The sequence below is a fragment of the Spirillospora albida genome, from assembly GCF_000718255.1.
Classification (GTDB): domain Bacteria; phylum Actinomycetota; class Actinomycetes; order Streptosporangiales; family Streptosporangiaceae; genus Spirillospora; species Spirillospora albida.
The window spans coordinates 451,224-507,174 of record NZ_JOFJ01000001.1 but is presented as its reverse complement, the minus strand read 5'-3'; the positions used below and the strand labels follow the sequence as shown (position 1 = coordinate 507,174).

55 protein-coding genes, 1 tRNA gene and 1 pseudogene (2 of these 57 only partly in view) are annotated in these 55,951 nt (G+C 72.4%); 38 read left to right on the top strand and 19 right to left on the bottom strand.

What is annotated here, in order from left to right; translation table 11 throughout:
* Window positions 1-913 carry the 5' portion of a hypothetical protein gene (locus IE99_RS0102445; RefSeq protein WP_051711811.1) on the bottom strand. It extends 50 nt beyond the left edge of the window, so only the first 913 of its 963 coding nucleotides appear in the window; its start codon is at window positions 911-913; its stop codon lies off the left edge, out of view.
* Window positions 914-1,139: 226 nt separating this feature from the next.
* On the opposite strand from IE99_RS0102445, the gene IE99_RS28735 reads away from it, so the two are divergent.
* Both IE99_RS28735 and hemW read left to right on the top strand, forming a co-directional pair.
* On the top strand, window positions 1,140-1,613 hold the full coding sequence (locus tag IE99_RS28735; RefSeq protein WP_051711809.1) for a hypothetical protein: 474 nt from the start codon (window positions 1,140-1,142) through the stop codon (window positions 1,611-1,613).
* A 3-nt stretch (window positions 1,614-1,616) separates the two neighbouring features.
* Window positions 1,617-2,825, top strand: a complete 1,209-nt coding sequence (gene hemW, locus IE99_RS0102435) for a radical SAM family heme chaperone HemW (RefSeq protein WP_030145218.1) — start codon at window positions 1,617-1,619, stop codon at window positions 2,823-2,825.
* Between the two features lie 12 nt (window positions 2,826-2,837).
* On the opposite strand, the gene IE99_RS33345 is transcribed toward hemW, so the two are convergent.
* Entirely contained in the window at window positions 2,838-3,395 is a 558-nt protein-coding gene (locus IE99_RS33345; protein ID WP_037558463.1) for a DUF4870 domain-containing protein, read from the bottom strand.
* Between the two features lie 31 nt (window positions 3,396-3,426).
* Window positions 3,427-4,248, bottom strand: a complete 822-nt coding sequence (locus IE99_RS0102425; RefSeq protein ID WP_030145216.1) for a DUF3097 domain-containing protein — start codon at window positions 4,246-4,248, stop codon at window positions 3,427-3,429.
* 159 nt (window positions 4,249-4,407) lie between these two features.
* On the opposite strand from IE99_RS0102425, the gene hrcA reads away from it, so the two are divergent.
* The 3 genes from hrcA to IE99_RS0102410 are packed head-to-tail and all read left to right on the top strand — an operon-like array spanning window position 4,408 to window position 7,313.
* Window positions 4,408-5,421 (top strand): heat-inducible transcriptional repressor HrcA, encoded by a 1,014-nt coding sequence (hrcA, locus tag IE99_RS0102420; RefSeq protein ID WP_030145215.1) that lies wholly within the window; start codon window positions 4,408-4,410, stop codon window positions 5,419-5,421.
* On the top strand, window positions 5,421-6,560 hold the full coding sequence (dnaJ, locus tag IE99_RS0102415; protein WP_030145214.1) for a molecular chaperone DnaJ: 1,140 nt from the start codon (window positions 5,421-5,423) through the stop codon (window positions 6,558-6,560). The genes hrcA and dnaJ overlap by 1 nt, the downstream gene beginning before the upstream one ends.
* 21 nt (window positions 6,561-6,581) lie before the next feature.
* Window positions 6,582-7,313 carry a 16S rRNA (uracil(1498)-N(3))-methyltransferase gene (locus IE99_RS0102410; protein ID WP_030145213.1) on the top strand — a complete coding sequence of 244 codons (732 nt, stop codon included), beginning with the start codon at window positions 6,582-6,584 and terminating at the stop codon, window positions 7,311-7,313.
* Between the two features lie 63 nt (window positions 7,314-7,376).
* Here the strand turns inward: IE99_RS0102410 and IE99_RS29995 are convergent, their stop codons facing one another.
* Window positions 7,377-8,081 carry a hypothetical protein gene (locus IE99_RS29995; protein WP_051711807.1) on the bottom strand — a complete coding sequence of 235 codons (705 nt, stop codon included), beginning with the start codon at window positions 8,079-8,081 and terminating at the stop codon, window positions 7,377-7,379.
* Entirely contained in the window at window positions 8,078-8,638 is a 561-nt protein-coding gene (locus tag IE99_RS0102400; RefSeq protein WP_030145212.1) for a SigE family RNA polymerase sigma factor, read from the bottom strand. Before IE99_RS0102400 ends, IE99_RS29995 begins: the two co-directional genes overlap by 4 nt.
* Before the next feature lie 342 nt (window positions 8,639-8,980).
* Here IE99_RS0102400 and IE99_RS0102395 point away from each other — a divergent pair, with 342 nt between their 5' ends.
* From IE99_RS0102395 to IE99_RS0102380, 5 genes and pseudogenes are all read left to right on the top strand, one after another.
* A complete protein-coding gene (locus tag IE99_RS0102395) occupies window positions 8,981-9,325 on the top strand; it encodes a histidine triad nucleotide-binding protein (protein ID WP_030145211.1) in 345 nt (114 codons plus the stop codon).
* Window positions 9,326-9,480: 155 nt separating this feature from the next.
* Window positions 9,481-10,197: pseudogene (locus tag IE99_RS32900) on the top strand (PhoH family protein); the annotation flags it as partial.
* Entirely contained in the window at window positions 10,186-11,616 is a 1,431-nt protein-coding gene (locus IE99_RS33605; RefSeq protein WP_425423788.1) for a PhoH family protein, read from the top strand. The pseudogene IE99_RS32900 and the gene IE99_RS33605, both read left to right, overlap by 12 nt.
* A complete protein-coding gene (gene ybeY / locus IE99_RS0102385; protein ID WP_030145209.1) occupies window positions 11,617-12,096 on the top strand; it encodes an rRNA maturation RNase YbeY in 480 nt (159 codons plus the stop codon).
* A 16-nt stretch (window positions 12,097-12,112) separates the two neighbouring features.
* Window positions 12,113-13,387, top strand: a complete 1,275-nt coding sequence (locus IE99_RS0102380) for a hemolysin family protein (protein ID WP_030145208.1) — start codon at window positions 12,113-12,115, stop codon at window positions 13,385-13,387.
* On the opposite strand, the gene IE99_RS0102375 is transcribed toward IE99_RS0102380, so the two are convergent.
* Entirely contained in the window at window positions 13,384-13,722 is a 339-nt protein-coding gene (locus IE99_RS0102375; RefSeq protein ID WP_030145207.1) for a hypothetical protein, read from the bottom strand. The two genes, IE99_RS0102380 and IE99_RS0102375, sit on opposite strands and share 4 nt — an antisense overlap.
* A 122-nt stretch (window positions 13,723-13,844) precedes the next feature.
* Here IE99_RS0102375 and era point away from each other — a divergent pair, with 122 nt between their 5' ends.
* Window positions 13,845-14,750 (top strand): GTPase Era, encoded by a 906-nt coding sequence (era, locus tag IE99_RS0102370; protein WP_030145206.1) that lies wholly within the window; start codon window positions 13,845-13,847, stop codon window positions 14,748-14,750.
* Here the strand turns inward: era and IE99_RS0102365 are convergent.
* Complete coding sequence (locus IE99_RS0102365; RefSeq protein WP_030145205.1) at window positions 14,741-15,328, bottom strand: hypothetical protein; 588 nt, start codon at window positions 15,326-15,328, stop codon at window positions 14,741-14,743. The two genes, era and IE99_RS0102365, sit on opposite strands and share 10 nt — an antisense overlap.
* Window positions 15,329-15,637: 309 nt before the next feature.
* Here IE99_RS0102365 and leuA point away from each other — a divergent pair, with 309 nt between their 5' ends.
* Window positions 15,638-17,347 (top strand): 2-isopropylmalate synthase, encoded by a 1,710-nt coding sequence (gene leuA, locus IE99_RS0102360; protein WP_030145204.1) that lies wholly within the window; start codon window positions 15,638-15,640, stop codon window positions 17,345-17,347.
* 56 nt (window positions 17,348-17,403) lie between these two features.
* Here the strand turns inward: leuA and IE99_RS0102355 are convergent, their stop codons facing one another.
* Complete coding sequence (locus IE99_RS0102355) at window positions 17,404-17,658, bottom strand: protealysin inhibitor emfourin (protein ID WP_030145203.1); 255 nt, start codon at window positions 17,656-17,658, stop codon at window positions 17,404-17,406.
* Window positions 17,655-18,683 (bottom strand): M4 family metallopeptidase, encoded by a 1,029-nt coding sequence (locus tag IE99_RS0102350; RefSeq protein WP_030145202.1) that lies wholly within the window; start codon window positions 18,681-18,683, stop codon window positions 17,655-17,657. The genes IE99_RS0102355 and IE99_RS0102350 overlap by 4 nt, the downstream gene beginning before the upstream one ends.
* A gap of 184 nt (window positions 18,684-18,867) precedes the next feature.
* Here IE99_RS0102350 and recO point away from each other — a divergent pair, with 184 nt between their 5' ends.
* The gene (gene recO / locus IE99_RS0102340) at window positions 18,868-19,665 is read left to right on the top strand and encodes a DNA repair protein RecO (protein WP_030145201.1); all 798 of its coding nucleotides are present in this window, start codon (window positions 18,868-18,870) and stop codon (window positions 19,663-19,665) included.
* Window positions 19,662-20,462 carry an isoprenyl transferase gene (locus IE99_RS0102335; RefSeq protein ID WP_030145200.1) on the top strand — a complete coding sequence of 267 codons (801 nt, stop codon included), beginning with the start codon at window positions 19,662-19,664 and terminating at the stop codon, window positions 20,460-20,462. The genes recO and IE99_RS0102335 overlap by 4 nt, the downstream gene beginning before the upstream one ends.
* Before the next feature lie 128 nt (window positions 20,463-20,590).
* On the opposite strand, the gene IE99_RS0102330 is transcribed toward IE99_RS0102335, so the two are convergent.
* From IE99_RS0102330 to IE99_RS0102310, 5 genes are read right to left on the bottom strand one after another with little or no spacing between them, the layout of a single operon-like run.
* The gene (locus IE99_RS0102330) at window positions 20,591-20,977 is read right to left on the bottom strand and encodes a Fur family transcriptional regulator (RefSeq protein ID WP_030145199.1); all 387 of its coding nucleotides are present in this window, start codon (window positions 20,975-20,977) and stop codon (window positions 20,591-20,593) included.
* On the bottom strand, window positions 20,974-21,861 hold the full coding sequence (locus IE99_RS0102325) for a metal ABC transporter permease (RefSeq protein ID WP_030145198.1): 888 nt from the start codon (window positions 21,859-21,861) through the stop codon (window positions 20,974-20,976). The genes IE99_RS0102330 and IE99_RS0102325 overlap by 4 nt, the downstream gene beginning before the upstream one ends.
* On the bottom strand, window positions 21,858-22,574 hold the full coding sequence (locus tag IE99_RS0102320) for a metal ABC transporter ATP-binding protein (RefSeq protein WP_425423782.1): 717 nt from the start codon (window positions 22,572-22,574) through the stop codon (window positions 21,858-21,860). The genes IE99_RS0102325 and IE99_RS0102320 overlap by 4 nt, the downstream gene beginning before the upstream one ends.
* Complete coding sequence (locus tag IE99_RS0102315; RefSeq protein WP_245623020.1) at window positions 22,571-23,521, bottom strand: metal ABC transporter substrate-binding protein; 951 nt, start codon at window positions 23,519-23,521, stop codon at window positions 22,571-22,573. The genes IE99_RS0102320 and IE99_RS0102315 overlap by 4 nt, the downstream gene beginning before the upstream one ends.
* A gap of 32 nt (window positions 23,522-23,553) precedes the next feature.
* Window positions 23,554-23,865 (bottom strand): DUF6703 family protein, encoded by a 312-nt coding sequence (locus IE99_RS0102310; RefSeq protein WP_157609974.1) that lies wholly within the window; start codon window positions 23,863-23,865, stop codon window positions 23,554-23,556.
* 29 nt (window positions 23,866-23,894) lie between these two features.
* Between IE99_RS0102310 and IE99_RS0102305 the strand changes: the two genes are divergently transcribed.
* Together IE99_RS0102305 and IE99_RS0102300 are read left to right on the top strand one after the other, a co-directional pair.
* Window positions 23,895-24,179, top strand: a complete 285-nt coding sequence (locus IE99_RS0102305) for an antibiotic biosynthesis monooxygenase family protein (protein WP_030145194.1) — start codon at window positions 23,895-23,897, stop codon at window positions 24,177-24,179.
* Window positions 24,180-24,544: 365 nt separating this feature from the next.
* Window positions 24,545-25,933, top strand: coding sequence for a glycine--tRNA ligase (locus tag IE99_RS0102300; protein WP_030145193.1), 1,389 nt, complete (start codon window positions 24,545-24,547; stop codon window positions 25,931-25,933).
* Between the two features lie 99 nt (window positions 25,934-26,032).
* Here IE99_RS0102300 and IE99_RS0102295 read toward each other — a convergent pair whose 3' ends face one another.
* On the bottom strand, window positions 26,033-26,710 hold the full coding sequence (locus tag IE99_RS0102295; protein WP_030145192.1) for a hypothetical protein: 678 nt from the start codon (window positions 26,708-26,710) through the stop codon (window positions 26,033-26,035).
* Between the two features lie 195 nt (window positions 26,711-26,905).
* Between IE99_RS0102295 and IE99_RS0102290 the strand changes: the two genes are divergently transcribed.
* Entirely contained in the window at window positions 26,906-27,376 is a 471-nt protein-coding gene (locus IE99_RS0102290) for a hypothetical protein (protein WP_030145191.1), read from the top strand.
* Between the two features lie 64 nt (window positions 27,377-27,440).
* Window positions 27,441-29,711 carry a protein translocase subunit SecD gene (secD, locus tag IE99_RS0102285; RefSeq protein ID WP_030145190.1) on the top strand — a complete coding sequence of 757 codons (2,271 nt, stop codon included), beginning with the start codon at window positions 27,441-27,443 and terminating at the stop codon, window positions 29,709-29,711.
* 157 nt (window positions 29,712-29,868) lie between these two features.
* Here secD and IE99_RS0102275 read toward each other — a convergent pair whose 3' ends face one another.
* A complete protein-coding gene (locus tag IE99_RS0102275) occupies window positions 29,869-31,755 on the bottom strand; it encodes a glycoside hydrolase family 15 protein (RefSeq protein WP_030145189.1) in 1,887 nt (628 codons plus the stop codon).
* Window positions 31,756-32,062: 307 nt separating this feature from the next.
* Between IE99_RS0102275 and ppdK the strand changes: the two genes are divergently transcribed.
* From ppdK to IE99_RS0102230, 9 genes are all read left to right on the top strand, one after another.
* Window positions 32,063-34,750 carry a pyruvate, phosphate dikinase gene (ppdK, locus tag IE99_RS0102270; protein ID WP_030145188.1) on the top strand — a complete coding sequence of 896 codons (2,688 nt, stop codon included), beginning with the start codon at window positions 32,063-32,065 and terminating at the stop codon, window positions 34,748-34,750.
* A 126-nt stretch (window positions 34,751-34,876) separates the two neighbouring features.
* A complete protein-coding gene (locus IE99_RS0102265) occupies window positions 34,877-35,641 on the top strand; it encodes a YdcF family protein (RefSeq protein WP_030145187.1) in 765 nt (254 codons plus the stop codon).
* Window positions 35,642-35,693: 52 nt separating this feature from the next.
* Entirely contained in the window at window positions 35,694-36,956 is a 1,263-nt protein-coding gene (locus IE99_RS0102260; protein WP_037558455.1) for a deoxyguanosinetriphosphate triphosphohydrolase, read from the top strand.
* A 78-nt stretch (window positions 36,957-37,034) separates the two neighbouring features.
* Complete coding sequence (locus IE99_RS0102255; protein ID WP_030145185.1) at window positions 37,035-38,261, top strand: NAD(P)/FAD-dependent oxidoreductase; 1,227 nt, start codon at window positions 37,035-37,037, stop codon at window positions 38,259-38,261.
* 733 nt (window positions 38,262-38,994) lie between these two features.
* Entirely contained in the window at window positions 38,995-39,219 is a 225-nt protein-coding gene (locus tag IE99_RS32885) for a hypothetical protein (RefSeq protein WP_245623019.1), read from the top strand.
* Window positions 39,220-39,275: 56 nt separating this feature from the next.
* Window positions 39,276-39,743 carry a GtrA family protein gene (locus tag IE99_RS0102245; RefSeq protein ID WP_051711800.1) on the top strand — a complete coding sequence of 156 codons (468 nt, stop codon included), beginning with the start codon at window positions 39,276-39,278 and terminating at the stop codon, window positions 39,741-39,743.
* 375 nt (window positions 39,744-40,118) lie between these two features.
* A complete protein-coding gene (gene dnaG, locus IE99_RS0102240; protein ID WP_030145184.1) occupies window positions 40,119-42,074 on the top strand; it encodes a DNA primase in 1,956 nt (651 codons plus the stop codon).
* 71 nt (window positions 42,075-42,145) lie between these two features.
* A complete protein-coding gene (gene rpoD / locus IE99_RS0102235; protein ID WP_030145183.1) occupies window positions 42,146-43,291 on the top strand; it encodes an RNA polymerase sigma factor RpoD in 1,146 nt (381 codons plus the stop codon).
* Window positions 43,292-43,415: 124 nt separating this feature from the next.
* On the top strand, window positions 43,416-43,892 hold the full coding sequence (locus IE99_RS0102230) for a YbjQ family protein (protein WP_030145182.1): 477 nt from the start codon (window positions 43,416-43,418) through the stop codon (window positions 43,890-43,892).
* Window positions 43,893-43,897: 5 nt separating this feature from the next.
* On the opposite strand, the gene IE99_RS0102225 is transcribed toward IE99_RS0102230, so the two are convergent.
* A complete protein-coding gene (locus IE99_RS0102225) occupies window positions 43,898-45,154 on the bottom strand; it encodes a hypothetical protein (protein WP_030145181.1) in 1,257 nt (418 codons plus the stop codon).
* A 214-nt stretch (window positions 45,155-45,368) separates the two neighbouring features.
* Between IE99_RS0102225 and IE99_RS0102220 the strand changes: the two genes are divergently transcribed.
* The 10 genes from IE99_RS0102220 to IE99_RS0102175 all read left to right on the top strand — a co-directional run bounded on the left by IE99_RS0102220 (window position 45,369) and on the right by IE99_RS0102175 (window position 54,739).
* Window positions 45,369-45,944, top strand: a complete 576-nt coding sequence (locus IE99_RS0102220; protein ID WP_030145180.1) for a TerD family protein — start codon at window positions 45,369-45,371, stop codon at window positions 45,942-45,944.
* A gap of 46 nt (window positions 45,945-45,990) precedes the next feature.
* A complete protein-coding gene (locus IE99_RS0102215; protein ID WP_030145179.1) occupies window positions 45,991-46,569 on the top strand; it encodes a TerD family protein in 579 nt (192 codons plus the stop codon).
* A 73-nt stretch (window positions 46,570-46,642) separates the two neighbouring features.
* Complete coding sequence (locus tag IE99_RS0102210) at window positions 46,643-47,749, top strand: DUF475 domain-containing protein (RefSeq protein WP_030145178.1); 1,107 nt, start codon at window positions 46,643-46,645, stop codon at window positions 47,747-47,749.
* Between the two features lie 29 nt (window positions 47,750-47,778).
* Window positions 47,779-48,357, top strand: a complete 579-nt coding sequence (locus IE99_RS0102205; RefSeq protein ID WP_030145177.1) for a TerD family protein — start codon at window positions 47,779-47,781, stop codon at window positions 48,355-48,357.
* A 39-nt stretch (window positions 48,358-48,396) separates the two neighbouring features.
* Window positions 48,397-49,554, top strand: coding sequence for an HpcH/HpaI aldolase/citrate lyase family protein (locus tag IE99_RS0102200; protein ID WP_030145176.1), 1,158 nt, complete (start codon window positions 48,397-48,399; stop codon window positions 49,552-49,554).
* The gene (locus IE99_RS32325) at window positions 49,551-50,885 is read left to right on the top strand and encodes a phosphoribosyltransferase family protein (RefSeq protein WP_211258700.1); all 1,335 of its coding nucleotides are present in this window, start codon (window positions 49,551-49,553) and stop codon (window positions 50,883-50,885) included. The genes IE99_RS0102200 and IE99_RS32325 overlap by 4 nt, the downstream gene beginning before the upstream one ends.
* Window positions 50,882-51,988, top strand: coding sequence for a cysteine protease StiP family protein (locus IE99_RS32320; protein ID WP_030145174.1), 1,107 nt, complete (start codon window positions 50,882-50,884; stop codon window positions 51,986-51,988). Before IE99_RS32325 ends, IE99_RS32320 begins: the two co-directional genes overlap by 4 nt.
* Entirely contained in the window at window positions 51,985-52,779 is a 795-nt protein-coding gene (locus IE99_RS0102185; RefSeq protein WP_030145173.1) for an HAD family hydrolase, read from the top strand. The genes IE99_RS32320 and IE99_RS0102185 overlap by 4 nt, the downstream gene beginning before the upstream one ends.
* 137 nt (window positions 52,780-52,916) lie before the next feature.
* Window positions 52,917-54,236 (top strand): MGH1-like glycoside hydrolase domain-containing protein, encoded by a 1,320-nt coding sequence (locus IE99_RS0102180; protein WP_030145172.1) that lies wholly within the window; start codon window positions 52,917-52,919, stop codon window positions 54,234-54,236.
* Between the two features lie 32 nt (window positions 54,237-54,268).
* The gene (locus IE99_RS0102175; RefSeq protein ID WP_030145171.1) at window positions 54,269-54,739 is read left to right on the top strand and encodes a hypothetical protein; all 471 of its coding nucleotides are present in this window, start codon (window positions 54,269-54,271) and stop codon (window positions 54,737-54,739) included.
* Here IE99_RS0102175 and IE99_RS0102170 read toward each other — a convergent pair.
* Window positions 54,736-55,047: a YtxH domain-containing protein gene (locus tag IE99_RS0102170; protein ID WP_051711798.1), complete on the bottom strand. Its 312-nt coding sequence runs from the start codon at window positions 55,045-55,047 to the stop codon at window positions 54,736-54,738. The genes IE99_RS0102175 and IE99_RS0102170 overlap by 4 nt on opposite strands.
* A 154-nt stretch (window positions 55,048-55,201) precedes the next feature.
* On the opposite strand from IE99_RS0102170, the gene IE99_RS0102165 reads away from it, so the two are divergent.
* Window positions 55,202-55,277, top strand: a tRNA-Asn gene (locus tag IE99_RS0102165).
* 384 nt (window positions 55,278-55,661) lie between these two features.
* Here the strand turns inward: IE99_RS0102165 and IE99_RS0102160 are convergent.
* Window positions 55,662-55,951, bottom strand: the end of a protein-coding gene (locus IE99_RS0102160; protein ID WP_157609972.1) for a S8 family peptidase. Its footprint extends 1,345 nt past the window's final position; only the last 290 of its 1,635 coding nucleotides appear in the window; the start codon falls outside the window, past its right edge; the stop codon is at window positions 55,662-55,664.

Below are 55,951 nucleotides of genomic sequence, written 5' to 3'. Positions count from 1 at the left end.
CGCGGCGGGGCTCGGTCTGCGGGAGGTGCAGACAGGCCGCGGTGAAGAGGCCGTGGGCCGAGGGAGGGTGCGGGGCCGTCCGGAGGGCGAGCCGGGGGTCCGGTTCGTGCAGCGTCAGGCCGAGCGCGGGCAGGTGGGTGGTCCGGCCGCGCCGGACCACGTCGTGGCCCAGGCCGCGGAGGAGGGCGACCACGCCGGGAGCGGGCTGGTCCAGCAGGTCGATGCCGTCGAGGCGGAAGCGGAGCTCGGGGTTGCCGCTCCAGCCGGGGGCGCGGGTGCCGCAGATCTCGGCGAGGCGTTCGACGCCGTCCGCGCCTCGGCCGGTGGAGAGCGCGAGCCGGCCGCGGCCCACGCGGATGCTGCGGTGGTCGGCCCAGCCGCAGAGGAGGGACGCCGCGGGCGGTGCGGTGCGGCATCGGTCGGCGACGGCGGTGAGGGCGTCCCAGGCGTCGGACGCGAGGGTGGAGAAGAAGAGGTCGGCGTCCGGGAGGCGGGCGCCGCGGCCCGGCTCCAGGGTGACCACGTACGGGGGGATGCGGCCGGGGAACCGGGCCGGGTCGGGCTCGCGGAGGGTGACGAGGCCCTCCCACGAGACGGGGTCGTCGATGGCGAACCAGGTGATGGACGCCTCGGCGCCGAGTTCGCGGAAGGTGGCGTCGGTGAGGCGCTCGCCGACGAGTTCGCGGAGGCCTTCGGCGGTCGTGGTGAGGCGGCGGCGCCACCAGGCGGGTTCGGGGTCGGCAGAGGAGCCGGCGCCGCCGCCGGTCTGCCAGCGGGTGCCGGTTCCCCCGAGTTCCGTGCGCCGTTCGGTGCCGCCGTCGTCCACGATCACGCAGTGCCAGCCGGCAGGTTCGCCGCGCAGCAGTACCCGCGCCGGCGTGCGCCCCCGGTCCGCCGCCCCCTCGTTCCGCATTCCGACGACCCTATCCGGCCAAAGGGCCGCAGATCCTCTGTTCCGGCCGTCTCCGCGCGTCCACCCGACCGATTCATCCCATGGTGGGCGTCTGGTGACAGGGTTTCGCCGCGACACGGCGATCGCTGCTCGACCCCGGCGGATATGCGGGTACGGTCGGGGAGAGTGACCGGGACGGCGCGGCGCCGCCCCGGCGGGCGTTGCAGGCCGTCGCGGAGGTTCGAGCGTGACCCACTCGGAGCAGATCCTGCGTTCGCCGGAGGAGCGGGAGACGGTGAACGGCGCCGTCCGGGCGCTGCGCTCGGCGGCTCCGGACGGCTGGGAGCGGCTCGACTTCGAGTTCCGCGCGACGGTCGGGATCGACAGCGCCTCCTTCGAGGTGGAGGACGCCGACGGGGAGCGCCGCTCGGCGCTGCCGCCGGGGCAGGCGATCGGCAAGATGGACGAGCTGCGCCGGGTCATGTACCGCCGGGGGAAGGGCGCCTGGTTCACCGCCCGGCTGGAGGTCGAGCGTTCCGGCCGGTTCAGCGCCGCGTTCGACTACGACGGCGAGCCCGAGTTCACGCCGCCGCTGAGCGGGTCCGCGTTCGCGCTGGACCTCGACCGTTTCCCCCGGACGGACGAGAACATCCCCGCCTGGCTGCGCGCCAGGCTGGCGGCCGAGATGGACGGAGCAGCCCCGGGCGGCGGGCAGACTTGAGGGGTGCCCGCGACCCTGCCCGATGGTGATCCCGTACCGGCCGACGGCGCGCTGCCCGGCAGTGCCCTGGAGGGGCTGGGGGAGCGTCCGTTCGCGTTCTACGTGCACGTACCGTTCTGCGTGACGCGGTGCGGGTACTGCGACTTCAACACCTACACGGCCGCCGAGCTGGGGCCGGGCGCGAGCCGCGAGTCCTACGCCGACACCGCGATCGCGGAGGTCCGGATGGCGCGGCGCGTCCTCGGCGACGCCGATCTGCCGGCCCGGACGGTCTTCGTGGGCGGCGGCACGCCGACGCTGCTGGCGCCGGACGATCTGGGCCGCGTGCTCGCCGCGATCGACGCCGAGTTCGGCCTCGCCCCCGGTGCCGAGGTCACCACGGAGGCCAACCCCGAGTCCGTGGACGACGCGTATCTGGCGAAGCTCCGCGAGGCCGGTTTCACCCGTGTCTCGTACGGGATGCAGAGTGCGCGCGAGCACGTCCTCGCCGTCCTGGACCGCACCCACACGCCCGGACGCGTCCCCCAGGTCGTGGACTGGACGCGCAAGGCCGGCTTCGAGCACATCAATCTGGACCTCATCTACGGGACGCCGGGCGAGACGGACGACGACTGGAGGGCGTCCCTGGAGGCGGCCCTCGCGTGCGAGCCCGACCACGTGTCGGCGTACGCGCTGATCGTCGAGGAGGGCACCCGGCTGGCCGCCCGCGTGCGGCGGGGCGAGCTGACCGCGCCCGACGACGACGCGATGGCCGACCGCTACCTGATGGCCGACGAGCTGCTCGGCGCGCACGGCCTGAGCTGGTACGAGATCTCCAACTGGGCCACCGGGCCGGACGCCGCCTGCCGCCACAACGTCCTGTACTGGACGGGCGCGGACTGGTGGGGCGTCGGGCCCGGCGCGCACAGCCACGTCGGCGGGACGCGCTGGTGGAACGTCAAGCATCCCGCCGCCCACGCCGCCCGCCTCGCCGAGGGCGTCACCCCCGCGCACGCCCGGGAGGTCCTGGACGCGGAGGACCGCCGGGTCGAGCGCATCATGCTGGAGCTGCGGCTCGCCGAGGGCTGCCCGGTCGAGCCGCTGGACGACGCGTCCGTCCGGCGGGCGATCGGTGACGGGCTGCTGGAGCCCGGCCCGTACGAGCGGGGACGCGCCGTCCTGACCTTGCGGGGCAGGCTGCTCGCGGACGCCGTCGTCCGCGAGCTCGCCTGACCCCGAGCCGGCTCAGCTCACCATCGGCCACGCCATGAAGGACGGGTAGCGGTACCACTCGCCGCGGTTGGCCGCGACGCCCGCCATGATCAGGAACACCAGCTGCGCGACGATCATCGCGAAGAAGGTGACGAACCCGATCAGCACGAACATCAGCACGAAGCTGATGATCATGTAGACGAACTGGGTGATGGCGAGGTTGAGGCCCTGGGCGCCGTGGTGCCGCAGGAACGGCGACTCGTCCTTCTTCATCAGGTAGACCAGCAGCGGGGCGAGGAAGCCGAGCAGGAGCTGGCCGAGATGGGCGGCCATGCCCCAGGTCCGCTCGTCCGACGTCACCTGCCCGGGGACGCCGTACGGCTGCATCTGGCCGCCGTAGCCCGGCTGCTGGCCGTATCCGGCCTTCCCGTAGTCCTGCTGGCCGTAGCCCTGCTGCCCGTAGTCCGGCTGCCCGTACCCGGGGGCCTGCCCGTAGCCCGGCGCCTGGCCGTAGCCGGGCTGCTGTCCGTAGCCGGGCTGCTGGCCGGGTTGCTGTCCGTAGCCCGGCTGCTCGGGCTGCCCGTAGGTCATCGCGTGCTCCTTCTCGTACCGGCGAACCGGGTCAGGTGGCGGGGGCCGTCACGAAATCGATCAGTTCTTCGACGCGCCCGAGCAGATCCGGTTCCAGATCGGTGAAGGAACGCACCGATCCGAGGATCCGCCTCCATGCCGCGCCCACGTCGTTCCCCCAGCCCAGTTCGGCGAGAACCCCCTCTTTCCAGGGTACGCCGCGCGGGACGCTCGGCCAGGTGGAAATCCCCACAGTGGAGGGTTTCACGGCCTCCCACACGTCGATGAACGGATGTCCCGTGACGAGGACGTGCGGGGACGACACCCGGGCGGCGATCCGGCTCTCCTTGGACCCCTCCACGAGATGGTCCACGAGGACGCCCAGCCGGCGCCCCTCGTCCGGGGCGAACTCCTCCACGATGGCGGGCAGGTCGTCGACGCCCTCCAGGTACTCGACGACGACGCCCTCGACCCGCAGGTCGTGCCCCCAGATCTTCTCGACGAGCTCCGCGTCGTGGACGCCCTCGACGTAGATGCGGCTCTCCTTCGCGACCTGCGCGCGCAGCCCCCGCACGGCGATCGAGCCGGACGCCGACCGGGCCGGCTCCCGCGGGGCCGCCGCGGGACGGACGAGTGTGACCGGTGTGCCGTCGATGAGGAACCCCGCCTTGGCCAGCGGGAACACGCGGCGCTTGCCGAACCGGTCCTCCAGCGTCACGCCGAACCTGTCGCAGCCGACGACCGCGCCGCAAAAGCCGCTGTCCGGATCCTCCGCGACGAGCCCGGGCTCGGCCGGCACCTCCGGGATCCGGCCCTTGCGGGGCCTCCTCCAGTCTCCGGCCAGCACGTCGTTTCCGTAGTCCCTACTGCGCACGGGTCCGCACATTAACGGCCGGACCGCCCGCGAGGGCACGGTCCCGGACACGTCGGCGTGGCGCCCCGCTCCAGAACACGGCCGCCGGGTCGTACACTTGGCACTCAGGAGCACTGAGTGCCAGGCCGGGGCCCGGCGGCGACGCGAGGAGGTGATCACGTGCTCGATGACCGGAAGCTCGCGGTCCTGCGCGCCATCGTCGAGGACTACGTCTCCACCAACGAGCCGGTGGGCTCCAAAGCGCTCACCGACCGGCACAACCTCGGGGTCTCCCCGGCGACGATCCGCAACGACATGGCGGTGCTGGAGGAGCAGGGCTACATCGCCCAGCCGCACACCAGCGCCGGACGCGTCCCCACCGACAAGGGCTACCGGCTGTTCGTCGACCGGCTGTCGACGATCAAGCCGCTGTCGGTCGCGGAGCGCCGCGCGATCGAGACGTTCCTGACCGGCGCGTTCGACCTCGACGACGTGGTGTCCCGGACGGTGCGGCTGCTCGCGCAGCTGACCCGCCAGGTCGCGGTCGTCCAGTACCCGTCGCTGAGCCGCTCGTCGGTGCGGCACGTGGAGCTCGTGCCCGTCGCCGAGGGCCGGCTGCTGCTCGTCCTGATCACCGACACCGGGCGGGTCGAGCAGCGCGTCATCGAGACGCACGCGCGGGTGTCGGAGGAGTCGATCGGCCATCTGCGGGCGCTGCTCAACACGTGCCTGGACGGGCTCGGCCTCGGCGACGTCCCCGCCGCCGTGGCCGACCTGCCCGACAAGGTCGCCCCGGCCGACCGGCCGGTCGCGGCAGCGGTGCTGTCGGTGCTGCTGGAGACGCTCGTCGAGAAGCACGAGGAGAAGATCGTCTTCGCCGGTGCGGCCAACCTCGCCGCCGTCGACTTCTCCCAGTCGCTCCGCGACGTCCTCGTGGCGCTGGAGGAGCAGGTCGTCCTGATGCGGTTGCTCGGCGAGACCGGCGACTCCTCTACTGTTACGGTTCGGATCGGCACGGAGAACCCCGACGAGGGCCTCCGATCGACCTCCGTCGTCGTCGCCGACTACGGCGTCGGCGACCTGACGTTGGCCCGGCTGGGTGTGCTCGGGCCGACACGCATGGATTACCCCAGCACGATGGGAGCGGTACGGGCAGTGGCACGGTACGTGGGACAGATCCTGGCGGGGTCGTAGTGGCGAACGATTACTACGGGACCCTCGGCGTCCGGCGCGACGCCAGTCCGGACGAGGTCAAGAAGGCCTACCGCCGGCTCGCCCGGGAACTCCACCCGGACGTCAACCCGGATCCGGAGACCCAGGAGAAGTTCAAGGAGATCACCCAGGCCTACGAGGTGCTCTCCGACCCGAAGAAGCGGGAGATGTACGACCTCGGCGCCGACCCGTTCGCGCCGGGCGGCGGCGCGGGCGCGGGCGGCTTCGGCGGCGCCGGGTTCCCGTTCAGCGACATCATGGACGCCTTCTTCGGCACGGCCACCTCCCGCGGGCCCCGCACCCGCACCCGCGCGCGGCGCGGCCGCAACGCGACGCTCCGGGTCGAGCTCGACCTGTCCGAGACCGCGTTCGGGACGACCCGCGAGCTGTCCATCGACACCGCCGTCGCCTGCACCGTCTGCGAGGCGACCGGCTGCGCGCCCGGCACCCACCCCGACACGTGCGAGACGTGCCACGGCCGCGGCGAGGTGCAGCAGGTGCAGCGCTCGTTCCTCGGCCAGGTCATGACGGCCCGGCCGTGCCCCGCGTGCGGCGGGTTCGGATCCGTCATCCGCAACCCGTGCGCGGAGTGCTCCGGCGACGGCCGCGTCCGCACCCGGCGCACCGTCAAGGTGAAGATCCCGGCGGGCGTGGAGAACGGCATCCACATCCAGCTCGCGGGCGAGGGCGAGGTCGGCCCCGGCGGAGGCCCGCCCGGCGACCTGTTCCTGGAGATCGTCGAAAAGCCGCATGCGATCTTCGAACGCGAAGGCGACGACCTGCACTGCACGGTCGAGATCCCGATGACCGCGGCGGCGCTCGGCACCGGCGTCGTCGTCGAGACGCTGGACGCCGCCGAGAACATCGACATCAAGCCGGGCACGCAGTCCGGTCAGGTCATCACCCTGTACGGGCGGGGCGTCCGGCATCTGAACGAGAGCGGCCGCGGCGACCTGATGATCCACGTGAACGTGGAGACGCCGAACAAGCTCGACCCGGAGCAGGAGGAGCTGCTGCGCCGCCTCGCGAAGCTGCGCGGCGAGGAGCGGCCGCCGGGCAAGTTCGCACCCGGGCAGCGCGGCATGTTCTCCCGCATACGCGACGTCTTCAACCAGCACTGAGCGAAGGCCGGCACCGAGCAGATGAGCGCGCCGGTCTTCCTGGCCGACACCGCGGACCTGGAGCGGGACCGCGTCGTCCTCGGCGGCCCCGAGGGCCGGCACGCGGCGGCCGTCCGGCGGATCCGGCCCGGTGAGCGCGTCGACCTCACCGACGGCGCGGGTCTGCTGGCCGAGTGCGTCGTGGCCGCCGCCGACAAGGCGTCCCTCACGCTGGACGTGACGGTCCGGCACCGCCGGCCGCCGCCGGCGCCCCGCATCGTGGTCGTGCAGGCGCTGCCGAAGGGCGACCGGGGCGAGCTCGCGGTCGAGACCATGACCGAGGTCGGCGTCGACGTGATCGTCCCGTGGTCGGCGGCCCGCTGCGTCACCCAGTGGCGCCCGGAGCGCCGCGACAAGTCCCTCGGACGCTGGCGGAGCACCGCCCGCGAGGCGGGCAAGCAGGCCCGCCGCAGCCGTTTCCCCGATGTCGCCGACCTGGCGTCGACCGCCGACGTCGCCGCCCGCGTCGCCGACGCGTCCCTGGCGCTCGTGCTGCACGAGGAGGCGGAGGCGCCGCTCAGCGCCGTCCGCCCGCCCGCCGACGGCGACATCGTGCTGATCGTCGGCCCCGAAGGCGGCATCGCCCCCGAGGAGCTGGACCGCTTCGCCGAAGCGGGCGCGCGGCCGACCCGCCTGGGCCCGACCGTCCTGCGCACCTCGACCGCCGGTGTGGCCGCCGCCGCGGTCCTGCTGGCCGCCACCGGCCGCTGGTGACCCGCGCCTGACACGTCGGGCGCCGCCGTGCCCGTGCCGGGCGCGGCGGTGCCGGAATCCGGGTCAGGGGGTCGCGGCCGCGCCCTGCTGCTCGCCGTTCGCCGCGCCGCCGTCCTGCGGGGCGTCCGACGAGGGCGGGGTCGAGGGCTGCGTCGGCGGGGGCGACGTCGGGGTCTCGCTGACCGAGGGGGACGGCGACGGGGACGTCGGTTCGGACGGGGTCGGGCAGGGCGTCGCGCCCGTCGTCGCCGGGGACTCCGGGGTGGCGGCCGCGCTCGGCGTCCCGCCCGCGGCAGGAGTGCAGGGGACCCCGCCCGGGGACGTCGCCGCCGCGGGGTGCTGGGGCGTCCTCGGCGACGGGGACGCTCCGCCTCCCGCCGAGCCGGCGCCCGGGTCATGCGCGGAGGGCCCCGGCGGGCTGACGGCGTCGCCGTCGGCGGAGCCTCCGTCGCCCTGGCCGGACGGGCCGCCGCTGCCGACCGAATGCTGGATGAGGTCGATCGTCTGCGGGCCCGCCGTCACGCCGACACCGGCGATCGCGACCGCCGCGGCCATCGCGAGGATGGGCCGCGTCCAGCCGACCATGATCCGGTCGAGGCCGAGCACGGCGCCGAACCGGTCGAGGCCGAACCGGCGCCGGCCGCCGCCGGCGGCGATCCGCGCGCGGATGCGGTCGAGTCCGTCGTCCGCGGGGATGACCGAGTCCGCCTCCGCGTGCAGGGCGCGGCGCAGGATCTCGCCGAGCTCGTCGTGGGGGTCGGTGGTCATGAGAACTGCTCCAGGACGTTGCGCAGCGCGGTCATACCCCGCGCCGTGTGGCTCTTCACGGCGCCGCGGGAGATCCCCATCGACGTGGCGATCTCCGCCTCGGACAGGTCGGCGTAGTAGCGCAGGACGAGCGCCTCCCGCTGCCGGGTGGGCAGCCCGTGCAGGGCGTCGACGACCGCGGAGCGCTCCAGCTCCCCGATCGCCCCGGCCTCCGCGCTCGGCGCGTCGGGCAGCCCCTTGGGGGCGTACTTCTCGACGACGGCGCGGTGCCGCAGCACCGACCGCGACCGGTTCACGACCGACTGGCGCAGGTACGACAGGGCCTTGTCGGGATCGCGGAGCCGCCGCCAGCCGCCGTGCATCGCGACGAACGCGTCCTGCACGACCTCCTCGGCGGTGCCGGAGTCCCGGACGAGCATGGCGGCGAGCCGCACGAGCGCGCGGTAGTTGGCCGCGTAGAGCGCGGTCACCGCCTGGTCGGCGTCCCAGGCGACGGTGACGGCACCGGTTCCGGCGCCGGCCGCCGCCGCGCCCCTGGCCACGAGGGTCTCGGTCACGTCAGTGGGACGCCCGCCCTCGTCGTCCGGTTTACGAAAGGCCATCTTCTGTCTTGTCCCGGTCACGTGTCCGCCGCCTTCGCCGTCCCCCGCCCGTCCATTCGGATGCCCGTCGCCCGAATGGCGCGGCCGGACGCGCTCCGCCGAAACGGGGCGTGCCGGAACGCCTTACGGCCCGGAGGGTGCGCCTGGGTTGACACCCTATCCAGTGGGCCGTGGGGAATGGGGCCCAACAAGGGGAGGCGCGGTCCGCGGGACCCCCGCTCCCCGGCCGGAGCGTCGCCGATCACGGCGGGGGCCCGGCCGCTAGGATTCCGGACGGCCGTCCGGGAGGGGAGAACGATGACCGACTGCCTGTTCTGCAAGATCGTGGCCGGGGACGTGCCCGCCACGATCGTCCGGGAGAGCGACCGCGCGGTGGCGTTCCGCGACATCAATCCGCAGGCGCCGACGCACGTGCTGGTCATTCCGAGGGACCACCACCCGACCGCCGCGGAGCTCGCCGCCGCCGATCCGGAGCTGCTCGCCGCGGTCCTCGTGGAGGCCCACCGGGTCGCCGAGGACGAGGGCATCGCCGGAACCGGCTACCGGATCGTGTTCAACACCGGCGAGCAGGCCGGCCAGACCGTGTTCCACGTGCACGCCCACGTGCTGGGGGGCCGTGGCCTGAACTGGCCGCCCGGCTGACGCCGCGCCGGACGGACGCGTTCCGCCGGGTACATATATCGGCCGCCGGAAATACAAAGGCGTTCCGTCATGGGGCGTCGGTACCATGGAAGCGGAAGGCACGGACACCCCGGAGCAGACAGAAGGCAGGTCGGAGAGGCCGCAAGGCCCAGCTGATGGTCGAATCAACGCAACGGACGCGCGGCGCCGACGCGGGCGCGCGCTCCCAGATCAAGATCGTGGTGCCGGACGACCACTCGATGGTGAGCCTTCTGGGTTCCCGTGACGAGCTGCTCCACGCCGTCGAACGCGCGATCGGCAGCGGCATCGACATCCATGTCCGCGGCAACGAGATCACCGTGACCGGCTCCGAGGACGAGACCGGCCTCGTCTCCCGGCTGTTCACCGAGATGCTCGAGCTGATGAAGAGCGGTGCGCAGCTCACCCCCGACGCCGTCGAGCGCAGCGTCGCGATGCTGCGCGGCGAGGGCGACGCCCGTCCCGCCGAGGTCCTGACGCTGGACGTGCTGTCCAGCCGCGGCCGGACGATCCGGCCGAAGACCCTGAACCAGCGCCGCTACGTCGACGCGATCGACAAGCACACGATCGTGTTCGGGATCGGCCCGGCCGGCACCGGCAAGACGTACCTGGCGATGGCGAAGGCCGTCCGCGCGCTGCAGGACAAGAAGGTCAACCGCATCATCCTGACCCGTCCCGCGGTCGAGGCGGGCGAGCGGCTGGGCTTCCTCCCCGGCACCCTCTACGAGAAGATCGACCCGTACCTGCGCCCCCTGTACGACGCGCTGCACGACATGGTCGACCCCGACTCGATCCCCCGCCTGATGGCCGCCGGCACCATCGAGGTCGCCCCCCTGGCGTACATGCGCGGCAGGGCGCAACCGGTCACCACAAAGGTGTTGACTCCGGGCGGATTCCGTCCCATCGGTGAGCTGGCGGTGGGTGATCTCGTCGTCGGCTCGAACGGCGAACCGACGCTTGTCCTGGGTGTCTACCCCCAGGGTGAGAAGGAGATCTTCCGCCTGACGGCACAGGACGGGGCATCGACCCTGTGCACGGCCGACCACCTCTGGTCGGTGCGCACGCGGGCGGACCGCCGCAGGAACAAGCCCCACCGGGTGCTCGAGACGCGAGAAATGATAGGCAACCTCCGCGCGGCACATGCGCGCAGGTATGAGCTGCCTCTCCTCGCCGAACCGGTGTGCTTTCCCGCCCGGGATGTTCCGATGGACGGGTATGCGCTCGGACTTTTGCTGGGCGATGGGTGTCTTACGGGTTCGACGACGCCCAGTTTCTCCACAAATGACCCTGAGTTGGCGGAAGCTCTCGGGGAGTCTCTGGCGGGCATCCGCGTCCGGCACCTGAAGGGGCCGGACTACACGCTGAACCGGATCGCCGAGCCCGGGCAGGTCATCACCACTCAGAATCCGGTCACGGGGGTCTTGCGTGAACTAGGTCTGTTCGGCGCCAGATCGGAGACCAAGTTCGTTCCGGAGGAGTACCTCTACAACTCCGCAGACGTGCGGCTCGCAGTGCTCCAAGGGTTGTTGGACTCCGATGGCGGGCCTGTGGTCCAGGATTCCCGCACATGTCGCATCCAGTACGTCACGACGTCCCCTCGCCTCCGCGACGACATGCTCTTCCTCGTGCGATCGTTGGGTGGTGTCGGATACTGCCGTGTACGGTCGGCCCAGGGCCGGGTGCCGGGACGAGCCAGGGGACGCGCCGTGCGTCATCGGCATGACGCGTTCTGCATCGACCTCCGTCTGCCGCCGAACCTCGCACCGTTCAGGCTCCAGCGAAAGGTGGAGAAGTACAATGCGGCTGGTGGACGCCCAATGCGATTCATCGACTCCATCGAGCCTGAGGGCACGGCGGAAGCGGTCTGCATCCAGGTGGCTGCGGCCGACTCCCTGTACGTCACCGAGGACTTCCTCCTGACCCACAACACGCTGAACGACTCGTTCATCATCCTGGACGAGGCGCAGAACACGTCGGCCGAGCAGATGAAGATGTTCCTGACGCGGCTCGGGTTCGGGTCGAAGGTCGTCGTGACGGGGGACGTCACGCAGGTCGACCTGCCGAGCGGGCAGACCAGCGGGCTGCGGGTCGTCCAGGACATCCTCGAAGGGGTGAGCGACATCCACTTCTGCCGGCTGAACAGCCACGACGTCGTGCGGCACAAGCTCGTCACCGACATCGTGGACGCGTACAACCGGTGGGACGAGTCGCGCGTGCCGGAGATCAAGCAGGGCGCGGCGGGGCGCGGGGCGTCCCGCAAACGGGGGCGGTAGATGAGCATCGAGGTGTTGAACGAGTCGGGGGTGGGGGTCGACGAGAAGGCCCTCGCCGACCTCGCCCGGCACGTCCTGGACGGGATGCGGGTGCATCCCCTCGCGGAGCTGTCGCTGGTCCTCGTCGACGAGGACGCGATGGCGGCGCTGCACGAGAAGTGGATGGACGAGCCCGGCCCGACGGACGTGCTGTCGTTCCCGATGGACGAGCTGCGACCCGGCCACATGTCGGGCGGCGCCGACGAGGACGGCGAGACCGATCCGGCGCTGCTGGGCGACGTCGTGCTGTGCCCGGCGGTGGCGGAGCGGCAGGGCCTGGAGGCGGGGCACGGCACGGCGGCGGAGCTGGAGCTGCTGTGCACGCACGGCATCCTGCACCTGCTCGGATTCGACCACGCCGAGCCCGATGAGCACAGGGAGATGTTCGGCCTGCAGGCCGGGCTGCTGGACTCCTGGCGGGAGAAGCGCGGCCGGTCATGATCGCCACGGGGCGCTGATGGGGGCGCAGGGCTGGCCGGCGGCGTTCGCCGCGGGCCTCGTGGTCATGGCGGGGCTGCTGGCGAGCGCGGAGACGGCGCTGGCCCGGGTGTCGCGGGTGACCGTGGACGAGATCGTCCGGGAGGGGCGGCGCGGTTCGCGGCGGCTCGCGGCGGTCGTCGCCGACCCGGCCCGGTACGTGAACCTGGTGCTGCTGCTGCGGATCGGCTGCGAGCTCGTCGCCACGGTGATCGTGGCGGATCTGTGCATCGCGTGGCTGGACGAGACGTGGCGCGCGTACGTGACGGCCGCCGCGATCATGATCGTGGTCAGCTATGTCGCGATCGGGGTGGGGCCGCGGACGCTGGGCATCCAGCACGCGGACCGCATCGCGCTGGCCGGCGCGGCGGTGATCCATCCCCTCGCGCGGGTGTTCGGGCCGCTGCCGCGGCTGCTGATCCTGCTGGGGAACGCGCTGACGCCGGGCAAGGGGTTCCGGGAGGGGCCGTTCGCGTCCGAGGCGGAGCTGCGCGACCTTGTCGACCTGGCGGAGCAGCGGAGCCTGATCGAGCCCGGCGAGCGGCAAATGATCCACTCGGTGTTCGAGCTGGGCGACACCCTCGTCCGCGAGGTGATGGTGCCGCGCACCGACATCGTGTTCATCGAGCGGCACAAGACGCTGCGGCAGGCGATGACGCTGGCGCTGCGCAGCGGTTTCTCCCGCATTCCGGTCGTGGGCGAGAACGAGGACGACGTCGTCGGCATCGCCTATCTGAAGGACGTCGTGCGCCGCAGCCAGGAGCACCGGGAGGGCGAGGCGGTCGAGACCGTCGACACGGTGATGCGCCCCGCGACGTACGTGCCGGACAGCAAGCCGATCGACGGGCTGCTGCGCGAGATGCAGGCGCGCCAGATCCATGTCGCGATCGTCATCGACGAGTACGGCGGCACGGCCGGGCTCGTCACGATCGAGGACATCCTGGAGGAGATCGTCGGCGAGATCACCGACGAGTACGACGTGGAGACCCCGCCGGTGACCTGGCTGGAGGAGGGCACGGCCGCGCGCGTCACCGCCCGCCTCCCCGTGGAGGACCTGGCCGAGCTGTTCGGCGTCGAGCTCGACGCCGAAGAGGTCGAGACGGTCGGCGGCCTCCTCGCCCACGCCCTGGGGCGCGTGCCCATCGCGGGCTCGACGGCCGAGGTCGGGACGGACGGCGCCGCCCTCACCCTTGAGGCGGAGACCATGGCCGGCCGCCGCAACCGCGTGGGGACGGTCCTCGTCAGGAGGGTCTAGGCGGGCAGGACGGTCTGGAGTTCGCCGTTGGGGGCGGTCACCAGCACGGGGGCCTTCGGGCCCAGGTCGCGGACGGCGGCGACGTCGGCCGGGTCGGCGGTCCCGGCGGTCGTGACGAGCGCGGCGGCCTCCAGGCCGTCGGCGCCGGACGAGACGGCCATGGCGACGGCGACGGCGAGGGCCGACAGCTTCAGGGACGGCAGGTCCACGCTCGTCGCGGTGTAGGTGCGGCCCATCTCGTCGCGGACGGCGGCGCCCTCGGCGGCACCGTTCCGGGCCCGGGACGACCGCGCCAGAGTAATGATCTTCGCGTCCTCGGCGTTCAGCTCGCTCACGACGCCCAGCGTACGGGGAGCGGCGGCCTGACGCGTCCGCGACCCCCGGCGCGCGTGCCCGGTCGCCGTGCCGGTCACGGGCTCGTTCACCGTGGCGGGTAGGCGACAATTGACCGGTGACCATGCTGGGAGAGGGCCATCGTGCCGGGTTCGCCTGTTTCATCGGACGGCCCAATGTCGGCAAGTCGACGTTGATGAACGCGCTGGTCGGGACCAAGGTGGCGATCACCAGCAGCCGGCCGCAGACGACGCGGCGGACGATCCGCGGCATCGTGCACCGGCCGGACGCGCAGCTCGTCGTCGTCGACACGCCGGGGCTGCACAAGCCGCGGACGCTGCTGGGGGAGCGGCTCGACAGCCTGGTGCGGTCGACGCTGACCGAGGTGGACGTGATCGGGTTCTGCGTGCCGGCCGACCAGCCGGTCGGGCCCGGTGACCGGTACATCGCGCGGGAGCTGGCGGGGGTGAAGCGGACACCGGTCGTCGCGATCGTCACGAAGACCGACCTGGCGTCGCCCGAGCAGATCGCGGAGCAGCTCCTCGCCGTGGGGAGGCTGGGGGAGTTCGCCGACATCGTGCCGTGTTCGGCGGCCGACGGCTTCCAGGTGGGCCTCGTGGGCGACCTGCTCATCGGGCACCTGCCGGAGGGGATGGCCCTCTACCCGGAGGGCGACCTCACGGACGAGCCGGAGCAGGTCCTCGTCGCGGAGCTGATCCGCGAGGCGGCGCTGGAGGGCGTCCGGGACGAGCTGCCGCACTCGATCGCCGTCGTCGTGGACGAGATGGCGCCGCGCGAGGGCAGGGACGACCTCGTCGACGTGTACGCGCACCTGTACGTGGAGCGGCCCAGCCAGAAGGGCATCATCATCGGGCACAAGGGGACGCGGCTCCGGGAGGTGGGCGCCGCGGCCCGGCGCCAGATCGAGGCGCTGCTCGGCACGAAGGTGTTCCTGGACCTGCGGGTCAGCGTGCTGCGCGACTGGCAGCGCGATCCGAAGCAGCTGCGGCGGCTCGGGTTCTACGACTGACCGGTGCGCGTGAGGCGGTCGGCGAGGGGGCGGGCGAGGGCGATCGCCATCAGCGCCAGCGACGCGCCGACCGCGGCGTACCAGCCGTACCGGACGGTGATCCGGTAGCCGACCTCCAGGCCGAGCCCGGGGGCGTTGTCCCGCACGTCGCCGAGCCGCAGCACGAACAGGCCGCAGGCGAGCAGCGCGAGGGCGCCGGGCACGGCGGCGAGGGACCCGACGCGGGCGTCCCGGACGACGGTGTCCCAGAACGCGAGCCCGATGGCGACGACCGCGAGGACGGGGACGGCGAGGACGAGGCCGTCGGCCTCGATCCCGGCGAGGCTGCCGAGGTCGCGGGTGACGGGCCGGCCGAGCAGCTCGACGACCATCTCGGCGCGGGCCCACGGCAGGAACGCCGACACGAGCAGCGCCGTCGCCGTGAGGATCATCGCGATGCCCCAGGCGCCGCCGGACCGGGGCGGCGCGGCGGCGGGGGCGGTGTGCGCGCCGGCGGCGGGCGGCGGTCCCTGCTCGGGCGGCAGGAACGACGGTCGCGGACGTCCGGCGTCCGCACCGGGACCGGGGTCATCGGCCATGCCCCCAGCCTAATCGTGCGTCCCACCGCCGTCCGGCAGCGGCGCCCCGGGGCTCCGGGGGCGGCGGGGTTTCAGGAATGCGCTGGAGGGTGAGGATCGTTCCAGAGACGGGGGAGGCGGTTGACGTCTCAGCATGCGGGATGCGGTTTCCGTAGCCCGGATGGCATCTGTTAGCTTGGCAGGCGTGTCGCGTGAGCTGCTCCTCCTTAGCGGCCGCAGCGGGGGCCTGTAAACAGGTCGGCTCCCTCGCTGCGGGACTTTGACGTGGACGTCGGCCGCAGGATTCCGAGCAGAGGGACACACCCCGAGATGTCTTCGCAGCAGCAACCGTCCGGCATGCCGTTCCAGCGCTACCGGGCGTTCCAGCCGGTCGCGCTGACCGACCGCACCTGGCCCGACAAGGTGATCACCGAGGCCCCGCGCTGGTGCGCGGTCGACCTGCGGGACGGCAACCAGGCCCTGATCGACCCGATGGACTCCCACCGCAAGCTCAAGATGTTCGAGCTGCTGGTACGGATGGGCTACAAGGAGATCGAGGTCGGGTTCCCGGCGGCCAGCCAGACCGACTACGACTTCGTCCGGCAGATCATCGACGAGGGCCGCGTCCCGGACGACGTCGTCATCCAGGTCCTGACGCAGGCCCGGCCCGAGCTGATCGAGCGGACCTTCGAGGCCGTCCGCGGCGCGAAGCAGGCGATCGTCCACCTGTACAACTCGACCAGCACGTTGCAGCGGCGCGTGGTGTTCGGGCAGGACAGGGACGGCATCACCGCGATCGCGGTGGAGGGCGCGAAGCTGTGCGCCAAGCTCGCCGAGGACATGGGCGACACCGAGATCTTCTTCGAGTACTCGCCCGAGTCGTTCACCGGCACGGAGCTGGAGTACGCCGTCGAGGTCTGCAACGCCGTCAACGAGGTGTGGAAGCCCACCCCGGACCGGAAGGTCATCGTCAACCTGCCGGCGACGGTGGAGATGGCGACCCCGAACGTGTACGCCGACCAGATCGAGTGGATGAACCGGAACCTGGCCTACCGGGACTCCATCGTTCTGTCGCTGCACCCGCACAACGACCGCGGCACCGCCGTCGCCGCCGCCGAGCTGGGCTACCAGGCGGGCGCCGACCGCATCGAGGGCTGCCTGTTCGGCAACGGCGAGCGCACCGGCAACGTCTGCCTGGTCACCCTCGGCCTGAACCTGTTCACGCAGGGCGTCGACCCGCAGATCGACTTCTCCGACATCGACGAGATCCGCCGGACGGTCGAGTACTGCAACCAGCTGCCCGTCCACGAGCGCCACCCCTACGGCGGCGACCTGGTCTACACGGCGTTCTCCGGGTCGCACCAGGACGCCATCAACAAGGGGTTCGACCACCTGAAGGCGGACGCCGCCGCGGCAGGCGTCCCGGTCGAGGACTTCCGCTGGGAGGTCCCGTACCTGCCGATCGACCCGCACGACGTCGGCCGGACGTACGAGGCCGTGATCCGGGTGAACAGCCAGTCCGGCAAGGGCGGCGTCGCCTACATCATGAAGACCGAGCACTCGCTGGAGCTGCCGCGGCGACTGCAGATCGAGTTCTCCCGGGTGGTGCAGGAGCACACCGACAGCGAGGGCGGCGAGGTCACCGCCGAGCGCATGTGGGAGATCTTCGAGTCGGAGTTCCTGGCCAACGGCCCGCGCGTCGGGCTGCTCGCGCACCGCTCCACCTCGCGGGTGGACGAGAAGGACGCGATCAGCTGCGACGTCCGGATGGCGGGGGAGATCCGCGAGATCGACGGTGTCGGGAACGGCCCGGTGTCCGCGTTCACCGACGCGCTCGCGTCCGTGGGGATCGGCGTCCGCGTCCTGGACTACACCGAGCACGCGCTGAGCGCCGGCGGCGACGCCCGCGCCGCCGCCTACGTCGAGTGCGATGTCGACGGGCGCACGGTGTGGGGCGTCGGCATCGACGGCAACATCGTCACCGCCTCGCTGAAGGCGATCCTGTCGGCCGTGAACCGGGTGGCCCGCGCCGCCGAGTAGGCACGCGACGTACCGGCCCCGGCGCGCACCGCGTGCCGGGGCCGGCGCCGTTCGGGTCAGCCGGCGCGGCCGAGGACGTGGTGGACCAGTTCGCGGAGGGGGCCGCTGAGCTGGGCCTCGCCGACGACCGCGCACTCGCCGTCGATGTCGATCTCGTACAGGAACTGGTCGGGGATCCGGCCGGGGGGCGGCACCGCGCGGAGGTCGACCCTGTCGACGAGGCGGGCGAGCAGGGGGTCGCCCGCGCTGTCCGACTGGGCGCGCCGTTCGATCCCGGCGAAACCGCCGGTCCGGACAATGGAGACTTTCACCTGATGACGCCTACCCCCCTCCACGCGTTCCGCACCGCCTCCGTCTCGGCCGCCGTGTCGCCGTAGAGACGCGCGGCGGTCCGGACGGTCTCCGCGGCGAACGCGGCGAACTCGATGGTCGTGCTCAGGGCGCCCCCGGTGAGCGTGTCGTACCAGACGCGCCCGGCCTTCTCCCACGCGTTCCCGCCGATGGCCGTGGCCGCGAGGTGGAAGGCGCGGTTGGGAATGCCCGAGTTGATGTGGACGCCGCCGTTGTCGCGGTAGGTCTCGACGTAGTCGTCCATGTGGCCGGGCTGCGGGTCCTTGCCGATCCGCGGGTCGTCGTAGGCCGTCCCGGGCTCCTTCAGCGACCGCAGCGCGACCCCCGCGACGCCCTCCGCGAGCAGGCCCTGGCCGATCAGCCAGTCGGCCCGGTCGGCGGTGTGGCCGAGGTGCCGCTGCTTGATCAGCGAGCCGAACACGTCCGACATGGACTCGTTCAGCGCGCCGGACTGCCCGTAGTACTCCAGGTTCGCGGTGTACTGCGTGATGCCGTGGACGAGCTCGTGCCCGGTGACGTCGAGCGGGCCGGTGAACGCGGTGAAGATCACGCCGTCGCCGTCGCCGTAGACCATCTGCCGGCCGTTCCAGAAGGCGTTCTGGTACCGGTCGCCGTAGTGGACGGTCGAGATCATCTCCAGCCCGGCGCCGTCGATGGAGTTGCGCCGGTACACGGTCTCGAAGAAGTCGAAGGTGATGCCGAGCCAGTCGTAGGACCGGTCGACGTCGGCGTCGCCGGTGGCGGGGCCGCCCTCGGCGCGGACGGTGCGCCCGGGCAGCTCCTCCCGGTGCTCCGCGTCGTGGATCGTGCGGCGGGGGACGAAGTCCTCCGCGGGCGCGGGCGGCGCGGGCGCGAGCGTTCGGCGCTCGGTGAACTGCGCGGACGTGAGGGCCAGCGTGTGCCGGGCGCGGTCGCGCAGCGCGGGGTCGGCGGCATCGCCGGCGAGTCGCTCCAGCATGTGCGGCGGCACGATGGTGCATCTCATGCCGCCACGCTGCCACCTCGGAGTGGACCAGGCCACGATTTCCACCCCGCCGGAGCGTCCGCTTCCGGTCACCTTACGTGATGATCGCGCAACGTGCCGCCATCGCGGCCGGGACGTGTGTGGTTTATGGGGAGATGTCGGATGAGGCGCCGATGCACGGCGTGACGTGCGGGAGAATGAACGGGTGACCCTCTACCGCGACGAAGGCATCGTCCTGCGCACCCAGAAGCTGGGCGAGGCCGACCGGATCGTGACGGTGCTGACCCGGCGCACCGGCCGGATCCGCGCCGCGGCCAAGGGGGTCCGCAAGACGAAGTCGCGGTTCGGCGCGCGCCTCGAACCGTTCACCCACGTCGACCTCCAGCTGTACGAGCGCCGCTCCCTCGACCTGATCACGCAGGCGGAGACCCTCCGCCCCTACGGCGAGCGGCTCGTCACCGACTACCCCCGCTACACGGCCGGCACCGCGATGCTGGAGACCGCCGAGAGGCTCACCGCGGAGGAGGGCGAGCCCGCGCTGCGGCAGTTCCTCCTGCTGCTGGGCGGCCTGCGCACGCTCGCCGAGCGCGACCACGACCCCCGGCTCGTCCTGGACGCCTTCCTGCTGCGGTCGCTGTCGGTCGCCGGGTGGGCCCCCGCGCTGGACGAGTGCTGCCGCTGCGGGACGCGCGGCGGGCTGCGCGGCTTCGCGATCGCGGCGGGCGGCGCGGTCTGCGCGAACTGCCGCCAGCCCGGCGCCGCGACCCCCGCGCCGCCCACGTTCGCGCTGATGCTGGCGCTGCTGCGCGGCGACTGGGAGTACGCGGACGGAAGCGAGGCCCGCTACCGCGCCGAGTGCAGCGGCCTCGTCGCCGCGTACCTGCAATGGCATCTGGAGCACGGCATCCGGTCACTGCGCCACGTCGAGCGCGGCCCGGACGACGCCGGCGACCCGGCGGGCACCGCCGCGGACGACGAACCGATCACCAGGGAGACAGTTTGAGCAGGGCCGTCACGCCGCCGGATCCGCACCGCGACGGGGCCCTCCCGCCGCCGATCCCGGCCGACCTCGTGCCGAGGCACGTCGCCATCGTCATGGACGGCAACGGCCGGTGGGCGAAGGAGCGCGGGCTGCCGCGCACCGAGGGCCACAAGCGCGGCGAGGACTCGCTCTTCGACGTGGTCATGGGCGCGATCGAGCTCGGCGTCCCCTACCTGTCGGCTTACGCGTTCTCCACCGAGAACTGGAAGCGGTCGCCGGACGAGGTGCGCTTCCTCATGGGCTTCAACCGGGACGTCATCCGCCGCCGCCGCGACCAGCTGAACGCGATGGGCGTCCGGGTGCGGTGGGCCGGCCGCCGGCCGCGGCTGTGGCGCAGCGTCATCAGCGAGCTGGAGACGGCCGAGGAGATGACCCGCGGCAACAAGGTCCTGACGCTCCAGTTCTGCGTGAACTACGGGGGCCGCGCCGAGATCGCCGACGCCGCGGCGGCCATCGCCAGGGACGTCCGGGACGGGCGGCTCAACCCCGACAAGATCACCGAGAAGGTCTTCGCCCGCTACCTCGACGAACCGGGCATCCCGGACGTCGACCTGTTCCTGCGGTCGTCGGGGGAGCAGCGCACGTCCAACTTCCTGCTCTGGCAGTCGGCCTACGCGGAGATGGTGTTCCTCGACACCCTCTGGCCCGACTTCGACCGCCGCCACTTCTGGCACGCCTGCGAGCTCTACGCCTCGCGCGACCGCCGCTACGGCGGAGCGGTGCCCAACGAGGTCCCCACGGCGTCGGGCGGTGCTTGACCCGCGGTCGCCGCACCGCTCCGGCTCGTCTTGAGGATCGCTGCGCGGTCGGGGTCCCGCTTCGCTCGCGATGATCCCGGCCGCCGACGGCCGAGACGGCGGCCGGTGCGGACGGGCCGGGTGGCCTCCTAGGCGGAGGGCTTGGCGCAGCCGCCGCAGGTGCCGAAGACCTCGACCGTGTGCGTGACGTCGACGAAGCCGTGCTCGGCGCCGATGGTGTCGGCCCAGCTCTCCACGGCGGGGCCCTCGACCTCCACCGTCTTGCCGCAGTCGCGGCAGACCAGGTGGTGGTGGTGCTGCACGGTCTGGCAGGCGCGGTAGACGGCCTCGCCCTCGTCGGTGCGCAGCACGTCGACCTCACCGGAGTCGCTGAGCGCCTGCAGCGCCCGGTACACCGTGGTGAGGCCGATCTTCGAGCCATCCGAACGCAGGTCGGCGTAAAGGTCCTGCGCGCTGCGGAACCCGTCGCAGCGCGCCAGCGCCTGCCGTACAGCGTCCCGGCGGGCCGTCGTCATCCGCTGAGCACCTCCGCTCCGGTATCCCTGGCGGGCGCCGCGGCGGGGAGGACCTCCCCGCGCGCTCCCGCCCGCGCACGTCTGCGCCGCATGACCGAGCCGCCGACGACCGCGACCGCGAACACCGCCAGCGCCAGCAGCACGATCGTGGGGCCCGGGCGAAGATCGTACTCGAACGCTCCGGTCAGGCCCGCCACGGCCGACAGTACACCGATGCCCATGGCGCTCAGCATCGTGCCGAGGAACCCGCGGGTGAGCTGCTGCGCCGCCGCCACCGGAATGATCATCAGGGCGGAGACGAGCAGCAGCCCGATCGCCCGCATGGCGATGACGACGGTGACCGCGGCGGTCGCGGCGATCAGCACGCTGAGGAACCGGACCGGCAGCCCGGACGCCCGCGCGACGTCCTCGTCCTGGCACAGCAGGAACAGCTCCCGGCCGAACACGGCGATGACGCCGAGCACCACGGCGGCGAGGGCGGCGACCACGTACAGGTCGGCGGGCGTGACGCTGCTGATCGAGCCGAACAGGTAGGACTGCAGGCTCGTCCCGCCGTCCTGCGCGCTCGTCATGAGGACGCCGCCCGCCAGGCCGCCGTAGAACAGCAGGGCGAGCGCGACGTCGCCGCCGCTGCGGCTGCGCGCCCGGACGACCTCGATCGCGACGGCGCCGAGCACGGACACGGCCAGCGCGCCGAGGACGGGGGACGAGCCGGTCAGCAGCCCGAGGCCGATGCCGGTCAGCGCGATGTGGCCGATGCCGTCGCCGAGCAGCGACAGCCTCCGCTGGACGAGGAAGGTGCCGACGGCCGGGGCGGTCAGCCCGATCAGGACCGCGATCACGAGCGCGATCCGCATGAAGTCGTACTGGAGCATCTCGATCATGTGGACGCCTCCGCCGTGTCGCGGACGACGCGGCCGTGCCGCAGTTCGATCGTCCGGGTGATGAGCGGCTCCATCGGGCCGAGCTCGTGCGCGACGAGCACGACCGTCCGGCCGCCCCTGGCCAGCTCGCCGAGCGTCCCGGCGAGCGCCGCCTGGCTGTCGGCGTCGACGCCCGCGGTCGGCTCGTCGAGGACGAACGCGTCGGGTTCGCCCGCCAGCGCGCGGGCGATCAGCACCCGCTGCTGCTGGCCGCCCGACAGCTGGTGGACGGGTTCGCGGGCGAGGCCGGTGAGGCCGGTCGCGGCGAGCGCGGCGTCCACGGCGGTACGGCCGGCGGCGCCGGGGCGCGGCGCGGGCCGCCAGCGCGACCGCCGCGCGATCCGCCCGGACGACACGACCTCCCGGACGGTCGCCGGGACGCCGCCGCCGATCGGCAGGCGCTGCGGGACGTACCCGATCCGGTGCCAGTCGCGGAACCGCGCGGGCGGCGCGCCGTAGATCTCGGTCCGGCCGGAGGCGAGGGGGATCAGCCCGAGCAGCGCCTTGACGAGGGTGGACTTGCCCGCCCCGTTGGGGCCGAGGACGGCGAGCACGTCGCCGGACCCGACGCGCAGGTCGACGCCGGACAGGACCTCGCGGCCGTCCCGCCGCACCGTCCCGCCGGTCATCGCGAACGGGGGCGGCTGCGTCCCGGCCGCCCCCGGGCCGGTCATGAGCACCCCAGGGCGGGCCGCAGCGTGTCGAGGTTCTTCTGCATGATCGTCAGGTAGTCGCCGGACGCGCCCGCGGCGATGCCCTCCACGGGGTCGAGCACGGCGGTCTTCACGCCGGCCTCGCGCGCGAGGGTCTGCGCGACCTTCGGGCTGACGAGAGTCTCGGTGAACACCGTCGTCGCGCCGGCCTCCTCGATCTCATGCGTCAGCTCCGCGAGGCGCTTCGGCGACGGCTCGTTCGCGGGGTCGACGCCCGCGATGGAGATCTGGCGGAGCCCGTACCGGTCGGTGAGGTAGCCGAACGCGGCGTGCGCGGTGACGACCGACTTCGTCTTGCAGGTCTTCAGCCCGTCCCGGTACCGGCCGTCGAGGGCGGTGAGCTGGGCGGCGAGCGTCTTGGCACGTTCCCTGTAGGCGGCGGCGCGGGGGGCGTCGACGGAGGCCAGGCGGTCGCCGAGCGCGGTCGCGATGGTGGCCATCCGGCTCGGGTCGAGCCAGATGTGCGGGTCGTGGGAGGACTCGTGCTCCTCGTGCCCGTGCTCCTCCTCCTCCTGGCCGTGCTCCTCTTCGGCGGGCGGCGGCAAAGTCTTGACCAGGGTCGCCGCGTCGAGGGCCTTGCCCTTGCCGTGCTTGCCGACGGCGTCGTCGACGGCGGGCTGGACGCCCTTGACGTAGAAGGTGAGGTCGGCCTCGCCGACGTCCGCGATCTGGCGGGCGGTGAGCTCCAGGTCGTGCGGCTCGGCGCCGGGCTTCGTCAGCGTCCGGACGGTGGCGTCCGGGCCGCCGACCCTCTCCGCCAGCCATGCGACGGGGTAGAAGGACGCGATCACCTCCGGCTCGCCGGACGAGCCGGCGTCGGCGTCACCGCAGGCGGCGAGGCCGCCGAGGGCCAGGACGGCGGCGGCCGTCAGCGACAGGGGGCGCAGGGGGGTACGGAGGGTCAGCACACGACCAGTATGGATGAGTATGAAAATGATTGTCAAAATCGACCAAGTGCGTGTCCCGCCGCGAGCAGCGCCAGGAGGGCGACCGCGCCGGCGCGCAGCAGGCGGGCCTGGACGTCGAGCCGGGGCCAGTTGAGATAGGCGAACCAGCCGAGCAGCACGGCGAGCAGCAGGAAGCCCGCGGCGGCGACCATGCCCGTTCCCGCCATTCCGGCGACCAGCAGCGCGAACACCGCCGCCAGCAGCACCACCCTCGGCAGCCGGTGCAGGAACACCACCGGCGCCGCGCTCCACCGTTCGACCGCCGCGCGCGCACCGCGCGCCGGGGCCTGCCCTCGCGTCTCCACGCGCCCCAAGGTACTGCGAGGATGGACGGATGATCGCGATTACCCGGTACCGCGTCCCCGGCGCCGGCGCCGACGGGTTCACCGAGTCGATGAACGGCGTGCTCGCGGCCCTCGCGGCCAGCCCCGGCTTCCGCTCCGGCCGGCTCGCCCGCACCGTGGACGACCCGGACCTGTGGGCCCTCGTCACCGAATGGGACGGCGCCGGGTTCTACCGTCGCGCGCTCGGCGCGTACGAGGTGCGCCTGACGTTCATCCCCCTCGCCGCGATGGCCATCGACGAGCCGGGCGCCTACGAGGTCGTCACGTCCGCCTGATCGCGTCCGGAAACGGGCAACCGGACGCCAAGAAGCCGCCCGCCCGGTTTCGCCGGCGGCCGCCGGGTGATCTCCCGGCCATGCCCGGTCGTCCGCCGTCGCCGTCGTCGAGCCGCCCGCCGCGCGGTCCCCGGCCCGGCCGCCCGCCCCGCTGACCGTCTCGGCCGGGGCCGCGGCGATGCCGCGCGGTGACGCCGCCGGTTGCCCTAAGCTGGAAAAGGCTCGGGGGCGTCGGAGCGCCGCGCCCACCGGGGCCGTCACGCTGTACCACCCAACGGGGATCATTCTCGCCGCCGCCCGCGCCGGACGCGCGGGGCGGGGCGATTCCACTGACCCGCCGACCGCCAGCCGGATGGAGATAGAACATGGCACGCCGTTCCGATGTGCTCGACACCATCGTCAACCTCGCGAAGCGCCGGGGGCTCGTCTACCCGTCGAGCGAGATCTACGGCGGCCTCCGCGCGTCCTGGGACTACGGCCCCCTCGGCGTGGAGCTGAAGAACAACGTCAAGCGCCAGTGGTGGAAGTCCATGGTCCAGGGCCGCGACGACGTCGTCGGCCTCGACTCCTGCGTCATCCTGGCGCGGGAGGTCTGGGAGGCCAGCGGCCACGTCAACGCGTTCGTCGACCCGCTGACCGAGTGCCAGTCCTGCCACAAGCGCTTCCGGGCCGACCACCTGGAGGAGTCCTACGAGGAGAAGCACGGCCGGCCGCCCGCGAACGGCCTCGCCGACATCGGCTGCCCGAACTGCGGCAACAAGGGCTCCTTCACCGAGCCGCGCATGTTCAACGGCCTGCTGAAGACCTTCCTCGGCGCCGTCGAGGGTGAGTCGGGCCTCGCCTACCTGCGCCCCGAGACGGCGCAGGGCATCTTCATCAACTACCTGAACGTGCAGCAGTCCGCGCGGCGGAAGGTGCCGTTCGGCATCGGCCAGATCGGCAAGTCGTTCCGCAACGAGATCACCCCCGGCAACTTCATCTTCCGGACGCGCGAGTTCGAGCAGATGGAGATGGAGTTCTTCGTCAAGCCGGGCACCGACGAGGAATGGCACCAGTACTGGATCGACGAGCGGCTCCAGTGGTACGTCGACCTCGGCATCCGCAAGGACAACCTGCGGCTGTACGAGCACCCCGCCGACAAGCTGTCGCACTACTCCAAGCGGACGGTCGACATCGAGTACCGGTTCGACTTCGTCGGCAGCGAGTGGGGCGAGCTGGAGGGCGTCGCCAACCGCACCGACTACGACCTGTCGACGCACTCCAAGGCGTCCGGCACCGACCTGTCGTTCTTCGACCAGGAGTCCGGCGACCGGTTCACGCCGTTCGTGATCGAGCCGGCGGCCGGCGTCGACCGCTGCACGCTCACGTTCATGATGGACGCCTACGCCGAGGACGAGGCGCCGAACGCCAAGGGCAAGCTGGAGAAGCGCACGGTCATGCGCCTCGACCGGCGGCTCGCCCCGGTGAAGGTCGCGGTGCTGCCGCTGTCGCGCAACGCCGACCTGTCGCCGAAGGCCCGCGACCTCGCGGCGGCCCTGCGCAGGAACTGGAACGTGGACTTCGACGACGCGGGCGCGATCGGCCGCCGCTACCGCCGCCAGGACGAGATCGGCACGCCGTTCTGCGTCACGGTCGACTTCGACACCCTCGAGGACGACGCGGTGACCGTGCGGGAGCGCGACTCGATGAGCCAGGAGCGCATCGGCCTCGGCCAGGTGGAGTCCTTCCTGGCCTCCCAGCTGGTCGGCTGCTGAGACGCGGAGACGCGGAACGGGCCGCCCCGGTGCCGGGGCGGCCCGTTCCTCTTCCTGGGAGCGAGTCCTCGTGTGCTGGGAGCTCGGGGGCGGGCGGGGTCAGCCGGTGACGTACAGGGACTGGTCGAAGGTGCCGGAGCCCGGGGTGCTCTCGCCGCGCAGCTGGTAGGTGGCGGTGACCTGGGCGGTGGACGGGCAGAAGAAGTTGCTGCCGGACTGCCTGTTGACCGTGGCGCCGTTCACGCCGACCTGCGCCTCGCCGTTGGAGGTGTCGGGCCGGTTCGCGTTGTCGCCGTTGTAGCCGTTCGCGGTGAGCGACCCGCCGTAGATGCACGTGATGCCGCCGAAGAGGTTCACGACGGCGCGCACCCGGAAGTTCGCGATCGTGACCGTGGCGTCGCGGCCGCCGGTGTGGTTCGGGTCGTAGGTGACGTTGCCGCCCGTCCAGGGCAGGTTCTGGGTGGTGATGGTGGAGCTCGTGGCACCGGCGCAGGGGCCGCCGCCGGGGCCGCTGAAGGAGGCGCTGGCGATGGTCAGCCCGGTGCCGTTGGACTGGATCGAGCCGGTCATGGTGGACTCGTCGCAGGTCCCGCCGCCGAGCGAGCTGGAGACGGTGGCGGTGCCGAGCAGGTCGGCCTGGACGTTGCCGGCGTAGGCGGCGGCGGTCGCCGAGCCGGCCCGGATGGTGGTGGTCGCGGCCGAGGCGGGGGTCGCGGCCACGGTGAGGACGGCGGCGGTCGCCGTCCCCAGGACGAGGGCGTGTCTGATACGTGCCACCGGAAGCTCCTTTGTCCGGTTCGGGGTGGGCGTTGTGAAAGTAATTCGCTTTTCGCTCACCCGTCCAGAACGCTCCGGCGACAGTTCCCTGGCCAATCTGGACACTCTCTGGTGTCTTGAGGCCAGGGCCCGAGGTATCCGCATCCTGGGCTACGTTGGACGGGACCGATATCCGGATCGACGGGAGGCGCCGAAATGGCCACCGCTCGCCGATTCTCCGCGCCCGTCCCGAATTCGGTCCTGACCAGCGGTTCCGTCGCCAAGCGGAGCCGGCTCGCGCGGCTGCTCGTCCTCGCCCTCGGCGTGCTGGGATTCGTCGCCGCCCCGGCGCCTGCGGCGCCGCATTCCGCGTCCGCCCGCTCCGCGCCCACGGGCCAGACCGTCCCCTCCGTGTCCGCGGCGGCCCGCGCGGCCGCGCAGGGCGCGCTCGCCCGGAGCCGCGACCAGCGTCCGGGCCGGCATGGCCGCACCGAGGCCGCCGGCGTCCCCTCGTCCCGCGAACTCGCCGGCGCGACCGCGCCGGCCGTCGCCGCCCCGCCCCCGACCGCCCCCGCCCTCCGGCCGTCCTGCGGCCGGATCGCCGTCCGCACCACCGCGCGCCGCGCGCCCGCCGCCGTTCCCTCCGGGGCGGCGCGCGGCCGTGCACCACCCCCCTCCCAGGTCTGACGTTTTCCGTACGCGGCGCCGCACGCCCCGGGGCGGCGGTGCCGAAGTCCTTGTGGAGGTTCCCTTGTCTCGCGCCAACATGGTGCGGGCGGTACTGGCCCTGGCCGTGCTCGCCCTGTCAGTGTTCTACGCCCTGTCCGAACCCGCCCGCCTCGGCCTCGACCTCCGGGGCGGCACCCAGATCGTCCTGGAGACCCAGAACTCGCCGACCGTGAAGGCGAACCGGGAGTCCACCGAGCGCGCCCGGGAGGTCCTGCTCCGCCGGGTGAACGCGCTCGGCGTCGCCGAGTCGTCGATCACCGTGTCGGGCGACCGGCGGCTGATCGTCGAGCTGCCGGACGTGCAGGACCCGGCCCGCGCCACCGCGGCCCTCGGCAAGACCGCGCAGCTCACCGCGCACCCCGTGCGGACGAACGACGGCAAGCCGAAGAAGGGCGAGCAGGTCATCCCGGACGAGCAGGGCCAGCCGATCCTCATCGGCCCGGCCGCGCTCACCGGTGAGGGCATCGGGTCCGCCAGCCCCACGTTCGATCCGCAGCAGCTGGGCGGCTGGGCCGTCACCATCGACTTCCGGGGCAAGGGCGGAGGCATCTGGGAGCGGGTCACCGCGAAGGCGGCGTGCGCGACCGGCGACGACCGGCGCGTCGCGATCGTCCTGGACGGCAAGGTCATCTCCTCGCCCGCGGTCACCGAGAGCGTGGCCTGCGGTGTCGGGATCGGCGGCGGGTCCACCCAGGTCACCGGCAGCTTCAGCGCGCAGGAGGCCAAGGAGCTCGCCGCGCTGATCCAGGGCGGCTCGCTGCCCGTCCCCGTGAAGATCATCGAGCAGCGGGTGGTCGGCCCGACGCTCGGCGCCGCCGCCATCGACGCCAGCGCCCGCGCAGCGGTCATCGGCATCGTCCTGACCGGCCTGTTCATCGTCGCCGTCTACCGGCTCGTCGGGTTCCTCGCCACCATCGCGCTCGCCGGATACGCCCTGATCTCCTACGCCGCGCTCGTCGCCGTCGGCGCGACCCTGACCCTGCCCGGCCTCGCCGGGTTCGTCCTCGCGATCGGCATGGCGATCGACGCGAACGTCCTCGCGTTCGAACGGGCGCGGGAGGAGCAGGCCCTCGCACCGGGACGCGGCACCCGCCAGGCCCTGGCCATCGGATTCAACAAGGCGTGGTCCGCGATCGCCGACTCGGCCGTCACCACCCTGCTGGCCGCCGGGCTGCTGTTCTTCCTCGCGTCCGGGCCGGTGAAGGGCTTCGGTGTGACGCTGTGCATCGGTGTCCTCGGCTCGCTGGTGTCGGCGATGCTGATCAGCCGCGTCCTCACCGACGCGGCGCTGTCGCGCCGCGGCATCGCCCGCCGCACCGGCCTCAACGGCCTCGGCGGCGCGGGGCGGATCCGGGCCTGGCTGGAGACCAGCGGCCCCGACCTGATGCGCCGCCGCCGGCTCTGGCTCGCGCTCTCCGGCCTCGCCGTGGTGCTCGCCCTCACGGGGATCTTCACGCGCGGCCTCAACTACGGCGTCGAGTTCACCGGCGGGCGCCTCGTCGAGTACTCGACGACCAATCCCCTGCAGATCGACACGGCCCGCCAGGCCGTGGCGGACGCGGGCTTCCCGCGCGCCGTCGTCCAGACCTCGGGGGAGAAGGACATCTCCGTCCGGACGTCCGACCTGGGCAACGCCGAGGTGGAGGAGATCAAGGAGGCGCTCGCGGCGAAGGCGGGGGGCGCCTCCAAGGTGCGCGACGAGCTGATCGGCCCGAGCCTCGGTGAGGAACTGCGCACCAAGGCGCTCATCGCGCTCGGCGTCGCGCTGCTCGCGCAGCTCGCCTACCTGACGTTCCGGTTCCGGTGGACGTTCGCGGCGGGCTCCGTCATCGCCATGTTCCACGACGTGCTGATCGTCACCGGTGTGTTCGCCTGGCTCGGCAAGCCCATCGACGGCGTCTTCCTCGCGGCCCTGCTCACCGTCATCGGGTACTCGGTGAACGACTCCGTCGTGGTCTTCGACCGCGTCCGGGAGCTGTGGGGCGCCCATCCCAAGGACCGGTTCGCCGACATCGCCAACCGGGGCACGCTGCAGACCGTCCCGCGCACCATCAACACCGGCATGGGCGCGCTGTTCATCCTGGCGGCGCTCGCCTTCCTCGGCGGCGACTCGCTGACCGACTTCGCGATCGCGCTGCTCATCGGCATCGTCGTCGGCACGTACTCCAGCGTGTTCACCGCGACACCGATCGCGGTCGTGCTGGAGCGCTACGCGAAGTCCCCGTCGCCCGCGCCGAAGACGAAGGCGAAGCCCGCCCGCCGGTCTCCCGACGACCACGGCGCGGTCGTCTGAGAGCCGGCGCGGGTGGCCGGTGCCCGCCTCGCGCGGGCACCGGCGCCCCGGCCGGCTCAGGGGGCCGCGAACGGCGTGGTCAGCCGGCGGTCGTCACCGGCGGCCGGGCAGCCGACGCGGCGCTCCACGGTCTGGACGTTTCCGGCCCGGTCGGGGGTCATGCCAGCGGCGGCTGCGGCTCGTCGTTCTCCGCCCGGATCACCTGCATCACCGCGTTGATCAGCGCCAGATGGGTGAACGCCTGCGGGAAGTTGCCGAGGTGCCGCCCGGTGTGCGGGTCGATCTCCTCGGCGTACAGCTGCAGCGGGCTCGCGTACGACAGCAGCTTCTCGCACAGCGCCCGCGCCCGCTCCAGCTCACCGACCATCACCAGCGCGCTGACCAGCCAGAACGAGCAGATCGTGAAGGTGCCCTCCTCGGACTCGAACCCGTCGTCGGTCTCGCCCGCCCGGTAGCGCAGGACGAGGTCGTCCTCCGACAGCTCGTCCGCGATCGCGAGGACGGTCTCCCGGACCCGCTTGTCGTCGGCGGGCAGGAACCCGAGCAGCGGGATCAGCAGCGCCGACGCGTCCAGCGCCGTCGCGCCGTAGTGCGCGGTGAACACGCCGCGCCCGTCGAGCGCGTTGGCCAGCACGTCCGCGTGGATCTCGTCGGCGGCGCTCTGCCAGCGGATCGCCCGCTCGTGGTCGCCGCGGATGCGGGCGAGGCGGGCGCCGCGCTCGGCGGCGACCCAGCAGAACACCTTGGACGAGGTGAAGTGCTGCGGCTCGCCGCGCACCTCCCACATGCCGCAGTCGGGCGCGCGCCAGTTCGCGAGGGCGTCCTCCACCTGCTTGACGACGATCTTCCAGAGCCGGTCGTCGAGCCGGTCGCGCTTGCGCACGAACAGGTAGATCGACCCGATGATCGCGCCCCACACGTCGTGCTGCGCCTGCATGTACGCCTCGTTGCCGATGCGCACCGGACGGGCGTCGCCGTAGCCGCTGAGGTGGTCGAGCGTGGACTCCGGCAGCTCCTCCCGGCCGTCCAGCCCGTACATGATCTGGAGCTTGCCCTCGGCGGCCTCCGCCACGTCGGTGATGAAGTAGAAGAAGTCGTTGGCCTCCCAGTCGTAGCCGAGCGTGTAGAACGCCCACAGCGCCATCGTGGAGTCGCGGATCCACGTGTAGCGGTAGTCCCAGTTGCGGTCCCCGCCCGGCGCCTCCGGCAGCGACGTCGTCGCGGCGGCGGCCACCGCCCCGGACGGCGCGAACGTGAGGCCCTTCAGCGTGAGGGCGCTGCGCTGCAGGTGGCTGCGCCACGGGTGGTCGGGGAAGCGGCCCCGGTCCAGCCAGTGCTGCCAGTGGTGGACGGTCCAGACGAGCCGTTCCTGCGCCTCCAGATAGCTCTCGGGCGCGGCGTGCTCGCTCCAGGACAGCGCCACGTACCTGGACTCGCCCTGCTTCAGCAGCGTCCGGGCGGTGGCGAGCGAGCCCTCGAACCCGACGTTCATGTCGGTGGTGAGCCGCAGCCCGATGCCGTTCCCGCGGGCGAGGGCCTCGTGGTAGCCGTACCCGCTGTGCTCCCAGCGGGCGGGCGTCTGGCCGTAGTCGAACACGGGCATGCAGTCGAGCCGGACCTGAACGGCGCCGTTCACGCACCGCACCATCCGCAGCAGCACGTGGTCGGCGTCGTAGTCCGTGGGGGCCCGGCGGTGCGTGTGGGACCGTTCCGTTTCGTGGTGCCACGGACCCATCAGCAGGGCGTCCGTCACCACCAGCCAGCCGCCGTGCACCCACCAGGTGGTCTCCATCACCATGGTGCCGGGGATGTAGCGCTGCGCGGCGGGCACCTCCACGCCCGCCGGGCCGACGCGGAAGTACCCCGCGTCCCGGTCCAGGATGGAGCCGAACACGCTCGGTGAGTCCATCTTGGGCAGGCACATCCACTCGATGTTGCCGCTCGGCGCCACCAGCGCGGTCGTCTCGCAGTCGGACAGGAATCCGAAATCGGCTATGGGGGCGAACGGATCTCCCGCCCGGCCGCCGGCGACCTTCGGCCTCACAACCTCACCTCCTTGATCCATCTTTCCCTCTCCTCGGCAGTGGCCGCGCCCACGGGGCGGATCACCGTAACCGCACGGTGATTTTCCGCACACCGGTCGGTACCCGGTGGAATAGACCACTATCGTGGGCTTGACCTGCGGAAATGCTGTCGGGTGGACGGGGCGCCGAGGCGATCGCCGCGGCGCGGGTACAGTCCCGGCAAACAGTGCAGCGGGCCGTCACCGGTCCGGACGTGTGACGACGCGCGTCCAGAGGGGACGTACCGGTCCTGCACTTGCGAGTTGTCGGAGCGAGAAGGAGCTCCCCGTGCCGAAGTTCGTGTACGACTTCACTGAGGGAAACAAGGACCTCAAGGATCTGCTGGGTGGCAAGGGCGCCAACCTCGCCGAGATGACCAACCTCGGTCTGCCCGTTCCTCCCGGGTTCACGATCACAACGGAGGCATGCCGGTACTACCTCGAGCACGGGAGCGTCCCGCCCGGCCTGCAGGACGAGGTGGACGAGCACCTGCGCGCGCTCGAGTCCGCCATGGGCAAGCGGCTCGGGCAGAGCGACGACCCGCTGCTGGTCAGCGTCCGCTCCGGAGCGAAGTTCAGCATGCCGGGGATGATGGAGACCGTCCTCAACATCGGGCTGAACGACGACTCCGTGCACGGCCTCGCCGCGCAGGCGGGCGACGAGCGGTTCGCGTGGGACTCCTACCGCCGGCTCATCCAGATGTTCGGCAAGACCGTGCTGGACATCGACGGCGAGCTGTTCGAGGAGGCCATCGAGGCCGCCAAGGAGGCCCGCGGCACCAAGAACGACGTCGACCTCACGGCAGAGGACGTCAAGGGCCTGGTGGAGCGCTTCAAGGCGATCGTGCGCGAGGAGGCCGGCCGGGAGTTCCCGACCGACCCGCGCGAGCAGATGGACCTCGCGGTCAAGGCCGTGTTCGACTCCTGGAACGCCGACCGGGCGATCCTGTACCGCCGCCAGGAGCGCATCCCCGTCGACCTCGGCACCGCCGTCAACATCTGCTCGATGGTGTTCGGCAACCTCGGGATGGACTCCGGCACCGGCGTCGCGTTCACCCGCGACCCCGCGTCCGGCCAGCAGGGCGTGTACGGCGACTACCTGCAGAACGCGCAGGGCGAGGACGTCGTCGCCGGCATCCGCAACACGGTGCCGCTGCTCGACCTGGAGCGCATCGACAAGGCGTCCTACGACCGGCTTCTCGAGATCATGGAGACGCTGGAGAACCACTACCGCGACATGTGCGACATCGAGTTCACGATCGAGCGCGGCAAGCTGTGGATGCTCCAGACACGGGTCGGCAAGCGCACCGCCGCCGCCGCGTTCCGGATCGCCTGCCAGCTCCTCGACCAGGGCCTCATCGACCTGGACGAGGCCGCGCGCCGCGTCACCGGCGACCAGCTCGCGCAGCTGATGTTCCCCCGGTTCGCCGCGAAGGTCGACGGGGGCAAGAAGCTGACGAAGGGCATGAACGCCTCCCCCGGCGCCGCCGTGGGCAAGGTCGTCTTCACCTCCGAGCGGGCCGTGGAGCTCGCCGGGCGGGGCGAGGACGTCATCCTCGTCCGCCGCGAGACCAACCCCGACGACCTCGCCGGGATGGTGGCGGCGCAGGGCGTCCTCACGTCCCGGGGCGGGAAGACCTCGCACGCGGCCGTCGTCGCCCGCGGCATGGGCAAGACCTGCGTGTGCGGCGCCGAGGAGCTCGACGTCGACGTCAAGGCCGGGCGCTTCACCGCCCCCGGCGGCGTCACCGTGAGCGAGGGCGACGTCATCTCGATCGACGGCACGTCCGGCGACGTGTACCTCGGTGAGGTGCCCGTCGAGGACTCCCCGGTCGTGCAGTACTTCGAGGGCACGCGCAGCGCAGGGGACGGCGACGAGCTCGTCACCGCCGTCGACCGGATCATGGCGCACGCCGACGCGCAGGCCGCGCTGAAGGTCCGCGCGAACGCCGACAACCCGGAGGACGCGGCGCGCGCCCGCCGCTTCGGCGCCCAGGGCATCGGGCTGTGCCGCACCGAGCACATGTTCCTCGGCGACCGCCGCCGGCTCGTCGAGCAGCTCATCCTCGCCGAGGGCGACGAGGAGCGGCAGGACGCGCTGGACGCCCTGGCGCCGCTGCAGCGCGAGGACTTCGAGGGCATCTTCGAGGCGATGGACGGGCTGCCGGTCACCATCCGGCTGATCGACCCGCCGCTGCACGAATTCCTCCCCGACCTCACCGAGCTGTCCGTCAAGGTCGCCCTCGCGGGCGACGGCGCCGATCCGAAGGACCGCAGGCTGCTCGAGGCGGTCCACCGGCTGCACGAGCAGAACCCTATGTTGGGACTGCGCGGCGTGCGGCTCGGTTTGGTGATTCCCGGGCTGTTCTCGATGCAGGTGCGGGCGATCGCCGAGGCGGCCGCCGCGCGCCGGGCGGCGGGCGGCGACCCCCGGCCGGAGATCATGATCCCGCTCGTCGGCGCCGTCCAGGAGCTGGAGGCCGTCCGCGAGGAGGCCCTCAAGATCCTGGACGGGGTGAAGACGGCGACCGGCGTGGACGTCTCCGCGCTGATCGGCACCATGATCGAGCTGCCGCGGGCGGCGCTGACCGCCGGGCAGATCGCCGAGGCCGCCGAGTTCTTCTCCTTCGGGACGAACGACCTCACCCAGACGACGTGGGGCTTCTCCCGCGACGACGTCGAGGCGGCGTTCTTCTCCCGCTACCTGGAACTCGGCATCTTCGGCGTGTCCCCGTTCGAGACCCTCGACCGGGACGGCGTCGGGCGGCTCGTCCGGATCGCCGCGGAGGAGGGCCGCAGGGCCCGTCCGGGGATCAAGCTCGGCATCTGCGGCGAGCACGGCGGCGACCCCGACTCGGTGCACTTCTGCCACGAGGTCGGGCTCGACTACGTGTCCTGCTCGCCGTTCCGGGTACCCGTGGCGCGCCTGGAGGCCGGGCGCGCCGCCATCGAGGCGTCCGACAGCGACAGCCGCTGAACCCGGTTCCGGGGCCGGTCCCGCGCGGCGGGACCGGCCCCGGAACCGGCGGTCGAGCGGGAGGGACACGCCGTTCCCGTGAACTTCCCGCCCCCGCCGGACCATCTCACTAACGTGTCCCGTGAGATGACCCTGGAAGCGGAGTTGCCGGACCTCGAGTCGGACGAAACGGAGAAGACCCCGCGCGGCCGGAAGGGGCGGCGCCGGAGGTCCCGCTGGATCACGGTCCCGCTGACCGTGTTCCTGGCCCTGCTGGCGATCGCCGTCCTGACCCCGCTCGCCGTCGGCGGGCGGGTCTGGCACCAGGCGCGGCAGGACGAGCGGCCCCGGTCCGACGCGATCATCGTGCTCGGCGCGGCGCAGTACAACGGCGTTCCGTCCCCAACCCTGAAATGGCGGCTCCAGCACGCCCTCGACCTGTGGCGGGCGGGCGTCGCCCCGACGATCGTCACGGTCGGCGGCAAGGCCCCCGGCGACAACTTCACCGAGGCCGACTCGGGCCGCAGGTGGCTGATCGAGAAGGGCCGGGTGCCCGCGGCGCAGGTCGTGGCGGTGCCGGTGGGGCGCGACACCCTGGAGAGCTTCCGGGCCGTCGGCCGGGAGTACGAGCGGCGGAACTGGAAGTCCGGCGTCATCGTGACCGACCCCTGGCACGGGCTGCGCTCGAAGCGGATGGCCGAGGACAACGGCATCGAGGCCGCCGCGTCCCCGACCCGCAGCGGGCCGAGCGTGCAGACGCGCGACACCCAGCTGAACTACATCGTCCGGGAGACGGGCGGATACCTGTCGTACGTGCTGCTCGGCAAGAGCGTGAAGACGCCCCGCGAGACGATCAAGGTCATTCACGGCGATCCGAGCCAGGCGCCCGCGCCGCCGCCGGCCACGCCGTGACGCCCCCTCGGGGCGGGAGAACGGTCACCCGTGCCGTTTACCCTGGACAGGGATGACGGACTACTCCGACCACGACCGCCGCAGATGGGTGCCCGAGGCCCCCAAGCGCCGCGACCGCACCGCGTTCGAACGCGACCGCGCCCGCGTCCTGCACAGTGCCGCGCTCCGCCGGCTCGCGGCCAAGACGCAGGTGGCCTCCCCGGCCGCGGACGCCGGCGCCGACACCGTCCAGTCGCTGCGCACCCGCCTCACCCACTCGCTGGAGTGCGCGCAGGTCGGCCGCGAGCTCGGCAAGGCGCTCGGCTGCGACCCCGACCTCGTCGAGACGGCCTGCCTCGCCCACGACATCGGGCACCCCCCGTTCGGGCACAACGGCGAGGCCGCCCTCGACGCGGTGGCCCGCGCCTGCGGCGGATTCGAGGGGAACGCGCAGAGCCTGCGCGTCCTGACCCGGCTGGAGCCGAAGTCGTTCGCGCCGGACGGCCCGCCCCTGCACGGCCGCAGCGTCGGCCTCAACCTGACCCGCGCCGTCCTGGACGCCTCGATGAAGTATCCGTGGCCCCAGTCCGAGGCCGTCGGCGGCAAGTTCGGCGTGTACTCCGACGACGCCGACGTCGCGCGGTGGGTCCGGGAGGGCGCCGAGGGCGACCGCACCTGCTTCGAGGCCCAGGTCATGGACTGGAGCGACGACGTCGCCTACTCCGTGCACGACCTGGAGGACGCGATCGTCGCCGGGCACATCGACTTCGCCCGGCTCGCCGACCCCGCCGAGCGCCGGCTGGTCGCCGAGACGTGCCGCAGGCTCTACTGCGCGGACGCCGACCTCGCCGAGCTGGAGGAGCGGTTCGCGGGGCTGCTCGCCCAGCCGTACTGGCCCGACCGCTACGACGGCACGCCGCGCACGCTCGCCGCCCTGAAGAACCTGACCAGCACGCTGATCGGCCGGTTCTGCCTGGCCGCCGAGGACGCCACGCGCGCCGCCCACGGCGACCGGCCCCTCACCCGGCACACCGCGGACCTGATCGTCCCGCGCGCGCAGCGGCTGGAGAACGCGCTCCTCAAGGGCATCACCGCGCACTACGTGTGGATCAGCCACGAGGAGATCCGGGCGCAGCAGCGGACGCTGATCATGGAGCTGGCCGAACTGATGCTCGCGGGCGCACCCGGTACGCTCGATCCGGGGTTCCGGCAGGCGTTCCTGGACGCCGGCGACGATGCCGCGCGGCTCCGCGCGGTCGTCGACCAGATCGCGTCGCTGACCGACATGTCGGCGATGGTGCGCCATCGGATGCTGAGCGACCGGGTACGGCTCTGACGCGCCGAACACGGGCACTTGTCTCCGCCCGGACACCGCTGTAGGGATAGCAGAAGGTCACCTACAGGAGGGTCCGTCATGCCCGAGGAGACGTTCGTCATCGTCGGCGCGAGCCTGGCCGGCGCCAAGGCCGCCGAAACGCTCCGCGCGGAGGGCTTCGCGGGCCGGGTGGTCCTCATCGGCGACGAGCCCGAACGTCCCTACGACCGGCCACCGCTCTCCAAGGGTTTCCTGACCGGCGCCGAGCCCCGCGAGAAGGCGTTCCTCCACGAGGAGGGCTGGTACGGCGAGCAGCGCGTCGAGCTGCGCCTCGGCACGGCCGCCGCCGCGATCGACCGGGCCGCGCACGAGGTGCGGCTCGCGAGCGGCGAATCCGTCCGGTACGACCGGTTGCTGCTCGCCACCGGCGCCTCTCCCCGGCGCCTCGACGTGCCGGGCGCGACCCTCCAGGGCATCCACTACCTGCGCACGATGGCGGACGCCGCGGAACTGAAGCGGGCCCTCGCCCCCGGCGGGCGCCGCGTCGTCATCGCCGGGGCGGGCTGGATCGGGCTGGAGACGGCCGCCGCCGCGCGCGGCCACCGCAACGACGTCACGGTCATCGACCCGGAGCCGGTCCCGCTGCACGCCGCGCTGGGCCCGGAGATGGGCGGGATGTTCGCCGCCCTGCACCGCCTGCACGGCGTCGACCTGCGGCTCGACCAGGGCGTCGCCGGATTCTGGGGCGCCGGGCAGGTGTCGGCGGTCGTCACGTCCGGCGGCGCGGAGGTCCCGGCGGACGTCGTCATCGTGGGCATCGGCGCCCGCCCCAACACCCGACTCGCCGAGGAGGCCGGGCTGGAGGTGTCCGACGGCGTCCTCGTGGACGCGTCGCTGCGCACCTCCGACCCCGACATCTACGCGGCGGGCGACGTCGCGAACGCCTACAACCCCCTGCTCGGCCGCCGCATCCGGGTAGAGCACTGGGCGAACGCCCTGAACGGCGGCCCCGCCGCCGCCCGCGCCATGCTCGGCCGGGACGTCTCCTACGACCGGATCCCGTACTTCTACACCGACCAGTACGACCTCGGCATGGAGATGTCGGGCGCCCCGGCCCCGGGGGAGTACGACGCCGTCGTCACCCGCGGCGATGTCGCGTCCCGCGAGTTCATCGCGTTCTGGCTGTCGGACGGCCGCGTCGTCGCGGGGATGAACGTCAACGTCTGGGACGTGACGGGCGACATCCAGAACCTGATCCGGTCCGCCGCCCGCCCGGACCGGGACGCCCTCGCCGACACGAAGACGCCCCTGTCCGACCTGCTGTGACGCGCGGCGCCCGGACGCCGCGGGTGAGCGACCCGGGCGCCGGTTCGTGACGGCCGCCTCCGGGGCCGGGCGGAGCGCGTAGGCCCGGCTTTGATGATCTTGAGGCGCGGGGCGGAGGTACGGGCGGCGCGCGAGGCGGTGACCGTCGCGTTCGTCGCCCACGGCCTGGTCGCGGCCGCCTGGGTGGCGCGGATCCCGCAGGTCAAGGAGCGGCTCGGGCTCGGCGAGGGCACGATGGGCGTGGCGCTGCTCGGAGCCCCCGCCGGCGTCGTGGCCGCCGTCCGGTTCGCCGGGCCGGTCATCGCGGCGCGGGGGAGCCGGGCGACGACCCTGGTGTCCGGCGTCGCGGCGGCGCTGTCCCTGCTTCCGCTCGCGTTCGCGTGGAACCTGCCCGCGCTGATGGGGGCGCTCGTCCTGTTCGGCGGGGCGCTCGGGCTGATGGACGTGGCGATGAACGCCCAGGGCGTCGCGGTCGAGCGGGCGTACGGCCGCCCGCTGATGTCCGGGCTGCACGGGGCGTACAGCATCGGGACGCTGGCCGCGGCGCTGATCGGAGCCGGGGCCGCGCACGCGCGCGTTCCCGTCCAGGCCCACCTCGCGGTGATGTCCGGCCTGCTGGCCGTCGCGGTCGCGATCGGCTGCCGCGGGCTCCTCGGGCACTCCGCGGACGCCCTGCCCGACCATCCGGAAAGGGACGACGTACCGGCCGGGCCCCGGGCGCGGCATCCCCGTGGTGGCGCCGGTCACCTTCAGCGCCGCCGGGAACATCCCGGGCGTCCCTGCGGCGGCCGGGATCTCGCGCGTGACCGGTGTCGGCTACCTCGGCCTGCTCGGCGGGCCCCCGGTCATCGGCTTCATCGCCCAGGGCGTCGGGCTCGGCTGGGCGCTCGCCGTCCCGGTCGCCCTCGTCGGCGTCATCGCGCTACTCGCGCCCGCGGCGGCGACGGCCGAACAGTGATCTTTTCACCGGGTTGGGCCCGTGGCTTATGTCCTGCTCCGGTAAGGTCTGGGCGAGTGAGCATCCTGCAGCGGCCGAGACCCGTGGAAACGGTCCCGGCCGCCCCCGCGTACCGGAGATTCGTCCGCGAACTCCTCAGCTTCGGAGTCGTGGGCAGCGTCGGCACGCTCATCATGGTCGGCGGCGCCAACCTGATGCACATCCTGTTCGGCGGCAGCCCCGTGATCAGCGTCATCGTGCCCACCCTGGTGTCCACGCTCACGTCGTACCTCGCCAACCGGCACTGGACGTTCCGGCACCGCGACAGCGACGGCTCGGGCCGCGAGGTCGTCATCTTCTTCGCGCTGAACGGCGTCGGGCTGCTCATCCAGGTGCTCTGCACCGGTTTCACCTACTACACCCTCGGCCTGCACGGCGGCGTCGCCTACAACGCGGGCCTGCTGGCGGGGGTGGGCCTCGGCTCGGCGTTCCGCTACTGGTCGTACAAGAAGTGGGTGTTCACCCCGGCGACCGCGTCCGCCTAGCCTCGCCGACCCGCCGGGACGGTCCTCTCGGTCCGGCTCAGGGCCTCGCCCAGCAGTCCCGCCAGGTCCTGACCGCTGGATGCGAGAAGATCACCTGGTCGACGCCGTGCCCGGCGAGCCGTTCGACGGTCTCGACGGACGGGTTCTCCGGCAGGAACGTCAGGGACGTCTTCTCGATCGCGTCGTAGTCGCGGCCCTCCCGCTCGCAGTGCCCGCGCAGGACGTCCAGCTTCCGGGGCAGCTCCTCGCCGTCGAACAGGTTGCAGGCGTCGGCGTATCTCGCGAAGGCCCCCGCGGACGGGTGACCCGTCGTCAGGACGGCCGGTGCCCGAGTGATGCTCCGGATGTCGGGGCGCGGCCGTAGACTCCGTCATCGTGGCAGGCCGGATTCGCAATGAGGACATCGCGCTCGTACGGGAGCGGTCGTCCATCGACGCCGTGATCGGCGAGTACCTGCAGCTGCGCAGCGCGGGCGGCGGGAACCTCAAGGGGCTGTGCCCCTTCCACGACGAGAAGTCACCGTCGTTCAACGTGACGCCCTCCCGGGGCCTGTACTTCTGCTTCGGGTGCGAGGCGGGCGGGGACGTCATCCGGTTCGTCCAGGAGATCGAGCACCTGTCGTTCTCGGAGGCGGTGGAACGGCTCGCCGCCCAGGTGGGCCTCCAGCTCCGCTACGAGGACGGCCCCGGAGGCCGCGGCCCCCGCCAGGACGGCGGGCAGCGCGCCCGGCTGATCGACGCCCACCGGGCCGCCGCCGAGTTCTACACCGAGCGGCTCGCCTCCCCCGACGGCCGGGCCGGCCGCGAGTTCCTGGCGCGGCGCGGGTTCGAGACCGCCGACGCGGAGCGGTTCGGTGTCGGGTTCGCGCCGCGCGAGTGGGAGGGCCTCGTCCGGCACCTGCGGTCCCGCGGGTTCGCCGACCGCGAGATCATCGCGGGCGGGCTGGCGAAGGAGGGCCGGCGCGGGCCGATGGACCGGTTCCGCGGCCGGCTGATGTGGCCCATCCGTGACCTCGGCGGCGACGTCATCGGGTTCGGCGCCCGCAAGCTGTTCGACGACGACGACGGCCCCAAGTACCTGAACACCCCCGAGTCGCCGCTGTTCCACAAGAGCTCTGTCCTGTACGGGGCGGATCTCGCGAAGAAGGAGATCGCGCGGCGGCGGCAGGCGGTGGTGGTCGAGGGCTACACCGACGTCATGGCCTGCCACCTGTCCGGTGTGGAGACGGCCATCGCGACGTGCGGGACGGCGTTCGGCGACGACCACATCAAGATCCTCCGCCGGCTGCTCATGGACCAGGACGAGTTCCGCGGCGAGGTGATCTTCACCTTCGACGGCGACTCGGCCGGCCAGAAGGCGGCGCTGCGGGCGTTCGAGGACGAGCAGAAGTTCGTCACGCAGACGTTCGTGGCCATCCAGCCCGACGGCCTCGACCCCTGCGACCTGCGGATCCGAAACGGAGAGGCGGCGGTCCGCGACCTCGTGGCGTCCCGGCAGCCGCTGTTCGAGTTCAAGGTCCGCGACGCCATCCAGCGGCACGACCTCGACACCGCCGAGGGCCGGCTCGCCGCCCTCGACGCCGCCGCGCCGGTCGTCGCGGCGATCAAGGACCGCGCGCTCCGGCACATGTACACGGTGAACCTCGACCGCTGGCTCGGCATCATGGACGAGCAGTTCGTGCTGCGCCGCGTCCGGGAGCTCGCCGCGCGGGCGCACGGCCGGGGGCACGGCAACGGCCGGGCGCAGGGCGCGGGCAGGCCGCAGGGCGGTGCCAGGGGGCAGGGCGATGGCCGCGTCCAGGACGGCGGCCCGGCGGGCAACGGGCCGGTCGCGGCGGAGCGTCCCGCCTGGGATCCGCGCGATCCGGAGGTGCAGCGCGAGCGGGAGCTGCTGAAGCTCGCCGTGCAGCGGCCCGCGCTGCTCGGGCCGGTGTTCGACGAGGTCCCGGCTGAGGCGTTCATCGCGCCGCCGCACACCGCGGTCCGCGCGGTCATCGCGGCGGCGGGCGGCGTGACGGCGGCGCTCGACGCCGCCCAGTGGGCCAGGGCTCTGCTCGACCTCGCGCCGAACGACGAGGTCAGGGCTCTGATCACCAAGCTCGGAGTCGAGCCGGTACGGTCCGCACAGGAATCGGACGACCGCTATGCGGTGGAATTGCTCGCCCGTATCCAGGAACGCCAGCTCACCCGTATGATCGCGGACGTGAAATCTAAACTCGGGCGGCTGAATCCGGTCGAGAGCGGGACCGAATACCACCGGCTATTCGGCGATCTTGTCGCGCTTGAGCAGCAGCGACGGGTGTTGCGGGAACGCGGTCTCGGGTCACAGTGAGTCAAGGGATCGCAAAATAGGTCCTGTGATCTAGGCCCCATCTGAAGCAAACTGTCTCCGTGGGCCCTTCGGTGCTGCCAAGCGAGGCGCCATCGGTTGATCAGGTGGCGGACCTCGTCGCACGCGGCAGAGAGCGCGGCGGTGTGACCGTCGATGACGTCGCTGCCGCGCTCGATCGCTCGGACTTGCCGGACGACTCCCTGGAAAAGGTCGTCCGGATGCTCGCAGAGCAGGGGGTGGAGGTCCTCGAGACTCCGCAGGAGACCGAGGACGTCACGCGAGCGGATGAGGGAGACCTCGGCAAGCGGGCGCCGACGAGCGACCTGGTCCGGATCTATCTGAGAGAGATCGGTCGCGTACCGCTTCTCACGGCAGAAGATGAAGTAGAACTGGCGAAAACGATCGAGGCGGGGCTGTTCGCGGAGGAGAAACTGGCGCACACCGCCATCCTCTCCCGCGATCGGCGGCTCGACCTCGAACAGCTCTCCCGCGACGGGGTGCGGGCGAAGCAACGGCTGATCGAGGCCAACCTGCGGCTGGTGGTCTCGATCGCGAAACGCTATGTCGGACGGGGAATGCTGTTCCTCGACCTGATCCAGGAAGGGAATCTCGGACTGATCCGTGCGGTCGAGAAATTCGACTACACGAAGGGGTTCAAGTTCTCCACCTACGCGACCTGGTGGATCCGCCAGGCGATCACCCGCGCCATCGCCGACCAGGCGCGGACGATCCGCATCCCGGTGCACATGGTGGAGACGATCAACAAGCTGGTCCGGGTGCAGCGGCAGCTGCACCAGGACCTCGGCCGGGAGCCCGTGCCGGAGGAGATCGGCCTGGAGATGGGCCTGTCGCCGGTGCGGGTGGTGGAGATCCAGCGCATCGCCCAGGAACCGGTGTCGCTGCAGTCGCCGATCGGTGAGGAGGACTCCGACCTCGGCGACTTCATCGAGGACGCGGACGCGGTGGTGCCCATCGAGGCCGCGGCGTTCATCCTCCTGCAGGACCAGCTGGAGGACATCCTCGGCACCCTGTCGGACCGGGAGCAGCGCATCATCCAGCTGCGCTTCGGCCTGACCGACGGCCATCCGCGGACGCTGGAGGAGGTGGGCCGCGAGTTCGGGGTGACCCGGGAGCGGATCCGCCAGATCGAGTCGAAGACGCTCGCGAAACTGCGGCACCCGTCACGTGCCCAGATGCTGCGGGAGTACCTCGACTGACGACCCTGTCCCGCCGAACCGCTCCGACCGGAAGGCCGCCTCGCACGGGGCGGCCTTCCGCCGTGTCGCACCGGGGCGGGCATAGCGGTGCATTTCGTCCGGCGGGTGGATTACCGTTGACCGCATGCTGATCGTGACGACGGATGGCCTGGCGGGGTACGAGATCCGCAGCGTGCTCGGCGAGGTCGTGGGGACGGCCGTCCAGACCGACCAGGGCCGGCCGGCGCCGGGCGGGTCCCCGAGCAGCGGGACGTTCCGCGTCTCCACGGGGGAGCAGCAGGGCGTCGGGCTCGGCGCCGTTCGCCGCGAGGCGGTGGACCGGCTCCGCGACGAGGCGCGCCGCAAGGGCGCGAACACCGTGGTCGGCATGCGGTTCGACACGGTCGCGCTCACCGGCGGCGGGTACGAGGTCTGCGCGTACGGCACGGCCGTGTGGGTCGAGGCGGCGCAGAGCCGGCAGCCTGTCCGGGACCAGGCCCCGCAGATGCAGCGTCCGCCGGGCCAGCCCGCGCCGCCGCCGCCCTACGGCGACCCCCAGCCGAGCGGCCCCCCGATGGCCGCCCGCAACCTCACGATGGGCCTGGGCGACCGCCCCCGCTGACCCGGTCAGCCCTGCTGGGCGCGCTCGGAGCGGATGCGGGTGACCACGTCGCCGGCGGCCGTCTTGATCGCGTCCAGCTCCCGCAGGTACGCCCAGTAGTCGGGGTGCGCGCCGGTGAGGCGCCCGGGGGCCTTCTCCAGGCGGTCGACGAGGGCGTCCAGGGCGCGGGCGTGGTGCGGCGCGGCGCCGCCCGGCTGCGCCATCGCCAGGCGCTGCGCGTCCCGTACGGCGAAGCGGGCGCCCTCGGCGGCCCCGCCCGGGTCGGCGGCGACGGCCTCCAGCTCCGCGACGCGGCCGGTGACCTGGCCGGCGCGCCGGTCGGCGGCGGACAGCTCGGTGCGGGCGGCGGTCAGCGCGCGCTGCGCGTCCTTCCACTCGGCGCGGGACGCGTGCGCCGACGCCTCGGCGAGCCGCTCCCGGGCGCGGACGACGCCCGCCTCGATCGCCTCCGGGGCGCCCCGCAGGTCCTGCCAGCAGGGCTGCGAGTAGCGGCGCAGCAGCATCTTCATCGCGTCCCGGACGGGATCGGCGCGACCGGCGACGACGTCCGCGCGGGTCTTCACCGAGGCGAGCGCGTGCCGGACCTTCTCGGCCGCCTTCGGCAGCTCGGCGGCGGCGTCCCGGACGCCCTCGGCGATGGCGCGGACCTCGTCGGCGGTGCGGAGCGCGCCGTCCAGCCCGAGGCCGCCGAGCCCCTGCGAGCCGAGGCGCGCGAGGCCGTCCCGGGCGCGGGCGAGGTCGGCCTCGGCGTCGTCGGTGTCGAGGCCCGCGTCGCGGGCCTCCGCGACGGCCGCCTGGGCGGCGGCGACGGCGTCCCGCGCCGCGGTCAGCCTGGGCGGGAGCTGGTCGAGCGCGGCCTCGAGCCGCGCCATCGCCGGGGCGAGCCGCTCGGCGAACCCGTTGAGCTTCCCCGTGTGCTGCCGGAGCCGCTCGGTGGCCGCGACGAACGCGCGCCGGGCGGCGTCGTACTGGGCGGGCGTCCGCTCCCGGCCGTCGGCGGGGTCGAGGTCGTGCGCGTCCAGGACCGTGATGTAGGCGAGGGACGCGGCGTCCGCGGCGTCGGACAGGCCGGAGAACTCACGCCGGGCGGCCGCGGCCGCGCTCGCGTCCAGGTCCTCGAAGACGGTGACCCGGCCGGCCAGGTACTTCTGCGCCTGGTCCATGTCGTAGAAGGCGGCCGCGGCCTCCTCGCGCGCGGCGCGGGCCGCGTCGGCCGCCTGCGTCGCGCGGCCCCGCCCGCGCTGATCACCCGCTCCCCGCAACGCCGGCTCCCTTCTCGTGCCCACCGCCCAGTCTGGCGTAGAAGGGACCGTTCCGCGCGTCCGGCGCGGGATGCCCTCGCGGGGCGCCCGCCGCCGGGACCGCCGCGGGTAACGGGTTGGCAATGGAGGGAACGGATAGCATCGCTCTGACGTCGTCATAGCGGGTGCCGGCACCGGCGCCCGCCACGGCATGCGACTTCTGGAGGCTCGGAGCATGGGTGTCAGTCTCAGCAAGGGCGGCAACGTCTCGCTCACCAAGCAGGCGCCCGGGCTGTCGGCGGTGACCGTCGGCCTCGGCTGGGACCTGCGCACGACCACCGGCACCGACTTCGACCTGGACGCCGCCGCCCTGGTCGTGGACGGCACCGGCAAGATCATCACGGACAAGCACTTCGTGTTCTTCAACAACCTCCGCTCCCCGGACGGCGGTGTCGAGCACACCGGCGACAACACCACCGGTGCCGGCGAGGGCGACGACGAGCAGATCAAGGTGAACTTCGGCGCGCTGCCCGCCACCGCCGAGCGGGTCGCGTTCGCCGTGTCCATCTACGAGGCCGACGCCCGCGGCCAGAGCTTCGGCCAGGTCCGCAACGCGTTCATCCGCGTCGTGAACCAGGGCGACGGCACCGAGCTCGCCCGCTACGACCTGTCCGAGGACGCGTCCATGGAGACCGCGATGGTCTTCGGCGAGCTGTACCGGGCCGGGACGGAATGGAAGTTCCGCGCCGTCGGCCAGGGTTACGCCTCCGGGCTCGCCGGCATCGCCACCGACTTCGGCGTCAACCTCTGACCGCGACACCCCCCACCGCGACTCACCGGAAGGAAGTGGCCCGGACATGGGCGTCTCACTCGCCAAGGGCGGCAACGTCTCGCTGACGAAGGCCGCGCCGAACCTCACCGCCGTCTCCGTCGGGCTCGGCTGGGACGTGCGCGCCAGCACCGGCGCCGATTTCGACCTGGACGCGTCCGCGCTCATGCTGGGCGGGAACGGCAAGGTCATGTCCGACGGGCATTTCGTGTTCTTCAACAACCTGAAGAGCCCCGAGGGGTCCGTCGAGCACACCGGCGACAACCTGACCGGTGAGGGCGAGGGCGACGACGAGTCGATCAACGTCGACCTGTCGGCGGTGCCCGCCGAGTGCGAGCGGATCGTGTTCCCCGTGTCGATCTACGACGCCGACAACCGGCGGCAGAACTTCGGCCAGGTCCGCAACGCGTTCATCCGCATCGTCAACCGGGGTGACGGCAACGAGCTCGCCCGCTTCGACCTCACCGAGGACGCGTCCACCGAGACGGCCATGGTGTTCGGCGAGCTGTACCGGCACGGGGGAGAATGGAAGTTCCGGGCGGTCGGCCAGGGGTACGCCTCCGGTCTGGCGGGCATCGCCATGGATTTCGGCGTCAACGTCGGCTGACGCACCGGCCGGGTGAGCCCGGCCTCCATGGCGGCCGTCCCGGCCCCATGTCCCATCGAGCAGAGATACGCGCATGATTCTTCGCACCTTCGGGTGGTCCTTCGGTGTCACGGCCGCCGGCCTCGTCGCCGCCTTCTTCTATGGCAGCTGGTCCGGGCTGGCCCTGGTCGCGGTGCTGGCCGTCCTCGAAATCTCCCTGTCGTTCGACAACGCGGTCGTGAACGCCAAGGTCCTCGACCGCATGAGCCCGTTCTGGCAGAAGATCTTCCTGACGGTGGGCATCGCGATCGCGGTGTTCGGCATGCGGCTGGTGTTCCCCCTCGTCATCGTGGGCGTCACCGCGCAGCTGGGGCCGGTGGAGGCGTTCGACCTCGCGCTGAACGACGAGAGCCGGTACAAGCACCTGATGGAGGAGGCGTACCCGACGATCGCGGCGTTCGGCGGCATGTTCCTTCTGATGTTGTTCCTCGACTTCGTGTTCGAGGAGCGCGCCGACAAGTGGCTGCCGTGGCTGGAGCGCCCGCTCGCGCGGATCGGCAAGCTCGACCAGCTGTCGGTCGTCGTCGCCGGCGGTTCCCTCGCGCTCGTCTCGGGCGTCTGGGCGGACAAGCCCGGCGAGGTCATGATCGCCGGTGTGCTCGGCATGGTGGTCTACATCCTGGTGAACGGGCTCGGTGAGCTGTTCTCCGAGGTGGGCGAGCACATGATCGAGGGCGAGGAGGGCGAGGCCCCGGCCCGGTCCGGCCCGAGCGGCCTCGCGCTCGCCACCGGCAAGGCCGGCTTCTTCCTCTTCCTCTACCTGGAGGTCCTGGACGCGTCGTTCAGCTTCGACGGCGTCATCGGAGCGTTCGCCATCAGCACCGACCCGATCGTCATCGCGCTCGGCCTCGGCATCGGCGCCATGTACATCCGGTCCCTCACGGTGTTCCTCGTCCGCAAGGGCACCCTGCACGAGTACGTCTACCTGGAGCACGGAGCGCACTGGGCGATCGGCGCCCTGGCGGCCTGCATGCTGATCAGCATCGGCCACCATGTCAGCGAGTGGATCACCGGCGGGCTCGGGGCCGGTCTGATCATCGCCGCGTTCATCAGCTCGGTCGTCCGCAACAACGACGCCGACGACGACGCCGCCGAACCGTCCGGCGGCGAGGACAACAAGATCATCACCACGAAGGTCTAGGCACGCCCGTCTCGCCGAAGGAGCCGATGATGTCGATTTCGCTGCAGAAGGGCCAGAAGGTCTCGCTCGCCAAGCCCGGCGGCGGCACCCTCAGCCGCGTCAGGATGGGTCTCGGCTGGGACGCCGTCGCGAAGAAGGGCCTGTTCGGCAAGGGCAAGCCGCAGTCGATCGACCTCGACGCGTCCTGCCTGCTGTTCGACGCCTCCGGCAACCTCGCCGACCAGGTGTGGTTCCGGCAGCTGCGCAGCAAGGACGGGTCCGTCCAGCACACCGGCGACAACCTGACCGGTGAGGGCGAGGGCGACGACGAGGTCATCAACGTCGATCTGCAGAGCGTCCCCGCGAACGTGACCCAGCTCGTGTTCACCGTCAACTCCTTCACCGGGCAGGACTTCTCCCAGATCGCGAACGCGTTCTGCCGGCTCGTCGACGAGACGACCGGGCAGGAGATCGCCCGCTACGAGCTGACCGGCGCCGGTCAGCACAACGCGCAGATCATGGCGAAGGTGACGCGGGACGGGCAGGGATGGTCGATGACCGCGATCGGCGCGACCGCGTCCGGGCGCACGTTCCAGCATCTGCTGCCGGCCGTGGCGGCGCACCTGTGACGGCGCGTGTCCCGGTCGTGCGGCGCTGACCGTCCGGTCATGCGGCATTTCGAGCACGTCGACACCGCGCGCCGCAAGGCCCTGTTCCACCGGCACCCGCGCGGCTTCGACCGGCACGACGAGCCGGACGTGCTGGCGGTGGCGCTCGGCGCGACGCTGTACTGCCCGGCCACCAGGCCGGGCCTCGCCGACACCATCGGCAAGGCCGCGCGGCACGGCGTGATGAGCATGGTCGTGTGCCTGGAGGACGCGATCGCCGACGGCGACGTCGCGGCCGGCGAGGCCAACCTCATCGCGCAGCTGCGGACCCTGCACGGCCGCGGCGAGGCGGTGCCGCTGCTGTTCGTCCGGGTCCGGACGGCCGAGCAGATCGGCGACCTCGTGACCCGGCTCGGCGCCGCCGCCGAACTGCTCAGCGGGTTCGTGGTGCCGAAGTTCACCGCGATGTCGGGCGGCGCGTACCTGGACGCGGTCGAGGAGGCCGCCGCCCGCGCCGGGCTGCCGCTCGCCGCCATGCCGGTGATCGAGAGCCGCGAGGCCGTGTACGCGGAGACCCGCACCGAGATGCTGCACGATGTGGCGCGGCTGCTGGCCAAGCACCGTCCCCGTGTCCTCGCCGTCCGGCTCGGCGCCACCGACATGTCGGCGGCCTACGGGCTGCGCCGCCCCCCGGATCTCACGATCTACGACATCCGGCCGGTCGCGGCGGCGATCAGCGACGTGGTGAACATCCTCGGCCGCGCCGACGGCAGCGGGTACGTCGTGACCGGCCCCGTCTGGGAGTACTTCTCGGCGGGGGAGCGGATGTTCAAGCCGCAGCTGCGGCAGTCCCCGTTCGACGCGCAGCGGGCGGCGCCGCTGCGGCAGCGGCTCATCACGTCCGACCTGGACGGGCTGATCCGCGAGGTGCACCTGGACAAGGCGAACGGGCTGCTGGGCAAGACCGTCATCCATCCGAGCCATGTGGCGGCCGTCCACGCCCTCTCCGTCGTGACGCACGAAGAGTACTGCGACGCCGCCGACATCCTCGGGGTGACCGGCGGGGGCGCCATGGCGAGCGCCTATGCGAACAAGATGAACGAGGCGAAACCGCACCGGGCGTGGGCGGAACGGCTGATGCTGCGCGCCCGCGTGTTCGGTGTCGCGGCGGAGGGCGTGACGTTCGTGGAGTTACTGGAAGCGGCGGGGAGCCGGTGAGCGACCGGATATGGCCGGGGGAGTGGGTCGCGTCCCGGCTGGGAGTGCGCCTGCCGGACGAGGGCCTGCTGACGGACCTGGTCGGCCTGGCCGTGCGGCGGAATCCGCGCCGCGCGCACCTGCTGGTGTCGTCGGTGCTGGGCAAGCACGTCCCGACGGACCCGCGCCTGGTGTACGGGGCCGGGCTGGCCCTGGGACACCTCGTGCGGGGTCGCCTGGGCGCCGCCGCCGAGGACGCGGGGGAGCTCCTGGGGGCGGCGTTGCGCGGCGGTTCGTGTGCCGTGCTGCGCGACCGTCTGCGCGAGCCCGTGCCGCCTGTGGACGCGATCGTGCTCGGGTACGCGGAGACGGCGACGGCTCTGGGGCACGCGGTGGCGGACGCTCTGGGCGGTGCCCACTACCTGCACTCGACGCGGCGTCCGGTGGAGGGTTTCGCGGCGTACGGGGGTTTTGAGGAGGAGCACAGCCACGCCACGAGCCATCTGCTCCTCCCCGCTGACATCGCGGATCTCGACAGGGACGTGCCGTTCGTCCTGGTGGACGACGAGCTCTCCACGGGGCAGACGGTCCTGAACACGATCGCGGCGCTGCACGCGGTCCGTCCGCGCCGGCATTACGTGCTGGCGGCACTGGTGGACATGCGGGGCCCGGCGGACCTCGCGCGCGTGGACGAACTCGCTGAGCGGCTGGGCGCGCGCATCGACGCGGTGTCACTCGCGCAGGGGAGTGTGCGACTGCCGTCCGACATCCTGGAAACCGGCCAGGCACTGGTGGACGAGCTGTCGGCACGAGCCCCCGGTACGGAAGCCGGGGAGGATCACGAGGTGAGGCGGCTCGTGCTCGACTGGCCGCCGGGCCTCCCGGACGGCGGCCGCCATGGTTTCTCGCCCTCCGATCGTGCCCAGCTGGAGAAGGAACTGCCCCGCATGGCGGACGCCGTGCTCGCCGAGCTCTCCGATGGCGTCTCCCGCGTCCACGTCCTCGGGTTCGAGGAACTGATGTACGCGCCCCTCCGGCTGGCTGAGGCGCTCGCGGACGCGCTGCCCGACACGGACGTCCGCTACTCGACCACGACGCGTTCACCCGTTCTCGCCGTGGACGACCCCGGATACGCCATCAGGACCCGCATCGTCTTCCCGTCCCACGACGACCCCGCCGACGGGCCGGGGGAGCGGTACGCCTACAACGTGACGTCCGCGTTCGACCAGATCGTCCTGGTCGTGGACGGCGCCGGTGACACTGACGCGCTCACGAACGGCCTTCTGGCGCGGCTCCGTGGACTCGCCCCCGTGCTCGCCGTGACCGTCCCGTCCTACGGGAGGCCGGCATGAAGCCCCTGCACGGCCCCGCGTTCGGCAGCTACGCCGCCGCCGACGTGACATGGCTCCTGAAGGACCTCTCGCACGTTCGGCTGGAGGCACCCACGGAGGAGCGGGAGGCGGCGATCCAGGCGGGCCGTGCCCACTACGCAGAATCGCTGCCGGTGGAGTACCAGCCCGGCCCCGAGTACCGGCGCCTCTTCCACCAGGCCCTGGACGCGTCCGCCGAGCGGCTCGCCTACGCCACGGGCCTCATCACGGAACTCGTCCTCGGCGAGCGCGGCCCCGACGCCGTCCTCGTCTCCCTGGCGCGTGCCGGGACCCCGGTGGGGATCCTCATGCGGCGCTGGGCGCGTTTCGCCCACGGCCTGGACCTGCCCCACTACGCCATCAGCATCGTCCGGGGACGGGGCATCGACACCGTCGCCCTCCGCTATCTGGCGGCGAGTCACGACCCGTCCCGCGTCATGTTCGTGGACGGGTGGACGGGCAAGGGCGCCATCACCCGCGAACTCACCGCCGCCCTGGAAGACCACCCCTTCCCGTCCGATCTCGCAGTCCTCGCCGACCCCGCCAGATGCACCCACCTCTACGGGACGCGCGACGACTTCCTCATCCCCTCCGCCTGCCTCAACTCCACGGTGTCGGGCCTCGTCAGCCGGACCGTCCTCAACAAGGACCTCATCGGCCCGGACGACTTCCACGGTGCGAAGTTCTACGCCGACCTGGCAGGCGACGACGTGTCCGCAAGGTTCCTCGACACGGTCTGCGCGCACTTCCCCGCCGTCGCCGACCGTGTCGCGAAGGACGCCCCCGACCTGTTGTCCACCGACCGCGCCCCCGACTGGTCCGGCTGGGAAGCCGTCCGCCGGGTGGGGGAGACGCAAGGCGTCGATGACCTCAACCTCATCAAGCCGGGCGTCGGCGAGACGACACGGGTACTGCTCCGCCGCGTCCCGTGGAAGGTCCTCGCGCGCCCCGACGCGACCGCCGACCTCACCCACATCCGTCTCCTGGCCGCCGAACGCGGGGTCCCCGTAGTAGAGGTGGACGACATCCCGTACGCGTGCATGGGCCTGATCCACCCCCGCTTCCGCAACGGAGCCGCGCAATGACCGTCCTCGTGTGCTCCGACCTCGACCGGACCCTCATCTACTCGCAGGCGGCGTTCGCCCTGGAAGGCCCGGACGAGACGATGCCGCGCCTCCTCTGCGTCGAGTTCTACGACGGCAGGCCCCTCTCCTACGTGACGGAGGCGGCGGCCCGCGCACTGGAGGTCCTCGCGGCCGAGACGACGTTCGTCCCGGTGACGACTCGGACACCCGAGCAGTACCGCCGGGTCCACCTGCTCGAGAAGCCGCCCGCCTACGCGATCTGCTCCAACGGCGGCCACATCCTCGTCGCGGGGGAGGACGACCCCGCCTGGTCACGGGCCGTCCGGGAACGCCTCACCGCGTGCGCGCCGCTGACCGAGGTCCAGGAGCACCTCACCCGGCAGAGCGGCGACTTCGTCCTGAAGAGGCGCACCGCGTCCGACCTGTTCGCCTACACGGTCGTCGACCGCGCCGCGCTCCCCGCGGGCTGGGTCGACGACCTCACCGGCTGGTGCACCGAGCGCGGCTGGCGCACGTCCCTGCAGGGCAGGAAGGTGTACTGCCTGCCCGCGTCCCTCACCAAGGCCGCCGCGGCCGCCGAGGTCGCCGCCCGCACCGGCGCCGCCGCCACCCTCGCCGCGGGCGACTCGCTCCTCGACACCGAGCTCCTGGCATGGGCGAACGCCGCGATCCGCCCCGCGCACGGCGAGCTCCACGACACCGGCTGGACGGGCTCCGCCGTCACCGCCGCCCGCGGCGTCCGCGCGGGCGAGGAGATCATTTCCTGGCTGTCGCGCCGCGCGGCGGAGTGATTCCGCCGCCCCCTGCCGATCGGTGAAGAAAAGACCGGCCCCAAAAAGGGTCGCCGCCGCGCCGCCCGCGCGACACAATCCGGGTGAGCCACCACGAAAGGGTGGCCAGAACGCGAGGGGGAGGTCACGCTGAGCAGATGAGCTCCCGTCTGACCGGCGACGAGACCGCGCTGTGGCAGGCCGCGGCGCGCGTCCTCGACGCCAACTGGACCGGCACCTCCACCGCGGCCTCCCCCGGCCTCTACCCCCACCAGTGGAGCTGGGACGCCGCCTTCATCAGCATGGGCCTCGCCCGGCACCGCCGCGACCGCGCCGAAGCCGAACTCCTCGCGCTCTTCCGCGGCCAGTGGGCCGACGGCATGCTGCCGCACATCGTCTTCAACTCCACCCTCGCCCGGCACGCCTTCTTCCCAGGCCCCGAACTGTGGCGCAGCGACCGCCACCCCGCCGCGCCGGCCGGCGTCCGGACCTCCGGCCTCCTCCAGCCCCCGCTGCACGCCCTCGCCGCGCTCCGCCTGCACGCGTCCGCCCCCGACCGCGACGCCGGCCGCGCGTTCCTCGCCCGCCTCTACCCGATGCTGGACGCGCAGCACCGCCACCTCGCCACCACCCGCGACCTGTCCGGATCGGGGCTCGTCGCGATCTGCCACCCGTGGGAGTCGGGCCTCGACAACAGCCCCGCGTGGGACCGCCCGCTCGGCGCGATCCGGCTCCCGCCCAGCGCCTACGCGCCCGGCCACCCGCCCCGCACACTCCCGACCGGAGAGGACTACGACCGCTACGTCTGGCTCGTCACCCTCTACCGCGACGCCGGATACGACCCCGCCTACCTGCGCGCCGAGCACCCCTTCGCCGTCGAGGACCCCCTCTTCAACGCCACCTACCTCGCGTCCGCCCGCGCCCTCGCCGAGATCGCGGTCATCGTCGGCGCCGACCCCGTCCCGCACCGCGAGCGCGCCGACCGCGTCCACCGCGCCCTCCTCGCCCGGCTCTGGGACCGCGAGACCGGCAGCTTCCGCGCCCGCGACCTGCGCGACGACCGGCTCCTGCCGGTCATCACCGCCGCCGCCTTCGGCCCGCTCCTCGACCCCGAGCTGCCCGCCCCCGTCGTCCGGAACCTCGTCGACCTGCTGCTGTCGTCCCGCTTCGCCGGCGCCGCCGGATATCCCGTCCCCACCTGCGACATCCAGGCCCCCGCGTTCGACCGCGGCGGTTACTGGCGCGGACCTACCTGGATCAGCACCAACTGGCTCATCTGGTACGGCTCGACCCTGCACGGCCTGCCCGTCGTCGCGGACCTCCTCTACGGCGCCACCATGCGCCTCGTCCGCCAGTCCGGCTTCCGCGAGTTCTTCGACCCCTTCGACGGGACGGGCCGCGGCAGCCACGACTACGCCTGGTCCGCCGCCCTCGTCCTCGACCTGCTCGCGGCCCGCCGCGCCTCCCAGGCCGCCTGATCGCCCACCGGGCCCTCACTTAGGGTGTGGGTATGCGCCTCCGCAGCCGCACGCCGTCCGGCGTCACCCTCGAGAAGGGCGAGCGCACCCTCGCCGTCGCCCCCACCCGAGGCGGCTCCCACGTCGTCGCGACCACCACAGCGCTCCACATCCCGGACGGCTCGGGCGGCTTCACCCGCATCCCCTGGGACCACGTCGAGAACGCCTCATGGAAGGACGGCTGGCTCCACGTCCAGGAGAAGACCGACCATCACGTCCGGCTGACCGAAGCGGGCTCCGTCCCCGAAACCGTGCGCGAGCGCGTCACGTCCACGATCGCCGTCACGCACCAGGCGACCCTGCCCGGCGGCGGCAAGGTCCGCATCGCGGGCCGCCGCCCCGCCACCGGCGGAGACGTCCGCTGGACGTTCGTGTTCGAAACAGGCATGGACCCGTCCGACCCGGGCCTGCGGGCCCAGGCCGAACAGGCCCTCGAAGATCTCCGCCGCCGGACCGGGCTCTAACCGGGCCGGACGATCGGCTCCTCGCTCGGACGCCGCGCCGCCAACTGGTCGTCCGCCTTGTGCCGGCCCGGCATCTGCTCCGGCATCTTCTGCTTGGCCGACGACGCGAGCCCCCCGGCCCGCTCCTTCGCGACCCCGGCGAACTCACCGCCCTTGTTGCGCAGCTTCTCGGCGGCCTCCTGGACGTTCGGGTTCTCCGACATCTGCCGCGAGACCCGCTTGATCTGCTCGTAGCGCTCCCGCCCGGCCTTCGTGCCGAACACGTAACCGATCGCGGCGCCGGCGAGGAACATGGAACGGTGCTTCATAGACCCAACCCCCGGGTGCAGAGGAATCGTGCCCACCCCATACCCATCCACCGGGCGTCAACCATCCCGGCCCCGGATATGCGTGCGCGAACCGCTCTCCACATGCGCTAATCTAGACGCGCTGGCAGGGCCTGACCCGGCCGGCGCCGAACGATCCCGCGTAGCTCAATCGGCAGAGCAGCCGGCTGTTAACCGGCAGGTTAGTGGTTCGAGTCCACTCGCGGGAGCCATGGGGGCTACCTGCTCGCCGAGCTTTGCTCGGCTTCGCCGGATGGCCCCCTTTCGTTTGCCCAGGGGGACGACCCCCTGGAACCCCCGATGTGGGGGCTCCGCCCCCACGCCCCTTTGTGGTTGCGGTCTGCCCGGTGGGTTCGGTCTCTGTGGCTTGCGGTCTTTCGTGGGGCTCCGCCCCTACACCCCTTGCCGGTTACGGTTCGCCGTTGGGTTTCGGCCTTGCCGGGTTGCGGTTCTTTGTGGGGCTCCGCCCCTACACCCCCGCCTATTCGGGGTCCGTCCGCTGTTTCGGGTGGTCTTCGCGCTGGTATACGACTGCGGGGCCGCCACACATGTGTGGCGGCCCCGCGGATGCCCCTGATGCGGGGGCGGTGTTCGGATCAGCTGGCGAAGCGGATGCTCCAGGCGTCGATGTAGCCGTTGTCGCTCAGCGGGCTGTTGGTGCGGACCGCGATCCTCCAGGTGCCGTTGAGGGGCTGGGTCCCGACGGAGAAGGTGCGGGTGGCCTGGAGGTCACTGCCGTACTCGGTGGAACCGGCGTTGAACACCGTCGCCGTCGCACCGCTCGGCAGGATCAGGTCGATGACCACACCGGCGCTCCGCGCGCGCTTGAGCGACACGTTGATGGTGGCGGTCCGGGTGCCGGCCGGCGCGTTCGCCACGCCCAGGG

What these genes read in the sequence shown, in the direction of transcription:
- IE99_RS0102215 (WP_030145179.1), top strand. Translation starts at nt 45,991, where the DNA reads ATGGGCGTCTCACTCGCCAAGGGCGGCAACGTCTCGCTGACGAAGGCC.
- IE99_RS32320 (WP_030145174.1), top strand. Translation starts at nt 50,882, where the DNA reads ATGAAGCCCCTGCACGGCCCCGCGTTCGGCAGCTACGCCGCCGCCGAC.
- IE99_RS0102305 (WP_030145194.1), top strand. Translation starts at nt 23,895, where the DNA reads ATGATCGCGATTACCCGGTACCGCGTCCCCGGCGCCGGCGCCGACGGG.
- IE99_RS0102220 (WP_030145180.1), top strand. Translation starts at nt 45,369, where the DNA reads ATGGGTGTCAGTCTCAGCAAGGGCGGCAACGTCTCGCTCACCAAGCAG.
- IE99_RS0102325 (WP_030145198.1), bottom strand. Translation starts at nt 21,861, where the DNA reads ATGATCGAGATGCTCCAGTACGACTTCATGCGGATCGCGCTCGTGATC.
- IE99_RS0102395 (WP_030145211.1), top strand. Translation starts at nt 8,981, where the DNA reads ATGACCGACTGCCTGTTCTGCAAGATCGTGGCCGGGGACGTGCCCGCC.
- IE99_RS0102265 (WP_030145187.1), top strand. Translation starts at nt 34,877, where the DNA reads ATGACCCTGGAAGCGGAGTTGCCGGACCTCGAGTCGGACGAAACGGAG.
- IE99_RS0102200 (WP_030145176.1), top strand. Translation starts at nt 48,397, where the DNA reads ATGCGGCATTTCGAGCACGTCGACACCGCGCGCCGCAAGGCCCTGTTC.
- IE99_RS0102380 (WP_030145208.1), top strand. Translation starts at nt 12,113, where the DNA reads ATGGGGGCGCAGGGCTGGCCGGCGGCGTTCGCCGCGGGCCTCGTGGTC.
- IE99_RS0102320 (WP_425423782.1), bottom strand. Translation starts at nt 22,574, where the DNA reads ATGACCGGCCCGGGGGCGGCCGGGACGCAGCCGCCCCCGTTCGCGATG.
- IE99_RS0102410 (WP_030145213.1), top strand. Translation starts at nt 6,582, where the DNA reads ATGAGCGCGCCGGTCTTCCTGGCCGACACCGCGGACCTGGAGCGGGAC.
- IE99_RS0102205 (WP_030145177.1), top strand. Translation starts at nt 47,779, where the DNA reads ATGTCGATTTCGCTGCAGAAGGGCCAGAAGGTCTCGCTCGCCAAGCCC.
- IE99_RS0102290 (WP_030145191.1), top strand. Translation starts at nt 26,906, where the DNA reads ATGGCCACCGCTCGCCGATTCTCCGCGCCCGTCCCGAATTCGGTCCTG.
- IE99_RS0102170 (WP_051711798.1), bottom strand. Translation starts at nt 55,047, where the DNA reads ATGAAGCACCGTTCCATGTTCCTCGCCGGCGCCGCGATCGGTTACGTG.
- ybeY (WP_030145209.1), top strand. Translation starts at nt 11,617, where the DNA reads ATGAGCATCGAGGTGTTGAACGAGTCGGGGGTGGGGGTCGACGAGAAG.
- IE99_RS0102260 (WP_037558455.1), top strand. Translation starts at nt 35,694, where the DNA reads ATGACGGACTACTCCGACCACGACCGCCGCAGATGGGTGCCCGAGGCC.
- IE99_RS33605 (WP_425423788.1), top strand. Translation starts at nt 10,186, where the DNA reads ATGCGCGGCAGGGCGCAACCGGTCACCACAAAGGTGTTGACTCCGGGC.
- IE99_RS0102300 (WP_030145193.1), top strand. Translation starts at nt 24,545, where the DNA reads ATGGCACGCCGTTCCGATGTGCTCGACACCATCGTCAACCTCGCGAAG.
- leuA (WP_030145204.1), top strand. Translation starts at nt 15,638, where the DNA reads ATGTCTTCGCAGCAGCAACCGTCCGGCATGCCGTTCCAGCGCTACCGG.
- IE99_RS0102210 (WP_030145178.1), top strand. Translation starts at nt 46,643, where the DNA reads ATGATTCTTCGCACCTTCGGGTGGTCCTTCGGTGTCACGGCCGCCGGC.
- IE99_RS0102180 (WP_030145172.1), top strand. Translation starts at nt 52,917, where the DNA reads ATGAGCTCCCGTCTGACCGGCGACGAGACCGCGCTGTGGCAGGCCGCG.
- IE99_RS0102230 (WP_030145182.1), top strand. Translation starts at nt 43,416, where the DNA reads ATGCTGATCGTGACGACGGATGGCCTGGCGGGGTACGAGATCCGCAGC.
- IE99_RS0102255 (WP_030145185.1), top strand. Translation starts at nt 37,035, where the DNA reads ATGCCCGAGGAGACGTTCGTCATCGTCGGCGCGAGCCTGGCCGGCGCC.
- IE99_RS33345 (WP_037558463.1), bottom strand. Translation starts at nt 3,395, where the DNA reads ATGACCTACGGGCAGCCCGAGCAGCCGGGCTACGGACAGCAACCCGGC.
- IE99_RS0102330 (WP_030145199.1), bottom strand. Translation starts at nt 20,977, where the DNA reads ATGACGACGGCCCGCCGGGACGCTGTACGGCAGGCGCTGGCGCGCTGC.
- IE99_RS0102350 (WP_030145202.1), bottom strand. Translation starts at nt 18,683, where the DNA reads ATGAGATGCACCATCGTGCCGCCGCACATGCTGGAGCGACTCGCCGGC.
- IE99_RS29995 (WP_051711807.1), bottom strand. Translation starts at nt 8,081, where the DNA reads ATGACCACCGACCCCCACGACGAGCTCGGCGAGATCCTGCGCCGCGCC.
- IE99_RS0102185 (WP_030145173.1), top strand. Translation starts at nt 51,985, where the DNA reads ATGACCGTCCTCGTGTGCTCCGACCTCGACCGGACCCTCATCTACTCG.
- IE99_RS0102175 (WP_030145171.1), top strand. Translation starts at nt 54,269, where the DNA reads ATGCGCCTCCGCAGCCGCACGCCGTCCGGCGTCACCCTCGAGAAGGGC.
- IE99_RS0102365 (WP_030145205.1), bottom strand. Translation starts at nt 15,328, where the DNA reads ATGGCCGATGACCCCGGTCCCGGTGCGGACGCCGGACGTCCGCGACCG.
- era (WP_030145206.1), top strand. Translation starts at nt 13,845, where the DNA reads ATGCTGGGAGAGGGCCATCGTGCCGGGTTCGCCTGTTTCATCGGACGG.